This is a genomic window from Dialister sp., assembly GCF_051885895.1.
Lineage (GTDB): Bacteria > Bacillota > Negativicutes > Veillonellales > Dialisteraceae > Dialister.
Map to the genome: position 1 here is coordinate 57,672 of NZ_JBJEXP010000034.1, position 57,671 is coordinate 115,342.

A 57,671-nucleotide genomic window follows, 5' to 3' on the forward strand; every position below is an offset into this window, starting at 1 on the left:
TCTTATTGATCACTGTCTGGACCTGGAGGGACTGTCCAGAAATTCAGGCACCCATGCGGCAGGGGTGGTGATCTGCTCCCAGCCGGTGGATGACTATGTGCCTATCCAGCTGACCCAGGATGGTTTTATTCAGACGCAGTATGAAAAAGACCAGGTAGAGCAGCTGGGCCTTTTGAAAATGGACCTCCTGGGCCTCCGGAACTTGACGGTGATTCATGACGCTCTGGAAATGATCAGGACGAATCGGGGCATTGCGCTGGACATTAATGCCATTCCAACGGAAGATGAAGCGACCTGCCGCATGCTCTGCGAAGGTGATACCATTGGTGTATTCCAGTCGGAATCCTCGGGATTTACCTCTCTTCTCATGCAGCTCCATCCGGACCGCTTTGAGGACCTGATTCCTATGGTGGCACTCTATCGTCCGGGGCCTTTGGGAAGCGGCATGGCAGAAGATTTCATTAAAAGAAAACACGGAGAAATCCCGGTAGAATATCCCCATCCTTCCCTGGAGCCTATCCTGAAGGAAACCTACGGCGTCATCCTCTATCAGGAACAGGTTATGCAGATTGCCTCTGTCATGGGGGGCTTCAGTCTTGGGCAGGCAGATATGCTCCGCCGGGCCATGGGACATAAGGAACCGGAAATCCTGCAGAAGAACCGGGATACCTTTGTGGAAGGAGCCGTAAAGAACGGCGTGGACAGTAAGACTGCCAATTATGTATTCGATCTGATGGTTCATTTTGCAGGGTATGGATTCAACAAATCCCACAGCGTATGCTACGGATGGATTGCCTGGCAGACGGCATACCTGAAAGCACACTACCGCCCTGAATTTATGGCGGCCATGATGACCTGCTATATCGGCGACCGTGATAAGGTGAGCCGCTATATTTCCGATACCAGAAGAGCAGGCGTGGAAATTGCCGCTCCTGATGTCAATCTGTCGGAAGCCTATTTTTCAGTAAAGGGCAATAAAATCCTTTTCGGCCTTGACGGTATCCAGAACGTAGGGGAAAATGCGGTTGAAGGCATCATAGAAGCCAGAAAAAAAGGAGGTCCCTTCAGGAGCCTCAGCGATTTTCTGGAACGGGTGGACAGCCGGGGACTGAACAGCCGGGCCTGTGAAAGTCTTATCCGCTGCGGGGCACTGGACTCTTTGGGGCTTAACCGTTCCCAGATGCTGGCAGTTCTGCCTGAAGCGATGAGCCAGGCCCAGTCCGTCAGGGAAGACCGGGAGTCGGGACAGGTGAGCCTTTTTGGTGAAGAGGAAGAAACAAAGGCCATCTCCTATCCATCTCTTCCGGATATGCCGCAGAGCGAAAAAATCGACTGGGAAAGAAAGCTGCTGGGGTTTTATGTCAGCGGCCATCCCTTGGACGCCTACAAAGAGCAGATGGCCCACTGCACGCCTATTTACAAACTGGTTTCCGAAAGCGCCCGGTATGACGGAAAAGCCGTAACTATCGGCGGTACCGTGACAAGGGTGAAGGGAACCATGACAAAAAAAGGAGCACCTATGGGATATGCCACCATAGAGGACTATGACGGAGATCTGGAAGCGGTGATATTCCCATCGGTGTGGGAGAAAGCGAGACCGGTTCTGACAGAAGACGCCGCGGTCTGTGTAAGAGGCCGGGTGCAGTCCAATGAAAGGGAAGTCAAGATTCTGGCGGATGAAATCATTCCACTTTCCACTTTCCATAAAACGGTACGTCCACCGGTGTCCGCAGTCCATCTCTATGTGGATGAACGTCACGAAAATAATATGGTCAGCGATGCCCTGGGCCGCATTCTTCTTAAATATCACGGAGAAACACCGGTATTTCTTCATCTTCAGAGAACAAGGCAGGAAATCCGGATGATTCCTAAATTTTATCTGGACTTTTCAGAAGAAGCGGAGGAGGCCCTGAAGGGACTTCTGGGAAATGCCTGCGTGGAGGGGCGGAAGTGAATGATGCATGGCAGCAGGCTGCTGATGGCATATGGATCTCATGAATCTGGGTATGCCGCGGAAGGCCGCTGTATGGTATACTAAAAAAGAATGAATTTTTCTAAAACAGGAAGCCTTGCAGTCGTTTCAAAGGGGGTTATTATGAAGTTCTTGGTTTGCGTAAAGCAGGTAGTGGATACTTCTAAAATGGAAGTGGATCCTGCTACAGGAAGATTAAAAAGAAATAATGCAAACAGTATCCTGAATCCTATGGACAGGAATGCACTGGAAGCCGCACTGGCTCTGAAGGATCAGATCGGAGGCAAGGTATCGGTTATCACCATGGGACCGCCCCAGGCAGCAGCGGTGCTGAAGGAAGCCGTGTCCATGGGCGCTGATGATGTGTACCTGGTAACAGACCGCGCCTTCGGCGGCGCTGACACGCTGGCTACCAGCTATACTTTGTCCAAGGCCATTGAAAAGATCGGGCCCTTTGACCTGATTTTCTGCGGACAGGAGTCCATTGACAGCAATACAGCCCAGATCGGACCGGAGCTGGCGGCAGCACTGGGCATTTCCGATGTAAGCGCTGCTTCAGGCATTTCCTATGAAAAAGAAGGATTCCTTACGGTAGAGCGGCAGATGGGAGAAGACAGGGAAGTACTGGATATGAAACTTCCCGGAGTGGTGACCTGCACGGCGGAAATGAATAAGCCCAGGTATCCCAGCATTAAAGGCATTCTGAAAAAGGATGAGGTGGAAATTCATAATATCACTGCAGGGGATCTGGATGTAGAGGAAGGCCGTATCGGCATGAAAGGATCTCCGACCCAGGTGCGTCAGGTTCGTCCGGTGGTGCCTCCGAAGAAGGAGAATCTCCGTATTGAAGGCAAAACGGCAGCAGAAGCAGTGGATGAACTCTTTGGTGCCATGCAGAAATTGAATCTGGTGTAGGAGGGCAATGATGGATTTTTCTGAATATAAGGGAATATATGTAATTGGCGCTCTCGTAGACGGCAGAATTCAGAAGGTAACCGGGGAGCTGACAGGAGAAGCCAGACAGCTGGCAGATGCATTGAAGGAAACAGTGAATGTGGTGCTGATCGGTGAAAAGCTTTCCGACTCTGCCGATTCCCTGATTCCTCTCGGGGCAGACCATGTGTATGTCCTTACTCACAGACTTCTTTCCCATTATGACGGGAAGGCTTATCAGCAGGTGCTGGCCCGCTTTTTGAAGGAGAAGAAGCCGGATACGGTTATTTTTGCAGCTACGCCTTTCGGCAGGGATCTGGCACCCCGTACGGCGGCAGAACTGGTTTGCGGCGTGACGGCTGATGTGACGGAGCTTTCCGCCGATCAGGAAAAAAGGCTGGTCATCTGGTCCCGTCCGGCTATGGACGGCAATATCATGGCCGATATTGTCAGCCCGCTGTATCGGCCTCAGGTGGGAACCGTGCGCCCCGGTATTTTCAAATATCCTGAAGCGGATGATTCCCGCAGGGGAACTGTGGAAGAAGTGCCGGTAAGCCTTTCTTCTGATGATCTGGGAACGATTCTTAAATCCATTATCCGGGGTGAAAAGGATGAGAACCCAGTGGAAACGGCAAAGATTATTGTAGCCGGCGGACGCGGATTCCACAACCGGGAAGAATGGGAGAGAGTGCATGAACTGGCAGATCTTCTGGGCGCTGCTGTAGGGTGCAGCCGGCCTGTTTCCGAACTGGGATGGGAGCCTCACAGCCGCCAGATCGGTCAGACAGGGAAAGGCGTATCTCCCCGTGTCTACATTGCACTGGGTATTTCCGGTGCCATGCAGCATATGTGTGCTGTAAATGCGGATATTGTTATCGCTGTGAACAAGGATGCCAAGGCACCTATTATGGAAATGGCTGATTATGCTGTGGTGGCAGACCTGAAAGAATTCATGCCTCTTCTTATAGAAAAAATAAAGGAATGGAAGGCAGAAAAACAGGCCTGAGAATGATATAATGAAATGGAAGTACCTTTAGGGAAGCACTGCCTGTGCCACAGAATCGGGGCTCATTAAAAGCGGCCTTTTCATCTGCCCTGTAGACAGAGAACGTGAAATCTGATGGCAGGAGGCGGATTTTCCCTAGAAAAAGCAGGAATCGGATTTCCTGCAAACCCTTTTCCTTTTGGAGGTGAACGGTATGGCAGAAGCAAAAACTACCATATATTACAATCACAATTTCTACTATGATTTCTCCAAGATTATCAGTGCCGATGACAGGGGACTGCAGTTTGGCGACGGCTGCTATGAATGGATCCGTGTTTTCCGGGGACATCCTTTTGCCCTTTCTTATCATGTAGACCGCCTGTATCGCTCCATGCGTCTTCTGGGCATCCGTCCGGTGACTGCACCTGATGAATTTACAGAAATTGTAGAAGTAGTTATTGAAGAAACAGGAGTAAAGGAAGGCTATGTAAAGATTATCGTGACCCGTGGCAGCGGAGATCATGATTTTACCATTCCTTCCAGAAATGCTCTGCGGCCCAATGTGCTTGTGTATGCGAAACCCATTGATCTTGACAGGATTGCCAAGGTACAGGAAGGTGTCAAGTGCATAACCATGAATGATGATCGGGGACATCACTGCGACATTCTTTCCCTGAACCAGCTGAATAATATGATGGCCAGAGCAGAGGCACAGAAAAAGGGCTGCTATGATGCCATTTTTATCAAGGATGACCTTCTTACCGAAGCCAGCCATTCCAATGTGTGCATTGTCAAGGCCGGCGTCATCTGGACTCCTGCTAAAAATGAGTATATGATTCCCGGCATTACCCGCTCGCTGGTGCTTTCCCGTGTAGCACCTACCGCCGGCGTCACGTCCATTGATGACGGAGCGGAACCGGTACGCCTGCATAACATGATGGAGGCGGAAGAAGTATTTCTCACCAATACCCAGGATGGCATCATCCCTGTGCTTTCTATTGATGGAAAGCCTATCGGCGATGGCAAGGTAGGAACGGTAACAAAGAAGATCCAGGAGCATTATGCGCACCTGATGACCGATGGTCTGCCGTAATGGGCAGGGAAAAAAGCAGCCGAAAAGGCTGCTTTTTTGCTTTTGCGATTTTGCGGTAACCGGGGCGGGAAGCCGGCTGCCCGCGCTCCGGCCAACCTATGGTATAATAAACCAGTAAGAACAAACTTTTCAGCCATGATGACAGGAGGAAGCGATGCGCGTATTGGGAATCGATCCGGGAACCGGACGGTGCGGTTTCGGGGTGGTGGATAAAACAGGCACCGTGATTACTCCTGTCAATTACGGGGTCATTGAAACCTATAAGGACCAGAGTGATCTGGAACGGCTGAATATTGTGTATGAAGGAGTATGCGAACTCATTGCTGCTTACCGGCCCCAGTTCATGGGAGTGGAAACACTGTATTTTAATACGAATATTACTACCGGCATCAAGGTGGCCCAGGCCAGGGGAGTGATTCTTCTGGCAGGGTATCGGCAGAATATCCCCATTGTCCCCGTGACACCGCTTCAGGTAAAACAGCAGATGACCGGATACGGACGGGCCGGGAAGAAGCAGGTCATTGAAATGGTGAAGCGGTTTATGGGAATTACCAAAAAAATTGACCCTGATGATGCAGCAGATGCGCTGGCCATTGGGCTGACCGCCATATATCATGTAGAACATCGACAGTTATACGAGGAAAAGAAATGATCGGATATATCAGAGGAAAAGTAACAGCTGTATTTAAGGATTCCTGTTTCCTGGAGGCAGGAGGCATCGGGTATCGGATATTTATTTCCGATAAGACAAGACAGCGCCTGACGACCGGAGAGGAAGCCAGGCTTTTGACCTACATGGCAGTGAGAGAGGACGCAATCCTGCTCTATGGTTTTCCGGGAGAAGAAGAATATCAGCTTTTTCTCCTGCTGATTTCTGTTTCTAAAATCGGTCCCAAGGTAGCCATGGGCATCCTTTCAGCCATGACACCGCCGGCCTTTGTGGGAGCAGTGAAAACGCAGAATCTGTCGCAGCTTACAAAACTTCCGGGCATCGGGAAGAAGACTGCTGAAAGACTTCTGGTGGAACTGAAGGACAAAATGGGAGCCTTTGCGGTGGAAACCATGCCGGAAGAAACGGAGACGCCGGCTGCTGCAGAGGATCCCATGACCGGTGAGGCTGTGAAAGCCCTTTTAAGTCTCGGGTATGAAATGGAAGAAATTACGCCGGTCATGGCCAGACTTTCCGGCTCCTTTGACAGTGTATCCGGGCTGGTAAGTGCAGCGCTCCGTGAATTTGCAAGAAATCGGGAGTAATCTATGAATAATAAGTATATAAAAAGCCTGGGAGGCCAGGAAGAAGAAGAGGTGCTGGGGGGCAAGGGACGTATCGTGTCCACGGAAGAAACACCGAAGGACGAATGGCAGAATTCACTCCGCCCTCAGCGTCTGGACGATTATATAGGGCAGGAGGCGTTCAAGAAGAATCTTAAGGTTTATATTGCTGCTGCCAAATCAAGAAAGGAAGCACTGGACCATGTGCTTCTCTACGGGCCGCCGGGCCTTGGAAAAACTACCATGGCCAAAATTATTGCCAATGAGCTGGGCAGCCAGTTCAAGGTGACCAGCGGTCCCGCCATTGCCAGACCGGGAGAGCTGGCTTCTATTCTTACCACGCTTCAGGATCATGATGTGCTTTTTATTGATGAAATCCATCGACTGAATCGAAATGTGGAGGAAATTCTCTATTCCGCCATGGAAGACTTTGCACTGGATATTGTCATGGGGAAGGGAACCGGTGCCAGCTCCATCCGCATTGATCTGGCTCACTTTACCCTGATTGGCGCCACTACCAGAGCAGGCTCTCTTTCAGCGCCGCTCCGGGATCGTTTCCTTATCACCAATCATATGCAGTTCTATGAACCGGATGAACTTAAAAAAATCATTATCCGTGCTGCCCGTATTCTGGGAATAGCCATTGAAGAAAGCGGTGCGGAAGAAATCGCCCGCCGTTCCCGGGGTACGCCCCGTATCGCCAACCGCCTTTTAAAGCGGATCCGGGATTTTGCCCAGGTGAGGGGAAGTGCCATTACCGCTGATATCGCATCAGAGGCTCTGGAGGCTCTTCATGTGGATAATATCGGACTCGATGATCTGGATAATGAAATCCTGAAAGCCATCATATATAAATTCGGCGGCGGTCCGGTAGGCATTGATACCATTTCTGCCGCAGTCAGTGAGGAACGGGCTACGATTGAAGATGTGTGCGAACCGTACCTCATGCAGATCGGCTTCCTTTCCCGTACACCACGAGGCCGTATTGCTACAAAGGCTGCCTATGATCACATAGGAGCAGCATGGAATAAGAAAGAGGCAGAAGGAAACCTCTTCGAAGGCAGCCATGGGAACAGGTAAACTGCTTATTCTTATAGGTGTACTTTTTATCCTGGCAGGACTTTTCTTTCTGCTGGGAGGAAAGCTGACTTTTCTGGGGCACCTGCCCGGGGACATTCATTTTGTGAAGGGAAACACGGAATTTTATTTTCCTCTGGTATCCTGTATCCTGGTCAGTGTCATCGGCACCATTCTTCTCAATATTTTTTTCAGAAGGTAATTAATATGAAGCATAGAATATGGGCAGCCCTGCTGCTTCCACTTGCCTTTTCCCTTAGTGCTTTTCCTGCTCAGGCGGCATCCATTCCGATACAGAGAAAAGCGGTCATTGCTCATAAAAGCACAGCCTCCGCCCCTGCCGGAAGAAGCGCGGCTTCCCGGGCAGATCATGGGAAATCTGTCAGGACGGCGTCCGATCTGGGACCTGAGGTGGAAGTGGGACTTCTTACGGCAGGAGAAGTCAATATAACGGGCCTTGCAGATTTCAAGGCAGAATCGGCAGGCAAAGTAGTGGGAAAATATGGAAACGGCACCCGGCTTTCCATTACCCGTTCGGGGAATACGATTCTGCTGAATGGAAAGAAAGCAGGCGATAAGGTCTACCTGACATCGGGAAACACTGCGCCTGCTTTTGCGGTAAAAGGAAACCGGTATCGCGGAAACATAAAGATTATTCCTTCTGCCTGGGGAAGCGGTGTGACAGTCGTGAATGCTGTACCTATGGAGCTGTATCTGCAGAGTGTTGTACCCAGCGAGGCTGTTTCTTCCTGGAAAATGGATGCCCTGAAAGCCCAGGCCGTGGCGGCAAGGACTTACGCTTCCTACCACAAGAACGGATACCGCTCTTCCGGCTACGATGTGACCGATGACACCAGATCCCAGGTGTACAGCGGCGTCTCTTCAGAAACAGAAGCGGCCAGTCGTGCCGTACGGGAAACGGCTGGAGAAATCGTGACCTACGGCGGCAAACCTATTGATGCGGTATTTCATTCCAGCGGCGGCGGCTATACGGAAAACAGTGAAAATGTATGGGGTTCGAATATTCCTTATCTCCGCGGGGTTAAGGAATATTATGTAGGTAATCCCTGGACAAAGACAGTTCCCCTTTCCTCTTTTGTCCGTACTATGGCAGGATATGGATATAATGTGGGACAGCTGAAAGGCATCAAATTGTCTCGACTTCATATTGGAGAGGCTCACCGCGCGCAGGATCGAGGCATTTCCGGACGGGTGAAAACAATAGTGCTGATCGGTAAAAGCACCACAAAAACCATTTCCGGTGATAAGCTTGCTTCCATTTACAATCTGGACAGCACCCTCTTTGATCTGACAGTCAAAGGGACGAACCTTGTTATCACGGGCTACGGCTACGGGCACGGACTGGGACTTTCCCAGTGGGGGGCAGAGGCCATGGCCGAAAAGCAGGGAAATGGGAAGGATTACTATAAAACCATTCTGACTCATTACTATACAGGGACAAAAGTGGAGAAAATGTATTGAGAGAAAGTACGCGCTCTCTTCGTTCCGGAAGCGGGGCAGAAGTGTGACGAACCTTCAGACTGAAGGCTCTTATGCTTTTCTTAAACCAAAACTGGAAACTCTCTATCTATGTGTAATATAATATAAAGGTTAACCTCAATCAATGTAATTTCATGACAGGAGATAAAGCAGCAATGAAACTTGAAGAATTCAATTATGACCTTCCAAAGGAGCTTATCGCCCAGGAACCGGCAGAGCCCCGAGATTCCTGCCGGCTGATGATGCTGGACAGAAAGACAGGAGAATGGGAACATCACCATTTTCGGGATATTCTGGATGAAATCCGTCCGGGAGATGTGTTTGTCTTCAATAATACAAAGGTGATTCCTGCCCGCCTGTATGGGAAAAAGCGGGATACCGGCGGCAAGGTGGAGATGCTTCTCCTTACGCCTAAGGGCAATGATGTGTGGGAAGTCCTGGTGAATCCGGGACGGAAAGCTCTTCCGGGAACGGAAATTGAATTTTCCGAGAACTGCTACTGCAAAGTGCTGGACAAGACCGAATTCGGCGGACGGGTGGTGGAATTCCACTATGACGGCAACTTTGACAGCCTGCTGGATCAGCTGGGGGAAATGCCTACACCGCCCTATATTCATAAAAAGCTGGAAAACAAAGACGAGTACCAGACCGTTTATGCCAAGTACAAGGGCTCAGCTGCAGCACCTACTGCCGGCCTCCATTTCACACCGCAGCTCATGGAAGATATGAAGAAAAAGGGAGCAGAGCTTCTCTTTGTCACCCTTCATGTAGGTATCGGTACTTTCCGTCCGGTGAACGAAGAAAATATTGAAGACCATGAAATGCACAAGGAATGGTATACGGTAAATCAGGATGTGGCTGATGAAATCAATAAGGCCAGAAGCGAAGGCCGGCGTATCATTGCCGTAGGCACCACCTCTGTACGTACACTGGAATCTGCCGGACAGAGCGGCGTGCTTCAGAGCGGCAGCGGCTGGACACAGCTCTATATTTATCCCGGCTATCAGTGGCATATGGTGGATGCTATCGTGACCAATTTCCATCTTCCTGAATCCACGCTCATCATGATGATGGCATCCTTTGCCGGAAGAGAACATATTCTTGCTGCTTATAAGGAAGCAGTGAAAGAAAAATACCGATTCTTCTCCTTTGGCGATGCCATGTTTATCAGATAAGGAATTTCCTATGGTTATCAACTACGAACTCATTGCAGAAGATAAGAAGACCGGAGCCCGCGCCGGGCTTCTCCATACACCCCATGGCACGTTCAAAACGCCCATGTTCATGCCGGTAGGTACCCAGGCCACGGTAAAAACCGTGACGCCGGAGGAGCTGGAAGATATGGGTGCCCAGATCATCCTTTCCAATACCTATCATCTTTTTCTGCGCCCGGGCACGGAGCTGATTCGTGAAGCCGGCGGTCTTCATGATTTCATGAACTGGCATAAGGGAATTCTGACAGACAGCGGCGGATTTCAGGTATTCAGCCTGGGAGCCATGCGGAAGATCACAGAAGAAGGCGTTCATTTCCGGTCTTTTCTGGATGGTTCAAAGCAGTTCCTGTCGCCGGAGGTATCCATCCATGCCCAGGAGGACTTGGGAAGTGATATTGCTATGGCTTTTGATGAATGCATTCCTTATCCGGCAGACTACGATTATGCGGATCACTCCACGGCTCGTACGACCCGCTGGGCAGAACGGTGTATCAAGGCTCATACAAGGACAGATCGGGGAATGTTCGGTATTGTCCAGGGCGGCATGTATAAGGATTTGAGAAAGCGGAGCGCCGAGGAAATTTCTTCCATGCCCTTTGACGGCATGGCTATCGGCGGGCTTTCCGTGGGAGAGCCTCACGCTCTCATGTATGATATCCTGGAATATACCACGCAGTTTCTTCCTGTGCATAAAGCCCGCTACCTCATGGGAGTAGGTACACCGGACTGCCTGGTGGAAGGTGTGGCCCGGGGCATTGACATGTTCGACTGCGTTTTCCCTACCCGGGTGGCAAGGAACGGGATGGCCATGGTACATACAGGCCGCATGAACATGAAAAATAAAAAATATGAAAAGGACTGGGCCCCTCTGGAAGAAGGCTGCCACTGCTATACCTGCACCCATTACAGCCGGGCGTACATTCGGCATCTTTACAAGTCGGAAGAACTGCTGGCATTCCGTCTGGTGACTATCCATAATCTGTATTTCCTCCTGCAGTTCATGCGGGATATGCGTGAAGCTATTATTGAAGGAAATTTCACGGAATTTCGTGAAAATTTCATGGCGAACTATAAAAGATAAAGACATCCCTCTCATTTTATGCTAAAATGAATCTATATATGTTGGAGGTGAAGGAATAAGTGGAACAAGCAATGAATATTTTGAGTCTGGTATGGCCTTTTCTGATTCTGGTGGCCATTATGTACTTCTTTATGTACCGTCCTACCAAGAAAATGAAGATAGAAAGAGGTCGTTTCCTCATGGCCCTGAAGAAGGGGGACCGGGTGGTGACCTCCGGCGGTGTACATGGTACGATCAAAGTACTTCGCGACAAATATGTGGAGCTTGAAATTGCGCCGAAGATTGTTGTAAAGGTTGAAAAATCTGCCATACAGCATCTGGAAGGAAAACCTGCTGTAGGTGAAGCTCCGGTGTCGGAAGTGATGCCGCAGGAAAAGAAGTCCAAGAAAGATGAACCGGAAACCCAGGTGGTGGAAGAAGTAGTAGAAGTGGACGATCCCAAGGATGCAGGCACTGAAGTCATCGAAGAAGAAGTGGAAGTGGATGACGATAAGGCAGAAGCTTCCAAAGACGATAAGTCCAAAAACGAGGTAAAAAAATGAAAGAGACGGATAGTTCCTCTTCAGAAATGAAAAAGGAGATCCGCCGGAAGATGCTCGCCCTGCGGCGGGCTCTTTCTGATGAAGAGATCGGCAGAAGAGCAGAGAACCTCACTCGGTGGATTCTTGCCCTTCCAGAATATCGGGAGGCAAAACGAATCATGGCATTCCTGGCCATGAAAGGTGAATCCAACCTGGATGAACTTATGGAAAGGGCATTGGCAGACGGCAAGGAAGTCTACGTGCCGGTATGTCTTCCGGAACGCCGGATGGAAGCAGGCCGTCTTTTATCCATGGATCACTTCATCAAAGGCCCTCTGGGGCTCCGGGATCTTCCCCGGGGCTACGAAACCTGTGAACCGGAGGAACTGGATCTGGTGCTGGTACCTGGTGTGGCCTGCGACAGGAAGGGAAATCGCCTCGGCATGGGAGCGGGGTATTATGACCGCTATCTTGCCCGTGTGCCCTATGAAAAAAGAATTGCTGCCCTTTGGGATTTCCAGGTGGCAGAAGCTGTTCCTTCCGAGCCTTTCGACCGGAAGATGGCAAAAATCGTTACCGACAAAGGTATTATTGTAACGAAAAGAGGTTGAAGTTTTGGAAACAAAAAGGAAAAGCCCCCTTCGGAAGGGAGCTCTTATCCGTTTCTGGGTGGTGATTTTCGCCATTATCGGCGTATTTGCCGCTGTGGTAGGACCGCTGGCCGGACATATCCGGCAGGGGCTGGATCTGCAGGGCGGCACCCATATCGTCATGCAGGCAGAAGATACGCCCCAGAACAAGGTAACTCCGGAAGCGATTACCCAGGTCATCAATATCATGCAGAAGCGTGTCAATGAAATGGGCCTCACGGAGCCGATCATCCAGCGGGAAGGGGCCAACCGTATTATTATTGAGCTTCCTGGTGAAAGAGATCCGCAAAAGGCGATTGAAACAATCGGTAAGACGGCTGTCCTTGAATTTAAGGATGAGGAAGGCAATGTAAAGCTTACCGGCGAAGATCTGAAGAATGCCAAGGAAGAAATGGGCCAGAACAAGCAGCCTCTGGTAGCTCTCCAGTTTACGGATGAAGGCGGCAAGAAATTCGGTGATCTCACTGCTGCCAATATCGGCCGCCATATCGGTATTTACCTGGATGGTGAACTTCTTACCAACCCTGTGGTAAATGAAGCCATTACAGGCGGTTCTGCCGTCATTACCGGTCAGCGCACACTGGAAGAAGCCAAGGATCTGGCAATCCTCCTCAGAAGCGGTGCTCTTCCGGTTAAGGTGTCTGTACTGGAAGTAAGAACCGTAGGACCATCTCTGGGACAGGATTCCAAAGATAAGTCCATTGTTGCTTTTACCATCGGTATTTCCCTGGTTGTGCTCTTCATGATGGCAGTATACCGCATGGCCGGATTTGTAGCTGATACCGCCCTGCTGGTGTATGTGCTCATCCTGCTGGGGGTATTGAACCTGCTTCATGCTACACTGACGCTTCCAAGTATTGCCGGCGTCATATTGTCGGTAGGCATGGCAGTAGATGCCAATGTCCTTATATTTGAACGATTCAAGGAAGAAATTGCGGCGGGCAAGATTCTGAGACTTGCCGTGCAGGCCGGTTTCAGGCGGGCCTTCGTTACCATTTTTGATGCGAACATGACAGTCATCATCACATCCTGCATCCTCTTCTTCCTGGGCAGCGCCACGGTGAAGGGCTTTGCCTTCTCCCTGGGGCTTGGCGTAGCAGTATCCATGTTTACCGCTATTACCGTAAGCCGTACACTCCTTATGCTCCTTATTGATGCCAGCTGGATTCATAACCCCTGGTGGTTTGGCGGGAAAAGGGGGTATGACAGATAATGTTTAAAAATTTTGATTTTATCGGTCATAAGAAGATCTGGTTTACTTTTTCAGGACTTCTTATCATTCTCTCCATTATTTCCATCATTCTGTTCCGCTTCAACTGGGGTATTGATTTTACCGGCGGCACCATTCTGGAACTGGGATTTTCACAGCCCGTTACCGTAGAACAGGTGCGCGACGGCCTTCGAGAAGATGGACTGCAGACATCCACCATTCAGCTTTCCGGAAATATTTCTGGAGAATCAGGGGACGATGTGATTATCCGCACCCGGAATCTCTCTTCTGAAGAAGCACAGACTGTGGTGGGACATGTGAACGATAAAGTGGGCGGCGCAGAAGTCAAGCGTATTGAAACCGTAGGCGCCGTTATCGGTTCGGAAGTAACAAAGAGCACCCTTTTGAACGTGCTGATTTCCTTTGGCGCCATGATCCTCTATATGTCCATCCGCTTTGAACACAGGATCGCCATATCCGCTATTGTGGCTATCTGCCATGATATCCTCATGGTACTGGGAGTCTTTGCTTTCTTCCATCTGGAAGTAGATGCATCCTTCCTGGCTGCTATTCTTACCGTTCTTGGCTATTCCATGAACGAATCCGTTGTTATTTTTGACCGTATTCGTGAAAACCTTCATACGCACAGAAGAACCGACAGTTTTGCCACTCTGGCCAATGATTCCATTCACCAGACCATCCGCCGTTCTCTCTACACACTGACAACTACACTCTTCTGCGTAGCTTCCCTTTACTTCTTCGGCGGGGATACTACAAAGAACTTCGCTCTGGTTATGCTTATCGGTTTTATCTCCGGCGCTTATTCCTCCATTTGCGTGGCATCCAGCATCTGGGTGACCTGGCATGAACATCTGCGCAGCCAGAGAAATGAACCGCATGCAAGCAAAGAGAAAAAGGTGAAAGCTGCAAAAGCGTAATCCCTATATCATGAAAAAGACTTCTCACTGGTGGGAAGTCTTTTTGCATTGGGGCAGGACAGCGTTATCCCTAAGCTGACTTGGTGATGTGAAGGGTGATACAGCTGTCGGAAGTGCGTGACAGAGAATTCAAAAAAGGATCAGGTCTGTTTCGTGAAGGCAGGAAAGGGGTTCGGCAGGCACTGATTTCATAGAACTGCCTGCAGGCCTGAGGCTCGTTAATCCCTGTATCTGCAGGGAAGCCTACATCTTCAGTGCACAGCCGTTCCGCTTCCAGTGACATCTTCTGCTGTGAGTAGTAGAATAAAATACAAAGAGCTTATGATTACAGAGGAGGATTGCTATGTTTTGTATGAACTGCGGAAAACCATTGCCTGATGGATCGAAATTCTGCCCTAACTGCGGGACGCCGGTGCCTTCTTCGGAGAAAAGGCCCTCATCGGAAGAGGGGCCTTCTCTGGATGATCTGCTGAGAAAGGTGAATGAGAAGAAGGAAGAGAAAATCTATCCCCTTTTCTGCTCTCCGGATGATGACAGCGAAACCCTCCGTCCGTTCCATGACGGAGAAAGGGGCGTCTATGTCTTTGACATGGACGGCTGTCACTTTGAATACGATGAGCGGCAGGTAGGATTTTTCCGCCTGTTTAAGACTATGATAGCTGAGGCAAAGACCCCGAAAGAGCTGAGGCGTGTTTATCTGGGACAGGGAGATGTAAAAGGACTTCTTCAGTTTGTTTCCGATGAAAAGGCAGTGAAGAAACTCTTCGGCAGTCTGCTGAAGAAGGAATCCTCTCTCCTTATGAGCCGCGGCATTTACGGCCTGGAATTCCAGAATTTCATGACCAGGGATACAAAGGAAGGTGCTCCTTCCGCATTGGACGCCTGGCAGGATTTCATAGAGTCCCTTCTTGGCAAGGTAGGAGAAATTACAGGCAGCGCAGAGGCGGCCAGAAAGTACCGGGAACTCCGCAAGGAATACAGGGGCCGGATTATGGGCGGCGGCTTCGGCATCGGCGGCGCCATTGAAGGCATGATTACCGCCGGTATTGCCAATCTGGTTATCGGTGCTGGCCACAGCCTTTTCAATGCCATCGGCAATGCTTTTACAAACAGCCAGGAAAGACGGGAGCTGGAGAATCTCTATGCGTCGGAGGATCTTATGAAGTCCTTTATGGATGCCTATCGGAAGGCGGCGGGCTGCCTGGTGCTGGATACATCGGATCGGCTGAATCTGCTGCCGCTGGATAAGAAGGATATCGGAGTGCCGGAGAGGATTCTTTCCGCCATCCAGAACGGAGAACTGGAGAAGAGCCGTTGGAAGGAGGGAGCAGCCTGTGCTTTGTCAAGCAACCCCTGCAGTCTCCTTTCCTATAGACTCTTTTATGCCTTCGGCAGAGACAGAGACGGCACAGCTGACCGCATCGCCGAAGCTTTCGGCCTTGCGGGAGAACTGGAAAAAGTCAAATATGAGCTGTCCTTGGCAGTGCTGGAGGCCTATGGCAAACGGAGCGGCCTGCCTCTTTCTGCACTCCTCAGGCGAATGCATGAAGGAGGAACGGCTCTTGATGAAATCATGGATCGGGAGCTTCTTTCAAAGACAGGAGAAATCGCCGCTGCCCTTAAGGGCGTGGAAATCAGATTTCCCTATGGCCTTATGGATGAGCTGAAAAAGGAAACAGAAGAAATCGTCATCCAAAAGGCTAAGGCAAAGGATGCGGGAGACGGCAGCACGATTCCCTCCTTCTATTTCTATCGCAGGGATGAGGAATCCATCATCCTGCCGGAAGGGGTCACCGCTATTTCCGACTATGCCTTCTGCTATTGCACAAACCTTAGGGAAATCAGACTGCCAAAGAGCCTTAGAACCATCGGCAGACATGCCTTTTACCGGCTGCCTTCCCTGAAAAAGCTTTCCATTCCATCCTCTGTATCGGTATATCCCCTCTCTGCGGCAGAGGAGAAAATGGTGGTGGAACTTTCACCGGAAACCATGGTAGAAGATGATGAAGACCGGGACTCCGAAGTACGGCTGGACATTCCTCTTTCCAGCAGTGCTTATGAATATATGAAAGAAAGGAGCCTTCTGGACAGCCATACCACCATACTGACGAAGGAGGGGGCAGCTGATATTATCAGCAGGAAGAAGCGGTGTGGCCTGCCGGTGGAATACCGGCGGCTCCTTCCGGATATTTCAAAGCTCATGGAGGAGGATGATGACCGCTTTCCTGAGGTTATTCATATCCCGGAGAACGTAGAAGATGCCGTTTTCTATACAAAGCTGGACCAAGGCGCTTTCGCCAATGCGCCTGTATGCTATCTGCATCTGAAGGGGGACATCAGGGAAATCGGGGAATCCTGTTTCCGGAAATCCACCCTGTACCAGCTGAAAGCAGATGAAGGTCTTGAAACTATCGGCGCCCATGCCTTTGAGGGGCTTCTCTACTTTTCCATAGCCGAGCTGCCTGCTTCCATTTCTTATGTGGGAGATCATGCCTTTGCCCACTGCCGGGATCTTCATTTCATAGAGCTTCTCCAGAAGGACTGCCGTATCGGGAAGGGGGTCTTTGAAGGCGATGAGATCACTGTCTGCTGTCTGCCGCAAAGCTCCTGGGAAGCCTACTGCAGGGAAAATCAAATTCCCTATTTCCTCAAGGGAGAGAATTCACCTCTTGCGAGGGAAGTGAAAGAACAGCAGTACAGGCTGAAAAACTGGGCCCAAAATCACTGGCATATTTATAACGATTCGAAATTCTACGGTGACTACCTGGATGACTTCAAGCGCACGGTGCCATCTACCTGCAGCATCCGGGGCATCCCGGTGGACAGCGATGGAAAGGAAATCGAAGACAATGGAAAACGAATCTATTTCGTAAGAATTCAGGCGGAAAAGAACGGAGACTACGACCGAAAGGCCATGGCAGAAGCCATCATGAATAATCCCCGCCGTCCGGAGTATATGTCGGAAGACGGAAAGAGGGATATTCTCATTTATCCATGGACCATGAGCTTCCATAATTATATCTGTACCGACACCTATCTCCATGCGGCTCTCCTCTACGTAAACGGCGGTACCAATGTGGAATACATTGGGGAAAATGCCTTCGCTGCCTCCGAGCTCATCGCTTTCTACGGTGAAAAGGTCAGGGAAGTGTGGGCAGGCGCCTTTAAGGGCTGTCAGGCACTGACCTATGTGGAACTGGGAAAGTACTTGTACCGTCTGGAAGACGAGGCCTTCGCCGACTGTCCGAATCTTAAAACCATCTTCATTCCCGACAATGTCCGGGAGATAGGGAAGAACGTATTCAGGAATACGCCGGTCACCGTGGAATGCAGCAGGGACAGCAATATTTATGACTACTGCATGGAAAATGGGATCGCTGTAAAAACAGATGAGGATACATGGCAGCTGTAGAAGACTTTCTAAAGCGGACGCCTGACAATCCGGAATGACATCTGATGAGGATGGCGTCTGTGCTGTCCTGCTGCCGGATGGGAAACTATGTTCTATGTATCTATCCGCCAATAATTGTGTTATAGTGATACTAATTAAACCAAATCTGACAGATATTGAATGAAGAAAGGCGGAGTTCGATGAATATTATTGATGAACTGAAATGGCGTGGCGCTGTCAATCAGCAGACGGATGAGGAAGGATTGTACAAACTGGTAGGGGAAAAATCGATTTCCCTCTACTGCGGCATTGATCCCACCGGCGACAGCATGCATATCGGTCATCTGATTCCTTTCATGATCTTAAAACGTTTTCAGCTGGCAGGACATCATCCGGTCATTGTTATCGGCGGCGGTACCGGCTCTATCGGGGATCCTTCCGGACGGAAGACGGAAAGGGTGCTCCAGTCTCAGGAAACGATTCAGCATAACGCGGAATGCCTGACAGCCCAGATGAAAAAACTCTTCGGGGAAGACGGCTTCACCATGGTCAATAACTATGACTGGCTTTCCAAAATTTCCCTGCTGGAATTCCTTCGTGACTACGGCAAGCTTTTTAATATCAATACCATGCTGGCCAAGGAAGTGGTGGCTTCCCGCCTTGAAACAGGCATTTCCTTTACCGAATTTTCCTACCAGATTCTTCAGTCCATTGACTTCAAAATGCTCTACGATAAGTACAATGTACAGCTGCAGATCGGCGGTGCCGATCAGTGGGGCAATATTACCAACGGGGTAGACCTTCTCCGGAAGACGGAAGATGTGCATGATGCCTATGGTCTCACCATTCCGCTCATGCTTAAGGCTGACGGTACGAAATTCGGTAAAACAGCCGGCGGCGCGGTATGGCTGGATCCCAAGAAAACATCGCCCTATGAATTCTATCAGTTCTGGTTCAACCAGGATGACCGGGATGTAGTAAAATATCTGAAGTATTTCACCTTCCTGTCACATGAGGAAATTGATGCTCTGGCCAGGGAAGTGGAAGAACATCCGGAACATAGAAGCGCTCAGCGGAAACTGGCGGAAGAAGTAACCCGCTTTGTTCATGGAGAAGAAGGACTGGCTCAGGCAGAAAAAGTAACGCAGGCCCTTTTCTCCGGCAATATTCAGGAACTGTCCGGCGAAGAAATTGAAGGCGCTTTCCGCAATACCAAGGGCGGAGTAGTGCATGAAGCTCCTATCAATATCGTTGATGCACTGGTGGAAAGCGGTGTGGAGAAATCCAAGCGTCAGGCAAGAGAAGATGTGAAGAACGGTGCTATCCGTGTAAACGGTGTCCAGGTAAAGGATGTGGAAGCTTCCGTTTCTGCCCATCCGAATACACAGGGGAAATTCATTATCATCAGAAAAGGAAAGAAAAATTATTTCTCTGTGGAAGTGAAATAAGAAGGACCTGCAGAAAGCTCTCCGCCAGGAGAGCTTTTTGCGTGGAATGATAGGTTTCGGAAGAGAGACGGCAGCAGTCCTTCCTGCTTTCTGCAGGGTATCCCGCTTCCGCCGGCTGCTGCATGAGGGGATCTTTTCCTTTTCTATTCTATATTCGTTTTCTTTTTTACATTTAAAAACGTTATTATTTATTATTTAACCAAGATAGGCTATAATGTTATGTATTGAAGATTCTATATTTGATGAGGAGAGAAATTATGAAATTTGCGTTTAATCACAACAATTTCAACGTACTTGATTTAAAGAAAAGTATCGCTTTTTATGAAGAAGCTCTGGGACTCAAGGTAACAGGTGAGTACAAAGCTCCGGACGGCTCCTTTATTCTGGCTTATCTGGGAGATGGCTCCACGAAGCACCGCCTGGAACTGACCTGGCTGCGGGATCGGAAAGAACCGTACAATCTGGGAGACAATGAATTCCATCTGGCCTTTGACGTGGATGACATGGAAAAGGCTCATGATAAACATAAAAAGATGGGATGCATCTGCTTTGAGAATCCGGCTATGGGGATTTATTTCATTAATGACCCTGACGGATATTGGATTGAGATAATTCCGGAGGGAATGTAATGGATCCGATTTTTGTACGTACTGCCCGCATTATTGGTGAAAAGGGCGTGGATTTTCTGTCCACAAAGACAGTCGCAGTCTTTGGAATCGGCGGTGTGGGGTCTTATGCAGCGGAAGCCCTGGTTCGGGCCGGTGTAGGTCATCTGATTTTCATTGATAAGGACGCAGTGGAAGATTCCAACCTGAACCGTCAGCTGGTGGCGGACCGTACTACCATAGGGAAGAATAAGGCAGATGTAATGGTAGAACGGGCACATCGGGTCAATCCATCCTGCGACGCCAGGGCAATGGCAGTGTATTACAGACCGGGAGATGAAGAGTTCATCAGGAACCTTCATGCCGACTATATTATTGATGCGATTGACGATGTACCGGCCAAGGTATCCATTGCAGAAATCTGCTATAAGCTCAAGATACCGGAAATTTCTTCCATGGGTACAGGCAACCGCCTGCGGCCGGAAATGCTGCAGATTGCGGATATCAATAAAACTTCTGTATGTCATCTGGCCAGGAAGATGCGTCGGGAATTGAAAGACCGCAGGGTACGCCATCTTACTGTAGTATATTCCAAGGAACTGCCCCATAAGCCTATAGGAGAAGGCCATGCACCGGGATCCACATCCTTTGTTCCACCGGTATCCGGCATGATGATGGCGGGCTATGTGATTCGCAGTCTTCTGAAAGAAATTAATATTACCTGAGGGAAGGAACATACAATATGGTAGAAATCCGTCATCCGGACTGGATTACGATTGAGGATAATGGAAGAAAGGTGCTTGGATACAACCAGGAATGGTATCCGGAAAAAAGGCAGAAACTGGCAGGCTGCGGTCCTACGGCAGGGAGCATGATGGCTGCCTACATAGAACGGAGGCAGTGGGGAAAAAAGGTAGAAACCCGCGGGGACGCTCTTTCCATCATGCTGGATATATGGAAATATGCTACGCCTCGTATGCACGGTCTGTATAAGACCCGCTGGCTGAAGGATGGGCTGGAGGCCTATATGAAAGAAAACGGGCTGAAAGGAAAAGTGGAGGCTCTCCCTATACCTTCCATTCGCCTTCTGGCGCCAAAACTTCCTAAAGTGGCCGCTTTCATTCGGGAAGGTCTGGAAGCAGACTGCCCTGTCGGATTTCTCAATCTTCACAGCGGAGGCGAACCGATCCCTTATCACTGGCACTGGATGCCGCTGGTAAAGATGGAAGAACGGGATGACGGCATCTACTGCACACTCTGGGATGAAGGAACGCCCCATGTGTTTAATCTGGGAAACTGGCTCCGTAAAACAAAATTTGGCGGCGGATTCGTAAGAATTACGGACTCCGGAGCTGATTAACAAAAAAGGGCAGCGCAGAAACGCTGCCTTTTTTTACTGCCTCCGACGGTCTATGCATCCGTCTTTACCCTGTTTCGTAGTATAATATAGATAAAGATAAACATGTCATTGACGGGACGGTGGGATATATGAATCAAAAGTGGATATCGATTATAGCGGCAGCAGCTTTCGCATTTTCTCTCGGCACCACGGCTGAGGCTTCCAGTGGAGCAGGCATTCTGGGACGCATCCTGTCAAGCGGTATTTCTCATTCCAGAAAAGCGGAAGTAAGAAAGGCCACAGTACCTGTATCGACGACAAGTAAAAAGAACCGCTATAAGAATGCCATGGGCGCCCTGCAGAATCTGCAGTGGGTAGGCGTAGCAAAGAGCTCGGGCGGTAACATTTATTTTGATCAGGATACGATGAAAGATACCATCCGCACAGGAGAACGCCATGTGACAGCTACTATGAAAAATGAATTTACCACTGCCGGGGCCAAGGCTGTAGCAGAAAGCAGTCATGGACTGGTGGATGAGGATGACGTATCCTATTCCCTGTTTCTCGTAGACTATGGGGAAAAGGAATGCTTTATAGCAAGCCCTGTGGTATATTACGATAAAAAAGGAAAGATACTGGCAGAGCGGAAGGCGGCCGAAGCATTTGCAGATGTTACCGGCATGAACTATGGAAAACCCTATGGCATAAACAGCATGGAACTTAAAATCAAGAAACAGGTCTTTACCTATGCGGATCGGGTAAAGGAAGAGGAAAAGGAAAAACAGGCAGAAAACCAATAATAAATCATTAACAAAGGCCCGGCATCTTTTCGATGCCGGGCCTTTGTTGCTGCAAGCGTCAGATTTCAGCCTTCATATTCTTCAAATTCATCTTTTCCTGCGCCGCACATAGGGCAGATATAATCGGCAGGAAGATCTTCAAACTTGGTGCCCGGCTCAATGCCGTTATCCGGATCACCTAAAGCTTCATCATAAATCCATCCGCAGATTTTGCAAACATACTTCTTCATTATGTCCTCCGTTCTCCTGCACTTCCTGGCAGGACGCACAATGGCAGAGCCATAAACCTATATTCATTATACCATAGCCCTGACAGCAGATGATAGATGAAAGAAGGCTGGAGTGGTTATGAAGCAGTTCATGCCTGCAGAATCAAGAGCAGAGAATAGCGGTGGATCAGCCTGCGTTTTCTTTACAGGCTCCCGGACGCCGTTATGATTTGAAGTAGCGCCCCATCGTCCCTCTTGACTTTCTCATAGGAGCCATGATATATTCTCTCTAATACTATCTATCTTTTAGATAGAGTTTTTTGAAGGAGGCTTTCATATGGCTGAAAAAAGGATTGTCGGTGTGGCAGGGCTTGGACATGTAGGAGCCCATGTGGCGTTTTGCCTGGGAATGATGGGGATTGCTGATGAAATCCTTCTTTGCGATGTGAAAGAGCAGAAGGCAGTCAGTGAGTGCCAGGATCTGAATGATGCGGTCATGTATATGCCTAATCATACGGTATATAAAGTAACGGACTATGCCGGGTTGAAAGACTGCGACGTGATTGTGAATGCAGTGGGCGATGTCAGTCTCTGTGCAACGGGAAACCGTGATGATGAACTGGGAAACAGTGTGCGTCAGGTGGCAGATTATATACCTAAGGTCATGGCAGCCGGATTTGATGGGATTTTTGTAACCATTACCAATCCCTGTGATGTGATTGCCCATCTGATAGCCAGGCTTTCCGGACTGCCCAGGGGACGGGTGGTAGGAACGGGTACTCTTCTTGACTCGTCGCGGCTTATCCATGCTGTGTCTGAACAGACCGGTCTGGATGCCAGAGGATTTTTTGCCTTTATGATGGGGGAACACGGCAGTGCTCAGATGGTGCCATGGTCCCAGATGAATTTCTATGGACAGACCCTGAATCAGATGGAAAAGGATCCTCGGTTTGTATTTGATAAGGACAAAGTAGAGGAAAAGGCTATCAAAGGAGGCTGGGTGACCTATCAGGGCAAACAATGTACGGAATATGGCATTGCTTCGGCAGCAGCGACGCTGGTCAGGACGATTTTCCATGATGAAAAGCGGATTCTTCCCTGTTCTGTGGAACTGGACGGAGAATATGGCGAACATGATGTGTTTTGCGGCGTTCCGGCAGTTATCGGTATCAATGGTGTGGAAGAAGTGATGGAATACCGGCTGACAGATAGTGAGATGAAACGGTTCAGGGAATGTGTGCAGACAATTCACAGAAATATTGAAAGAGGCAAGCAGTTCCTGCCTCGGTAATCGTAAGGATGTTCTTCAGTAAGGAAGGACATCCTTTTTTTATGAAAAGAAGAAATGATTACAGCAGCATAGAAACCACAGGAGAGAGCTATTGGTAATTTAATTTATTGAAAACTGTCGGAATAGAAAAAATATATAGAAAATTTTATATAATAAATTTGAAAATAAAATTTTTACGTCATAATATTATATATTATAACTTATTAAAATTTAGAATAATAGATAAAAGTACCGATAAAACCATCAATTCATATTTATCTTAAATCTATAGACTTATTTGTTTCATGGATTGATAAGAAGATTGATACTAATTTATAGAGGGCTATTGATTTTAGAAAATCCACTTAGTACAATGTTACATATAACAAAAAAGGAAATCCTGTTTATGATTGAAGAAACGGGATATGCCTTGGATAACAGTTCCGGTTTTTACCTGGAAACCAATTTTTAAGGAGAGGATTGTATGAGACACATTCGCAAGGTCCTTGTCGCCAACAGGGGTGAAATCGCTATCCGCGTTTTCCGTGCCTGCAGTGAACTGGGCATCCGTACCGTAGCTATTTATTCTAAGGAAGATATTTTGTCCCTGCACCGCAACCGGGCAGATGAAGCCTATCTGGTAGGGGAAGGAGACAAACCGATTGATGCGTATCTGGATATTGAAGATATTATCCGTATCTGCAAAGAGCATGATGTGGATGCTATCCATCCAGGCTACGGCTTTTTAGCTGAAAATGCCAAACTGGCTAAACGGTGCGAAGAAGAAGGCATTATTTTCATCGGGCCGAGGGTAGAGCATCTGATGATGTTCGGCGATAAGGTCAACTCCCGTATCCAGGCGGAAAAAGCCGGTATTCCTATGATTCCCGGTTCCAAAGGAGCTGTAAAGAGCTTTGAAGAAGTTAAGGAATTCGCTGAAAAGAACGGTTTCCCCATCATGATCAAAGCTGTCAACGGCGGCGGCGGACGAGGCATCCGCAATGTCGACCGTATGGAAGACCTGGAAGAAGCCTATAACCGGGCTAAGTCGGAAGCCAAGATGGCTTTTGGCGATGAAGATGTTTATGTAGAAAAATGCATCATGAACCCGAAGCACATTGAAGTGCAGATTATTGGTGATGAACAGGGAAATGTCATCCATCTCTTCGAAAGAGACTGCTCTATCCAGCGTCGTCACCAGAAGGTTATAGAAATGGCTCCGGCCTGGTCTCTGCCAGTGGAACTGCGTCAGAATATCTGCAATGCGGCAGTCAAACTGATGAAGCATGTCCATTACCTGAATGCAGGTACGGTAGAATTTCTGGTGGATCAGGATGAAAAGCATTTCTATTTCATTGAAGTCAATCCCCGCGTACAGGTAGAACATACTGTTACGGAAATGATTACCGATGTGGATATTGTAAAAACCCAGATTCTCATTGCGGAAGGATATTCTGTAGACAGTCCGGAAATTGCTATCGGCCAGCAGAAGGATATCTGGTACAAGGGTGTAGCCATCCAGTGCCGTATTACAACGGAAGATCCGCAGAATAATTTTATGCCTGATACGGGCAAGATTATCGCCTATCGCTCCGGCGGCGGCCCGGGCATCCGTCTGGATGCAGGTACTGCTTATGCCGGCGCTGTTATTACGCCCTATTATGATTCTCTCCTTGTAAAGGTAACGGCCCATGCGCTGCATCCGAAAGATACCATCCACAAAATGCTCCGCTGCCTGGATGAATTCCGGATTTCCGGAGTGAAGACCAATATTTATTTCCTGCAGAATATGCTCCGTACACGGGATTTTCAGGAAGGAAAATGCGATGTCAACTATATTGACAGAAATCCCTGGCTCCTGCAGGAACCGGATCTGATTTCCGACCGGGGCACCAAACTTCTTTCCTACATCGGGGATGTGACGGTAAACGGCTATGCCGGTGCCGGCCATCAGGAAAAACCTGATTTTGCTCCTCTTCCCGTGCTGGACGCTTCCAAAGAGGAAGCTCCCCGCGGAACAAGACAGCTTCTGGATGAACTGGGACCGGATAAGTTTGCTCAGTGGGTACTGGACCAGAAGGAAGTCATGTTCATGGATACCACCTACCGTGATGCCCATCAGTCTCTGCTGGCTACCCGTGTAAGAACCCATGATATCATGAAGGCCATTCATTATACGGCTGTCCATGTACCGCAGCTCTTTTCCTTTGAAAACTGGGGCGGCGCCACATTTGATGTAGCTTACCGCTTCCTGGATGAAAGTCCCTGGGACAGACTTCGTCAGATGCGCAAGGCTGCGCCCAATATCCTTTTCCAGATGCTGACCCGCGGCGCCAACACGGTAGGATATACGAACTATCCGGAAAATGTGGTCCGTCACTTCATTGACCAGGCGGCAGATAACGGCATTGATGTATTCCGTATCTTTGACTGCCTGAACCAGCTGAATCACATGACCGTTTCTATTGATGAGGTCCGTAAGAAAAACAAGATTGCTGAAGCCTGCTTCTGCTATACCGGCGATATTATGGATCCAAAGAGACAGAAATATTCTCTGAAATATTACACGGACCTGGCTAAGGAAATGAAGAAGGCCGGTGCCAATATCATCGCTATCAAGGATATGGCAGGGCTTCTGAAACCGGAAGCTGCCTATGCGCTGATTTCTGCTCTGAAGGATGCAGTGGATCTGCCGATTCACCTGCACAGCCATGAAGGCGGCGGCTGCACACTTTATTCTTATGCTAAAGCAGTCGATGCAGGTGTAGATATTCTGGATGTGGCAACCGGTGCTCTTTCCAATGGCACCAGCCAGCCATCCATGACTGCCATGTACTATGCGCTTCAGAATCATCCGCGTCAGCCGAAACTGGATATCGATGCGCTGGAAACCATTGACCGCTACTGGCAGGGTGTCCGCCCATACTATGCCGGTGTGGATTCCCGCATGGCGAGCCCGAATACTACGCTCTTCCAGCATGAAATGCCCGGCGGACAATATTCCAACCTTCGCCAGCAGGCTACTGCGGTAGGCCTTGGGGAACAGTGGCCGGAAGTGTGCCGCATGTATGCCAAAGTCAATATGATGTTCGGCGATATTATCAAAGTAACACCTTCTTCCAAAGTAGTAGGGGATATGACCCTCTTCATGGTACAGAACCATCTGACGGAAGAAGATATCTATGAAAAAGGAGATTCTCTGGACTTCCCGCAGTCCGTTGTGGACTTCTTTGACGGTAAACTGGGCACGCCCTACGGTGGATTCCCGGAAAAACTGCAGAAAATTATTCTTCGCGGGCAGAAGCCTCATCTTGAAAGTCATCCGGCCGATGTAGATTTCGAGAAGATAAAGATGGAAATGAAGGAGAAACATATTCCTACCAGAGAAGAAGATGTTTCCTCCTACTGCATTTATCCGAAGGTGTTCAGCGACTATATGGAACGGTATCACCAGTACGGCGATCTTTCCATTCTGGATACGCCTACCTACTTCTTCGGCATGAAGCCCGGTGAAGAAATCCGGATCAACATTGATGAGGGCAAAATGCTTCTTGTTAAGCTGGATAACATTACCAAACCTGACGGAGAAGGCAACAGAGAAATTCAGTTTGAACTGAACGGCATGCCGCGGGAAATCAAGATCCATGATAAGCATGTGGCAGAAACGGCAGTAACTGCCAGAAAAGCAGATAAGGATATAGCCGGTGAAGTAGGAGCTACTCTTTCCGGTTCTGTGGTGAAGCTGCTGGTGGATAAGGGCGCCTCTGTAAAGAAGGGAGATCCTATCATCGTGACGGAAGCCATGAAGATGGAAACGACCATCACGGCACCGGTGGATGGAATTGTTTCTGAAATCCACGTGAAGGCAGGACAGCGTATTGAATCCGGTGATCTTCTGATGGTGATTGAATAAGGATTCCATGAAAAGCCCTGCTCCTTTGAAGGAAGCAGGGCTTTCTCTGTTCCGGGGGATTGAAGTCCTTCTGCGGAGATATCATCTATCTGTAGCATGGAGCTGTATTTCTGCTGTATGGATTATGCATACTTTGTTCCCCTGTACTTGCAACAACAGGGGAGGGCAGGGTATACTAAATAGAATATATGGGGATGGAATAGGATTAAATGGGAATTTTATTTCATTGGAGGAGGAGTTTCAATCGTGTTTAACAAGATTAAGAGCATCCTTAGCCGGGTGTCCCTCATTAAGCAGATTGCCGTGGGACTTGTCATTGGTATCTGCATCGCCGTGTTTTTCCCGCCGGCCATTCCGGTGGTCAAGATTTTCGGGGATTTGTTTGTTAAAGCCTTAAAGGGTGTAGCACCGATCCTTGTATTCTTCCTGGTCATGAATGCCATGGCCCAGAGAAAAGAAGGCGCCGGCGGCAGCATGAAGCCGATTATTGAACTGTATGTCATCGGCACATTCCTTGCTTCCGTAGTGGGCGTTACCATGTCTTTCCTGTTCCCGACCTTCCTGTCTCTTCAGGTAGCGCCGGATACCAAACTGGCTCCGCCAAGCGGTATTGTGCAGGTTCTGCACAACCTGATCCTCAGCATCGTGGATAACCCGGTGTCCGCATTGATGAATGCCAATTATATCGGTATCCTTGGCTGGGCTATCATTTTGGGGATTGCCCTGAAAACCTGTGCCGGTGATACCACGAAGAACTGCCTTAATGATATTGCAGCCGGTATTACCAAAGTGGTAACCTGGGTCATTCATTTTGCTCCTCTCGGCATTATGGGTCTGGTAGCTGATTCCGTAGGTACCGCAGGTCTGGGAGCCCTTCTCGGCTATGTACAGCTGCTCGGCGTCCTTATCGGATCCTACTTCCTGGTGGCCCTTGTCATGAACCCGCTGATTGTATTTGCCAAGGTTCGCAAGAATCCTTATCCGCTGGTATGGACAACCATTCGTGAAAGCGGTGTATATGCATTCTTCACCAGAAGCTCTGCAGCCAATATTCCGGTTAACCTTTCTCTCTGCAAGAGACTGGGGCTTGATCCGGATACCTTCACTATTTCCATTCCTCTGGGCGCGACTATTAACATGGCCGGCGCATCCATTACCATTTCCGTACTGGCTCTGGCAGCTGCTCATACCCTGGGTATCCAGGTAGATATGGCTACGGCTCTTCTGCTCTGCATTGTGTCTACTGTCGGCGCCTGCGGTGCTTCCGGCGTAGCCGGCGGCTCCCTGCTCCTCATTCCGGTAGCCTGCGCTTCCTTTGGTATCGGCAATGATATCTCCATGCAGGTGGTAGGTGTAGGCTTCATCATCTCCGTACTGGAAGATGCCTGCGAAACCGCACTGAACAGCTCCAGTGATGTGCTCTTTACTGCTACTGCTGAATTTGCAGAACGCAGAAAGAAGGGAACGCTGAAAGCTTCAGACATGATTCCCAAGGATGAACATTAATCAAGCATGTAAAAAGACTGTATTCCCGAAAGGGGATACGGTCTTTTTATATGGAAAATAAAAAAGCGGCATTCTGCAGTCGAAGGATGCCATATAAATAGGAGGGAAACTGCTTATGGACGGCATTTCTGTTATTGCCTGATTTGCAGGAAATTATAGAGAAAAAACTTTGTCCGGCATCGATCACCGGAATCTATCATAAGCGTTTTTCATTTTCTGTCGTTTCTTCCTCGGATTTTTATTTTCAACGGGGCCTTTTTATCCCCCCATCTGTACGGTCAGTAGAAAGCGCCTCTTCTTCTTTGGCAGGAATCGGCTTGCTATTCAAAGACAAATATCATAAAATAGACAGGATTCTATATCATTTAGAATATTTCCATAACACTAAGGTACGCCGCTTCATTGGAAGAGTCCGGATGCAAAGGTGTGTATTTCCTGCTTTCATCGATTCTCTCCGCAGGGCAGCGATTACAGAAACGGATGCACCTTTCCCTGCTGCATAGCAGAAAAAAGAAATCTGCCTACCCGGAAATCAACGATTTTAGGGCTATATTTTTTGCGGCTTCTATAGTGCGCAGTTTCTTGAGAAATGATAAAATAAAAAGAGTTGACGCAGGGAGGTTTTTATGGAAACAATCGGTCTCTTGGCGGGTATCGGCACCCTTCCCGTAGAATTTACAGAAGCCGTGCAGTCCCAGGGTTATCGGGTAGTGTGCATTGCAGTGATTCCCGGAATCGATCCCAGGCTGAAGGATATGGCAGATGCATATTATGAAATCAGTGCATTTAAGCTGAATAAGGTCATTAAAACGCTGGTTCGTGAGCAGGTCAGAGAAGTGACTATGATTGGCAAGGTTACGAAGGAATGGCTGTTTAAGGACCATCCATTTCCTGACCTCAGGGCGATTAAAGTATTAAACCGGCTGAGAAAGATGAATTTCAAGGATGATACGGTTACGCTGGCGATTGTGGATGAACTGGCAAAGGATGGAATTTCTGTCCTTGATCAGACAAAGTATTTAAAACCGCTGATGCCGGGACCGCAGGTATTTACCAGAAAGAAACCTACAGAAGAACAGATGGCGGATGTGGCTTTCGGCTTTAAGGCGGCTAAGGCAATTGGTGCCATGGATCTGGGACAGACAGTGGTAGTGAAGAACCAGGCAGTAATGGCGGTGGAAGCCATTGAAGGAACGGATGCCTGCATCCGCCGGGGCGGCACGCTGGCCAGAGGCGGCGCTGTGGTGGTCAAAACGGCAAAGCCGACCCAGGACACCCGGTTTGATATGCCTGCCATAGGGCTGGAAACCCTTCATTCCATGGAAGACAGCGGCTGTGCCGTGCTGGCTATTGAGGCCTGGCACACTCTTTTTGCAGAAAAGAAAGCGGTGCTGGAGGAAGCCGATAGAAAAGGCATCGTCATTCTTGCTGTAGAACAGGATAATTTATGAAAATAATGATGTCTGCCGGAGAAGCATCCGGTGATATGCATGCTGCTGCCGTGGCAGCGGAATTGAAAAGAATGATGCCGGAGGCGGATATTTTCGGCATGGGCGGGGCCGATATGAGAAAAAGCGGCGTCCGCATTATCTATGATATAGAAAATCTCGGCATTATCGGGGTTGTAGAAGTCATCAGGCACATTCCCTTTTTCTTCCGCCTGCGTTCCCTGCTGAAAGAGGCTATGATTCGGGAAAGGCCGGACGTGCTTGTTTGTGTGGATTATCCGGGTTTCAACATGAAGCTGGCTCATACGGCCAAAGAACTCGGAATTCCGGTTATTTATTACATTGCTCCTACCATCTGGGCCTGGAATAAAGGAAGAGCGAAGAATATTGTGCGGGATGTGGAACAGGTGGCATCCATATTTCCTTTTGAAGCGGAAGCGTATCGCAGGGCCGGGGCTCATGTTACTTTTGTAGGACATCCTCTGGCAGATACGGTGAAACCCTCCATGTCTTTCAAGGAAGCCATGGATTATTTTCATGGGGATCCATCATCAAAGCGCATCCTTCTCATGCCGGGCAGCCGGAAAAATGAGGTGGAAGGCCTTCTGCCCATTATGCTGGAAGCGGCTGAAAAGCTGGCGCAAAAGGAATCCTGTCAGTTTTTCATTCCCCGGGCATCAACCATTCCTAAGGAAATGCTTACATCAATAATCGGTAAAAGATCTCTTTCCATTGAAATTACGGAAGGTCATCAGTATGATCTTATGCAGATATGTACGGCCTGCATTGCCTCATCGGGCACGGCAACGCTGGAAACGGCGCTGATGGAACTGCCTACGGTACTGGTCTATAAGCTGGCTCCGGTTACCTGGCTTTTAGCCAATCTTCTTGTCCATGTCAAATATGCAGGACTTCCCAACCTTCTTTTAAACAGGGAAGTGACACCGGAACTGCTGCAGGACAAGGCCGATGCGGCCCATATTGTTTCCATCCTGCTCCCCTGGCTGCAGGATGAAGCAGCAAGAGAAAATAATATCCGGGAAATCAGGGAAGTGCGAAAAGCGCTGGGATCCGGCGGAGCTGTCCGCCGTGTGGCCGAGCTTATTATAAAAACTGCAGGAGCTGTTCATGGCAAATAAACGAAGCAAATTAAACAGTTATAAGAGACTTCTTACATTTCTGAAGCCTTATATCAAACTGCTGATTATTTCTATCATCTGTATGGTAGCGGTATCAGCATCCAATCTGTATGTTCCCTGGATTATCAAGGATGTCATTGATAAAGTGCTGGAAGACAAGGATCTTACCATGCTTTATCTGATTATCCTGTCCATTATTGTTGTGTTTTTCATCCGTGGCTCTACTACCTTTGCCCATCGCTATCTTATGGGATATATCGGGCAGTCGGTTATCCGTGATCTTCGCAACCGCCTTTATGAGCATCTGCAGAACCTGCCGATCTCTTATTTTGACAAAAGGCGCACCGGAGAGATCATGAGCAATCTGACCAATGACATCGGTGCCCTGCAGACGGCCATGACCACGGATTTCATCATGCTGGTGCAGGAAGGAGCTATTTTCATCGGTTCCTTTGCAGCCATGATTTACCTCCAATGGAAACTGACTATCCTTTGTCTTATCATCGTGCCCCTTGTTTCCGTGACGATTAAGTTCTTTGGCAGGAAGCTTCATTCTTCCGGAAGAAATGTACAGGAAAGGCTGGCTGATGTGACAGCCATGCTGCAGGAAACCATTTCAGGTGTCCGTATTATCAGAAGCTTTAACCGCTGCGATTATGAAACAGAACGCTTTAAAAAGGTCAACCAGAATAATTTCAAGGCTACAGTTCGTTCCATTCGTCAGCAGAGCCAGCTCACACCGGTCGTGGAATTTCTGGCAGCTCTGGCTATTACGGTTATTATCTGGTATGGCGGTGTCTCTGTCATTGACGGCATTATGACAGCCGGCGAGCTCATTGCCTTCCTCATTTATGCTATCAATCTGGCCAACCCCATTAAACGTATTGCCGACAGCTATGGTAATATTCAGAAATCCCTGGCAGCAGCAGACAGAGTCTTTGCTATTCTGGATGAGAAGGAAGAAGACCAGAACCATGAGAATGAAAAGCCTCTGGTGGTCAAGGAAGGCCTGGTAGAAGCCAAACATGTGCAGTTTGCCTATGAAGAAGGCCATCCGGTGCTGACGGATCTGAATTTCAAGGCCAATCCGGGAGAAACCATTGCCATTGTAGGTCCTTCGGGAGCAGGAAAATCCACCATAGCCAATCTGCTGCCCCGGTTCTATGAAATTACCGGCGGGGAAATTGATATTGACGGCATGGATATCCGCAAGGCATCTCTGGGGTCTCTCCGTGACCAGATCGGTCTGGTTCCCCAGGATACTCTTCTCTTCAATACATCTATCAGAGATAATGTACTTTATGGACGGCTGGATGCCACAGAGGAAGAGGTGTGGGCTGCAATCCGTTCCGCCAATGCGGAGAAATTTATTCGTGAACTGCCCGATGGCATCGATACCAGGGTAGGGGATCGGGGACTGATTCTTTCCGGCGGTCAGCGCCAGCGTATCGCCATTGCCCGTGCCATTCTCAAAAATCCGAAAATTCTGATTCTTGATGAAGCCACTTCCGCACTGGACACGGAAAGTGAAAAGGTGGTGCAGGATGCTCTGGACAAGCTGATGGTAGGCCGTACATCCTTCGTGATTGCCCATCGTTTGTCTACTATTAAAAATGCGGACCAGATCCTGGTACTGAATGACGGTGTCATTGCTGAACGGGGAACACATGAAGAACTGATGGCTTTAGGCGGACTCTACTATGATCTTTACACTATGAGTGCCAAAGTGACAGAAGCAGAAGAAGCGGTGGAGGATAAAGAAAAAGAGGGGTAAACAGTTGTCTGTTTTCTGCAGGCCGCCGCAGCGGTGTCCTGCGGGAAACAGAGCCAGCAGTGTGAAAAAGAAAGCTCCTCTCGAATATCAAATATCAATTTTTACCTTTTTATTTCTTTTCCGTCTGGTTATTCTGACAAAGGAGATATCCCATTGTACTGGTTTTATAATATTTGCCTGGTGGCCTACTGGATCCTTCAGATTCCGGTGCTTATCTACCGCCTTGTCTTTGAAGAAGGTTTTTATGACAGGCTGAAGCAGAGCGCCGGCATCATGCCCACGCCTACGCTCCTGCAGATCGCAGATCACAACGCCATATGGGTTCATGCGGCTTCCGTAGGCGAAGTGGTAGCAGCCAGTCCGATTGTCAGGGAACTGAAGAAGAAATATCCCGATGAAATGGTAGTCGTTTCCGTTGTTACAGCAACAGGGCACCGCATGGCACAGCGGATTATTCCGGAAGCGGACGGGCATATTTTCTTCCCGTTTGATCTGCCGGTCATTACCGAACGGATTGTTAATATTGTCAATCCTAAAGCCATCATTCTGATTGAAACGGAACTGTGGCCCAATTTTCTGCGTCTGGCCTGGAAAAAGAAGATCCCGGTCATGATGATGAACGGGCGGATCAGCGGACGGTCTATGAAGCGCTACTCCCTTATTAAAAGGTTTACAACGAAAATGCTTCTTCAAATCCGTAAATTCTGCATGCAGTCCCGCATTGACAGGGAAAGGATTATTTCCATGGGCGCGGTGCCTGACAGAGTCGCTATTACAGGCAATACAAAATATGACCAGACCTATGCGGAAGTATCAGAAGAAGAGAAAAGAAAACTGAGAAAAGAATTCCGGTTTGAAGGGAAAGGGCCTATTATTGTGGCTGGCTCCACCCATGGCGGCGAAGAGGAAATCGTAGTCCGCACCTTCGGTAAAATACTGGAAATCTATCCTGATGCAAGACTTCTGCTGGCTGTCCGTGAAATTACCAGAGCCGCTTCTGTGCGGTTCATGATCAAGCATCAGGGATATACAGTGCTCAGACGCTCTAAAATGGGATCAGAGGAAGACGATGGGAAAGATGCCCAGATTGTCATACTGGATACTATCGGGGAACTGGGACGGCTCTACAGTCTGGCAGACGTGGTGTTTGTGGGAGGAAGCTTTGTGAAGGTAGGGGGACATAATATTCTGGAACCGGCAGCCCATGGCAAACCGGTGATTGTAGGTCCCTATATGTTTAATTTTCAGGAAATCTTCGAACTCCTTTCCGAACGGGGCGTCTGCATCATGACTCCTGATGAGAACTCTTTTGAAAAGACCCTGCTGGATCTTCTTAGCCATCCGGAGAAAATGAAAAAAATGGGAGAGGCAGCGCTGGAAGTGGTTCATGAAAACCAGGGAGCCACAGAACGCAATATCCTTGCCTTTGAAGAACTGGTCAGAGAATATGGTATCAAACTGAGGGAAACGAATGAGTCTTGAAACATATGTGACAGGCCTGATGAAAAATTCATCTCCCGGATTCAGGGATCGGCTTGTTCTGCATCTGCTGGAACAATTGGAAAAAGTGTACTTGACCCAGGTGGTTAAGAGACGGAACCGGGAAATGGCTGACGCAAAAGACTGCGGCATACCGGTTATTTCCGTAGGAAATATTACAGCCGGCGGTACCGGGAAGACTCCCTGCATTATAGGAATTGCCAGAATGCTGGAAGACGAAGGCTGTCATCCGGCTGTTATCAGCCGGGGATACCGGAGCGGACTGGAAAAAGAAGGCGGCATGGTATCTGATGGGGAAAAAATTCTTGTCTCTCAGGACATGGCAGGCGACGAGCCTTATATGATGGCTTTAAAACTGCCGCAGGTACCGGTCTTTGTAGGGAAAGACCGTATCAGGTCTGCTGTACAGGCACGGAAACTGGGAGCGGATATTCTTCTGATGGATGATGGATTCCAGTACTGGCCTTTGAAAAGGGAGAGGGACATTGTTCTTTTAGATGCATCCAATCCTTTTGGATATGAACATGCCCTGCCCCGGGGACTGCTCCGGGAACCGCTGGATGCTTTAAAACGGGCCAGCCTGTTTATTCTTACAAAAAGTGATCAGGTGAAACCGGAAACTTTGGATAAACTGAAGAAAAGGCTGGCACACCTGGCAGGGGATGTGCCTGTGATTTCCGCCTGTCACCGTCCGTCCTGCGCTGTCCCGTTTCCTTTGTGGAAAGAACGGATCCACAAAGGGGCGCTTTCCTCAATCCGGGGAAAGAAAGCCTATCTTGTTTCCGGTATAGGAAACCCTGCCGCATTTGCCGGTACAGCCCGGGAGGCCGGATTCTTCCTGACCGGTGAAATGGCCTATGATGATCATCATCATTATACAGATGAGGACATACGTAATGTTTTGTCTGAAGCGGTTAAATACGGCGCAGACATGATTGTGACCACCGAAAAAGATGCGGTAAAAATGATGCATCTTCAGGAAATGGAAAAACCGGTGGTGCCGTTTTATGTATTAGAAATTGAGATGGCCTTTCCTGAAGGCCGGCAGCTGCTTGAACAGCAATGGGAGGATTTAAAATGAAAGTTGCTTGTATTATTCCATCGCGGTATGCCTCCACCCGTCTTCCGGGGAAACCGCTCCGCCTGATTGCAGGTGAAACGCTGGTACACCGTGTATATGAACGGGCCCTTCTGGCCAAGGTGCCGGATACGGTTATTGTGGCGACAGATCACGAAGATATTGAAAAAGAAGTGAAATCTTTTGGCGGCCATGTGGTGATGACCTCTGTATCCCATCCTACGGGAACGGACCGGCTGGCGGAAGTGGCAGAAAAATTTCCACAGTATGATATTATTGTGAATGTACAGGGCGATGAACCGCTTATTGATCCTGAAGTCATAGATGGGCTGGCCAGAGATCTCATGGACCATGAGGAGCTGGACATGGCGACAGTAGCCACTCCGCTTCGTAAAGAGGAATATGAGGATCCATCTGCGGTGAAAGTCGTAGTGAACAGAAAGGGAGAGGCGCTGTATTTCTCCCGCTCCCTCATACCCTATCCAAGACATGACTTTTCCGTGCCTCCGCTGAAACATGTGGGTATTTATGCATATCGCAGGAATTTCCTGCTGGCTTACGCTAAAATGGAACAGACGCCTCTGGAGAAGACTGAGTCTCTGGAACAGCTGCGGGCTCTGGAAATGGGATATAAAATCGGTGTCATACCGGTACAGACCGAGGATATTGGTATTGACACGGAAGCAGATTTGAAAAAGGCAAATGAGTATTTTGAAAGGAATCACTTATGAAAACAATACATGTAGGAAATCTTACTCTAGATGGAGAAAAACTTTTCCTGATTGCCGGTCCCTGTGTAATTGAAGGCTATGACAGGACGCTTATGATCGGCCGGGAAATCAAAAAAATCTGTGAACGTCTTGGCGTACAGTATATTTTCAAGGCCTCCTATGATAAGGCTAATCGTTCCTCCTATCATTCTTTCCGTGGACCGGGACTGGAAAAAGGACTGGAAATTCTGGCAGATATCAAGAAGGAACTGCAGGTTCCTGTGCTTTCCGATGTGCATGATGTAACTCAGCTGGCTCCTGCCTCCCGGGTGCTTGATATGCTTCAGATTCCGGCTTTCCTCTGCCGTCAGACAGACCTCGTATACGGTGCTGCCAAAACAGGCAAACCGGTGAATGTAAAAAAAGGACAGTTCATGGCGCCGGAGGATATGAAGAATGTTATTGAAAAGATGGAAGAAGCCCATAACCCGAACCTGGCAGTGACGGAAAGAGGCGCTTCTTTCGGTTATCATAACCTGGTGGTGGATATGCGTTCTTTCCCCATTATGCGACAGTTCGGATATCCCGTCATTTTTGATGCGACCCACAGTGTGCAGCTCCCCGGCGGCATGGGAAGCTCCACCGGTGGACAGAGAGAGTTTATTCCCTATCTGGCCAGGGCAGCAGCGGCTTCCGGGGTAGATGGATTCTTTATGGAAGTCCATGATAATCCTCCGGAAGGACTTTCTGATTCCACTAATATGCTCTATCTGTCGGCTTTGGAAGATCTGCTGAAAGATCTGATTGCCATTAACGAAGTGGTCAAAAAGGATAAAGAAAAAGGACTGGGAAAATAGGGTACGTTGAACCGGGAAGCCGGGGATGCTTTTCCGGAATACTCTCCTATGGTTTCGCATGGCATAATATAGAGAAAAGTGAAGGTACTTTCTGCAGCGGTTTTATATCTGGTGCCCTTTTAGCATTGGAAAGTACCTGCAGCTGTTTTCTATTTCCTGCTTTTCTGTTCTTCCTTCATTTTCTCCGCTGAACCCACAGCAGGTTGGATATATTTCAAAGAAAAAGTATTGTATAATAATAGAATCATTGAAGTATTTTCGAGTTAGCAATACAGCGTTGTGGAGGCATTATGTCAGTCATTGAAACAGCTTCCAGGGTGCTCCGCGATGAAGCGGAAGCCGTAATTTCCCTGGTGGATAAATTGGATGGGCAGTTTGAAGAAGCTGTTCATCTTATCGAACAGGCGAAGGGACGGGTGGTGCTGACAGGCATGGGTAAATCCGGTCATATTGCCCGGAAGGTAGCGGCCACCATGGCCAGCACCGGGACACCGGCCTTTTTCCTTCACCCTGCAGAGGGCATTCATGGAGATCTGGGCATGGTGACCGCTGATGATGTGGTGGTTGCTTATTCCAACAGCGGTGAAACGGCAGAAGTGCTGAATATCCTTCCATCTCTGAAGCGGATTGGCGCCAAGCTGATAGCCGTAGTAGGAAAGACTCATTCTACGCTGGCAAAGAATGCGGATGTCGTGCTGGATGCAGGAGTGGCAAAGGAAGCGGACAGCCTGGGGCTGGCACCTACCAGTTCTACCACCGCTGCTCTGGCGCTGGGCGATGCACTGGCAGTATGTTTGATGGAAAGACATCATTTTACTGCTGATAATTTTGCAGTATTCCATCCCGGCGGCTCTTTGGGAAAGAAACTGCTTCTTACCGTAGAAATGGTTATGCATAAGGGAAATGAAAATCCATTGATTTCTGAAAAAGCGTCTGTGAAGGATGCCCTTTTCGTCATGACCGACAAGGGCCTTGGCGCCGTTTCGGTGGTGGACAGTACAGGCAGGCTGCAGGGACTGATGACCGACGGCGATGTGCGGCGAGGCCTGGAAAAAGGCGTGGACTTCCTGTCTCTGCCGGTGGAGAAGGTTATGACTGTTCATCCTCATGTGATTCATAAAGAACGGCTGGCGGCGGAAGGACTCCATCTGATGGAGGAACACAGGCCCCATCCGATTACCGTTCTTCCCGTAACCGATGAAGAAGGCAGGGCTATCGGCATGATCCATATTACCGATCTCCTGAAGCAGGGGGTTATGTAATGAAGCAGGCTGAAAATATAAAACTCCTGGCCTTTGATGTGGACGGTACCCTGACACCGGGCTTCCTTGTCATGGGAGCCTCAGGTGAAAACAGCAAGCTCTTTCATGTGAGGGATGGCCTTGGGCTTTCGCTGGCGCACCGTATGGGCTATATCACCGGCTTCATTACAGGCCGCAGAAGCCAAATTGTAGAAGCCAGAGGAAATGAGCTGCAGGTGGATTTTATCCTTATGGGGGTAACGGATAAAGTGAAAGCCATGGAAAGCCTTTTGAAGAAATATGGCCTTTCCTGGGAGCAGGCGGCTTATATGGGGGATGATCTCAATGATCTGCCGCTCCTGGAGAGGGCAGGGTTTTCTGCCTGCCCCAGGGATGGGGTAAAAGAAGCCAGGAAAGCAGCAGACTTTGTTTCCCGCTGCCGGGGAGGAGAAGGAGCGGCCCGGGAATTCATCGAAAAAGTGATAAAGGCCCAGCACCGTTGGAAAGAAGCGGTGGATTCGTATCATAAAGTACAGGAAATCCGCCAGTAGATACCTGTCTCTTTCAGATTTCAGGAAAATTTTATTTTTCTGAAATCCATTCAATAGTTAAAGTTTTCCGGAAAGAAGTGAAGCCATGTTATTCAGTGTACGTTACGGGATATTGAAAGGAATCAGCAGTATGCTCTGCTCCATGTCCTATGATCATATCCTGGCCCTGGGGCGCTTTTTGGGGCCCCTCATCATGAACCGCATAGCAAAACAGAAAAAACGCGGAATCCGGCAGATCATGATCGGACTTGGCGTTTCCCGTCCGGAAGCAGAACAGCTTTTGCAGAAGGTTTATCAGAACATAGGCATGTCTGCCATGGAAATGATGTATATGCCCCGGCTCTGCAGAGAGAAGGACCATATTAATGATTATGTAAAGATCGACCATCCTGAAAATCTGGAAGCAGCCTATGCAGAGGGAAAGGGCATCGTAGGACTTACCGCGCATATGGGAAACTGGGAATGGCTGGGAGCCGGTCTGGCACTCCATGGCTATGATACATCGGCCATCGGTAAAAAACAGTCCGATGATGCGCTGATGAAGATCATTAACAGCTACCGGGCTATGGCAGGGCAGCATATTTACCTTACCGGTACCGGCGGTTATGAAATGATTGCAGCAGCCCGCTCCATGAAAAAGAATCATATTCTGGGTTTTCTGTCGGACAAGGATGGAAACAAGGTAGGCGTGCCGGTACTTTTTATGAACCGCGTGTTTTCCTTTCCCCAGGGGCCGGCCGTATTTGCCAGAAAATTCAAGGCTCCGGTGGTTCCTATCTTCATTGTGAGAAATCCCGGCGGAAAGGGACACACCATATGCGTAGGAAAGCATTTTTACTATGAAGATACGGGAGACAAGAATGGAGACCTGCTTCGAAACTCCCAGAAGATGGCTTCTATTATGGAAGGCTTTATCAAGGAACATCCGGCAGACTGGCTGTGGTTCCAGCATCTGTTCTGGACAAGGCCCGGAAAGATTCGGATGTATAATGAATTGAGCAGTGAAGAAAAGAAAAAATTTGCGTGCGGCATGGATGAAGAATGGAATGAAACCAAAGGAGGAAAGGAATGAAAAAGAACCGGAATCTGATTCTGATTGTGGTGCTGATTCTCCTGGCGGCAGGAGGAATCTATTTCCTCTTCAAGGATGATAACAGGGGCATGAATGCGGCCTCTTCCTCTTCTTCTTCCATGGAGTTCCATAATACGGACATGAAGGAAAGCAAGGACGGCAAGATTGTGTGGCGGTTCAAAGCAGGTCATGTGGCTGTCAGCCAGGATCAGAACCTGGTTACCATGGAGAAGGTAGAAGGCTTTTTCATGAAGGATGATAAAGAACTTCATCTTACCGCTGACAGGGGAAGGATTGACCGTAAGGCAAAAACCGTTTATATTGAAGGCAACGTACAGGGAAATACCAAAGACGGCGAAGAGCTGTATGCGGAAAATCTGACCTATGATGGGAATAAGGAAATCCTTTCCACGGATAAAGCCTTTGTAGTTAAAAAGGATGGTAAGGTATTGACGGCCGACCGTTTTGAAGCGGATCGGATTCTTCAGGAGATTACGGCCAGAGGGCATGCAAAGCTGGCTGAAGAGGAGGGGAAAAAGTGAGATATTTATATACCGCGCTGATTGCACTGGCTGTTTCTACAGGCATGGCAGGAAGTGCCATGGCAGATGATATAACGGCAGATGTGCTGACCTATAATGGAAATACAAAGGTGGTCACTGCTACAGGAAATGTGGTTATTCATGCCAATCAGGGAGCAGAGATCACAGGCGCCAAAGGAGAATACCACTTTGAAGACAGAAGTGCCTTCCTGGAAGGCGGTGTGCACTATGTTAAAGAAGCAACGACCCTTTCATCCGATCGCATGTATCTTTACCAGGACAAAACCGCCCGGGGTATAGGAAGTGTTTACTTCCATGACGGAGCGGAAAACCGCACTCTTAAAGGCGATGATGTCATGTATAACCCGGACACGGGCTTTGGCAAAATTGAAGGAAACGGCTATCTGGAATCTCCGGATGGAACACTGGAAGCGCCTCATATTGAAGGCAATTTGAAGCAGGTCAAAGTGGTTGCCACCGGCGGTGTCAATCTCTCCAGCAGCCTCCATAATGCTGTAGGCTATGGAGATGAGGCTGTTTATACAAGAAGCGGCTCTAACGGTACTGATGGCAAGCTGGTTCTTTCCGGCAATGCCTGGGCAAACCAGAATGGCAATTCCTTTACCGGCCCGGAACTGGTGCTCCGGGATGCGGATAAAGTGGTGGAAACCACAGGAAGAAGCACCATAGTCATTACCAATACAGGAAGCACAGCTGACAGCTCTGCAGAAGGCGGATCTTCTTCCGGAAGCAGCAGTGCTCCCCAGGGCCCTGTAACAGCAGCCACCCCTATAGCAGGACGGCCTGAAGAAGCGGGTGCTCCCTTAGAAACAAGGAATGTCAAATGAAGATAGAAACACATAACCTGATTAAACGATACGGTGAAAGAACAGTCGTAGATCATGTAAACGTGGAAGTGGAACAGGGAACCATTGTTGGCCTCCTGGGGCCGAACGGTGCAGGGAAAACGACCACCTTTTACATGATTGTAGGTATTATACAGCCGGATGAAGGGGACGTGACCGTAGATGGCACTTCTCTGGTGGGAATGCCTATCTACAAGCGCCACCAGTTCGGCATCGGATATCTGCCCCAGGAAGCCTCTGTGTTTCGCAAAATGACAGTGTGGGAAAATCTCATGGCTCTTCTGGAAACCAGAAAGGAACTGTCTCCTGCGGAACGGAAAGAAAAAGCAGAAGCTCTGCTGGATGAATTTCATATCGGCCACGTAAGGGATACCCAGGGGAATGCCCTCTCCGGCGGCGAGCGGCGCCGCGTGGAAATTGCCCGTTCTCTCACCATGGATCCGGCCTTTATCCTTCTGGATGAACCTTTTGCCGGCGTCGATCCTCTGGCGGTGGAGGATATCCAGAGCGTGGTTATGCATCTCAAGACGCGGGGAATCGGGATCCTGATTACAGACCATAATGTAAGGGAAACACTGCGTATTGTAGATAATGCCTATATTCTTTCCGAAGGGAAAATCCTTCTCAAGGGAAAGGCCAATGAAATAGCCGTCAATCCTGTGGCAAAGAAATTCTACCTGGGGGAAAATTTCAGCTTATGACAGATTTAAAATTAAAGGAAGGAATCTGCTGATGAGACTTCTTGATAAATATACACTGAAAGAGTTTCTGGGCCCTTTCCTCTTTGGCGTAGCCGCTTTCACTGCGATTTTCCTGGGGGCGGACACCCTTCTTAAAATAGCCAGCTATGTGACGAAGTATGGAGCCTCTCCTGTATCGGCTCTTAAAATCTTTGTTCTTGCCCTGCCCCGTATCATTGTATACACATTTCCCATGGCAGTGCTCCTTGGAGCATTGATGTGCTTCTCCCGGCTTTCCGGTTCCAGTGAACTTATCGTCATGCGTTCCTCCGGGCAGAGTTTTCTGCGGCTGGCAACGCCGGTATTCATACTTTCTCTGCTTATCAGCCTCTGTGCTGTGGCTTTCAATGAATATGTGGTTCCCTGGACGAACCGGGAGTATGAGTATGTCCTGAATACGGAAATAAAGAAGAACTTTAATCCCGGTGTTACCGATCATGTGGTGGTACGAGACGTACAGAACGGAAAAATTGTGCATCTGCTCTATGCCAGAAGATATAATCCGCAAACAAAGGAACTGGAAAATATAACGGTGCAGGAATTCCAGAATGAAGAAGTGACCCGTGTGGAAAATGCACCGAAGGCGATCTGGCAGAACGGAGTATGGATTATGACGGACGGTGTCATTTATGACCTCACCGGCGACGGTGTGGACCGGATGATGCACTTTGACCGCCAGGAAATCCCTTATGCCCAGTCCCCGGAAGATATTCCGAAGGAAAAGAAAAATTATGATGAGATGACCATCAGGGAACTGCTGCTGACCAAAAGGGCCTATGCAGCTGCTCATGCTGATGTTACGCCTATTATGATGGAAGTACACCGCCGGTTCTCCCTCCCCATGGCAAGTTTCGTATTTGCTATTGTAGGGGCGCCGCTGGGGGTACAGAAGCAGAGGTCTTCCTCCTCCATAGGCTTTGGCCTTTCCGTAGTTATCATTTTCCTCTATTATGCGATTATGACTTTCCTGGAAGCTTTGGGAAAGGGACATGTAATGCCCGCTACTTTGGCTGTATGGCTGCCTAATCTCATAGCACTGGTGACAGGCTGCTGGCTCATCCACCGGGTAGATAAATAATGCGTTGAAGAAGGAGCTGTGAATCATACGCCTTTACACAGCTCCTTTTTGCATGTCAAAAAATATTTCTGAAGTTTAATGCAGATTTTGGTGCAGTATCAGGCGGCAGTTTCCGAAGTGAAGGGCGTGGCTGTTCTCACCCTGTTTGGAAGTCATGCGATGCTGCCTGTCCGGGTGGCTTTCAGAAATGCAGAGGTTTACTGTCGGCAGCTTTTGGGAAACAAAAACCGAAATTTTATTAACTGCCGTAAAAATCGAGAAGACCTTGTTACCGGATTTTATCTCGGAGATCAATGTGAATTTCATTTCATGATTTGGTCAGCATTATCCTGAAGCACTGCCCGACTTTACATTTCCGGTATTTCATAAAAATAGAAAAGACGGTATAATAAAATAAGATACTTTTAAGAATCGAAAGGAAGGAGGAGTTTCATGTTTATAGGGGCTGCCATACTCCTTGTCCTGATTATCATGGGAGGAGTTATTGCTTTTCTGGGAGACCGTATCGGATCCAAGGTAGGCAAAAGGAGAATGACTCTTTTTGGACTCCGGCCTAAATATACATCAGTCATAGTTACCATCATTTCCGGGGTGCTCATTTCTTTTTCCACGGTGGCGGTCATGGCCGTGGTGAATGAAAATGTAAGAGTAGCCCTTTTCGGCCTTTCCCGGCTGCAGGCGCAGATGAATGATCTGAACCAGGAAATCAAAGTGAAGAACAGGGAACTGGAAAAGGGAAAACTCCAGCTGGAAGCCAGAAATAAAGAATATGAGGATGTAACGAAAAAATCGGAAGAAACATCCAGGGAACTGGATCGGGTGGAAAGCCAGCGTGTTTACATGGAGAATGAATTATCCTCTGTGCAGGATGCTTATGATGAGGCGCAGGCCGGCATAGAGAAATCAGCTCAGGAAATCCAGAATCTGGAAAAAACGAAGGAAGATCTGAACAGTAATATCAGCACCCTGAATCAGGAAAAGAAGACGCTTCTTGAAAATATTTATGCCCTCCGGGAAGGGCAGGTAGTCATGCAGGCCGGACAGGTGCTGACCAGCGTGACCGTAGATGAAAATATGACAAAGGAGCAGGCAGCGAAAGTACTTGAAAGCGTATTGAACGATATTAACGGCATGCTGAAACAGCAGATGAATGTGACTGATGACAGTGTAAACCTGGTGCGTATCAGTCAGGCGGACTTTGACAGTGCAGTACAGGAAATTACCGGCGCTAAAAATAAGAAGCTGGTGCGCATTGTGGCAGCCCAGAACCTGATCCGTGGAGAACGGCTCATCGTTGATTTTGACATTCATGACAACCGCCTGATTTTCAGTAAGGGCGAAGTGATATACAGAGGCAATCTGGATGCTTATCAGAATATTAAAAATTATGAACTTCAGGTTCTGCGCTTCCTGAAGGACCTGAATCATTATGCCCAGTCCAAGGGAGTCCTGCCGGATCCTATTACCGGTAATGTAGGTATACTGGAAGGCCAGGAACTGATTGATGTCATCCAGAAGGTCAAGGAATACGGGGGACAGTGTGTACTGACCGTGACAGCACGGAGGGATATTTATTCCCAGGGTCCGCTTCTGATTGATGTACGGGTAGAACGGAAGGATGGAAATCCATGATAATTGCTGTGGATCCGGGAAAAGATAAAACCGGCTGCGCCGTGGTAGAAGAAGATGGAAGCCTTATTTTCAAAAAGGTCATACCTACCCTGGACTATGAAAAAGAAGTGGCTGCGCTTCTTTCCCGATATCCGGTGCGGGCGTTTATCATGGGAAACGGTACGCGCCACAATGAAATGAAAGACCGCAGTATAAAACTCCTGAAAACCATGGAAAGAAATATACCGGTTGTTCTGGTGGATGAAAAATATACTACGGAAATGGGAGAGCAGTGGTACTGGAAAGATCATCCTGCCAGAGGATTCCAGCGGCTCATTCCCAAAGGGATGCGTACGATTCCTGTGCCGGTGGATGATTATGTGGCCTGGATTATAGGAAATATTTACCTGGGCTTCGTTAAGGCAGAGGACGTGGGACATAAGAAGGTATAGTGGGAGAAGATCGTTTGACGGTCCCTGTTTGTCGTGCGGGAACTGCATCATGGCTAGTGACTTACAGGAAACCGGAAACGATCCCGCCATCCTGTTATTTTATTTTCCCACTTGACGAAATGGGGAGGATGTAATAAAATATCTAAGTGTCACGGGGCATAGCGCAGTTGGTAGCGCACCTGCTTTGGGAGCAGGGGGTCGCCAGTTCGAGTCCGGCTGCCCCGACCAAATATATGGCTCAGTAGCTCAGTTGGATAGAGCAACCGCCTTCTAAGCGGTGGGTCGTGGGTTCGAATCCCTCCTGGGTCACCATCAGCAGAAAGCATTCCGCAAGGAGTGCTTTTTTCCTGCTGTTTTTTCTGGATGAAAAACAGTAGAATATATTTTCTCTATTGATTTTTCCTATCAATTAGAGTATCATTGTAATCTAACTTAAAGGAAACAGGGCAGGCTATTTCTGACAAGGCTTCTGAGGAAGCAGGAAACAATAAATTATATAAGCGGGCTCCCTGACAGATTTATTTTGTGAAAAATATTTGTATGTTTGAGGAGGTGTCCCTACTTTGGCAGCTAAGGCAGCGCAGCTTGCACAGTGGCTGAAAGAACTGCAGGAACGGGTCAATGCAGATGGCAATCTTTCTTATAACGAGATTATTCGTTTTACGAAAGAAAAATCATTGACACAGAAACAGTTAGATGGGATTTTTAATCTTCTTCATGAGCACAATATTGATCTTGTGTATGATGAAGACGAGGATGAAGATGCCGGAGAACCGGATGATACTGATTTCAACGGAGAAGATGAGGATCTCTCCGAAGAAATGATTCTGGAAAATGAAGAAGATGGTCTGGAAGAGGACAAGGAATGGAATGCTGCAGATACAGCAGAGACAGAAGATGCGGACTATGGGACGGCCGGCGGCGTCAGCGATCCTGTGCGTCTCTATCTCAGGGAATGCGGTGCCAATCCTCTGCTCAGCGCAGAGCAGGAAATGAATCTGGCCAAAACGATTGAAAAAGGCAAAAAGAAGGATGCTACACCGGAGGAAAAAGAAGCAGCCAAAGCAGCAAAGAAGGAAATGGCTAATGCCAATCTCCGTCTGGTCGTTTCGATTGCTAAAAAGTATCCCGGCCGCGGCATGCCTTTCCTGGACCTTATTCAGGAAGGAAATATCGGCCTGTTAAAGGCAGTGGACAAGTTTGACTACACCAAGGGGTATAAATTCTCTACCTATGCCACCTGGTGGATCAGGCAGGCAATTACCCGTTCCATTGCTGACCAGGCCCGTACGATCCGTGTACCGGTGCATATGGTGGAAACCATTAATAAAATGAACCGGGTAGGACGCCGGTTCCTGCAGGAACATGGCAGGGAAGCAACGAATGAAGAGCTTTCCAAGGAAATGGGAATCAGCGTGGAAAAGATCAGGGAAGCAAAAAAAGCAGCTCAGGATCCTATTTCCCTTGAAACGCCAATCGGTGAAAAAGAAGATTCCCATTTAGGCGATTTCATCGAAGATCAGAAGACAGCATCTCCGGAAGATGAAGCAGCCGCCACTATGAGAAGGGAACAGGTCTATAAGATGCTGGACACCCTGACGGAAAGAGAAAAAGGCGTGCTGGCTCTTCGATTCGGCATGGATGACGGAACTCCCCGTACTTTGGAAGAAGTAGGCAAGCATTTTGGCGTTACCCGTGAACGTATCCGCCAGATTGAAGGCAAAGCATTGAAAAAACTGAAAAAACAGGCCATGCCCATGGCAGGACTGTAATGAAAAAGAGCTGTGTCATTTCCGGCACAGCTCTTTTTGCATGCAGCATATAGTATTCCTTCAGGCTGATGCGTTTTCAGTCCTCGGAAATGAAGATCCGGAGCCCTGTTTCTGAGTTGAATTTTCCACTGGCTTTTCCTCTTTTCCTGTAGTATAATATTCAAGCATTCAGCATCAAAGTATCTACTTCCTGATTGCAATGCAATGAAAAGTATGATACAATGCTACTGTTAGTCTGGACAGTCCTCTGCCAAAAGCGATCGGCATGAATGTCTTGTGAGAAGGAGGAAAAGATCGTGAACATTATTGAAACACTGGAAAATGAACAGCTCAGAAAGGACATTCCTGAATTCCGCCCGGGGGACACCGTCAGAGTTCATGTAAAGGTCATCGAAGGCAAGACTGAACGTGTACAGGTATTTGAAGGCATCGTTATTGCCCGCAAAAATGCCGGCGTAAGAGAAACTTTCACCGTTCGTCGTATTTCCTATGGCGTAGGCGTTGAAAGAACATTCCTGGTTCATTCTCCTCGTCTGGAAAAGATCGAAGTAAAGCGCCGCGGCATTGTCCGTCGTGCAAAACTGTTCTATCTGCGTGGTCTGTCCGGCAAAGCAGCTAGAATTAAGGAAAGAAAATAAGGATAAAAAAACTGCAGCAGCGCTGCAGTTTTTTTATTGGAGAAAAAGAGCAGGGCTGTCAATCCGGTGGGAAGACGGCCCTGCTCTTTTGTGTACTCCTGTTTTTCTCTTGGACGGAATGTGGTAGAATAGTAAAAGTGCGGGGAGGGGACAGTCTTTTGGTATTTTATAAGTGAGGAACCTATGAAATATAAATATGTCATTCCGGCAGTAGTATTATCTTTAGGCATGATGATTCCTGTTTCGGCCAATAAAATAAAGAATGTATTCGTAGTAGATGAGTTAACGGTGGAAGTGGAAATGGCGGATCCGCTGACAAAGGAAGAACTGAATCCTGCTGCCTTCCTGTCGCCCGGCTATAAATCGGAATTTACTTTTAATGAGGGTGTGGAAGCGGTAGGTCTTCCGATTCCACAGAAAAGTGATGGATTCCACTACAATATTTATCGGATTGCGGTGAACGGACTGGAAACAGGACCGATTTACCAGATTTCCTACCGGGGCCAGAAGCCCAAGACATTCAAGTTTTATGGCGGCAGGGAGCAGGTAGATAAGTATCGGGACCGATACGGAAGTTATTTCTGAATTTTGGGAAGGGAAACTATGCATATTGTGTTAGTGGAGCCTGAGATACCGGGCAATACGGGAAATATTTCCCGCCTCTGCGCAGCGGAACATCTGACGCTCCATCTGGTGGAACCTTTGGGATTTTCCATTGATGACAAGCATTTGAAAAGGGCAGGCCTTGATTACTGGGATCTCCTGGAAGTCCATGTGCATCCCGATTTCCAATCCGTGGAAAGAATGCTGGCGGGGCATCATTTTTATTATAATACTACCAAGGCAGTGAAATCCTATACGGATGTATCTTTCCGGGAAGACGATGTACTGGTATTCGGGAAGGAAACAAAAGGCCTTCCTGAGGATATGCTCAGGGCCCATAAGGATGACTGTATCCGGATTCCCATGATTGAAGAGGCCCGTTCTCTTAATTTATCCAATGCGGTAGCAATTGTAGCATTAGAAGCACTGAGGCAGACCGGATTTCCTCATCTTTTAAAAGAGAGCGGACGGTTGTTTAAAGGAGGCAGAGACACTCATGAATACGTATGATGCGGCCTATGATCTGGCCAGGGCCATCAAAGAAAGCGATGAGATGAAGAGGCTGACTGCGGCAGCTGAAAAGATCAAGGGCGATGAAGAAGCCAGAAAAATGGTGAAGGAATATATCATGGCTCAGATGAAGGCAGATTATGCCAAGCTGGCAGGCCAGAAGGAAGATGAAGAAGGCTATCAGCATCTCCAGGAACTGGCTGTGCTGGTAAGCAACAACAGCAATGCCCAGGAATATCTCCAGGCATTTATCCGCTGGAATCAGGTAGCTGCGGATTTGCAGAAGATTGTATCCGATGCAATGGCGCAGGGTATGGATGTATTGGAATTGGATAAACAATGACAGACTGGAAAGCATTTCTTGATGGAATTTTAAATGAACGGCAGTATAAGCTGAATGAGCCTATGAGCCGTCATACAACATACGGTATCGGGGGACCGGCAGACTGCTTTGTCACTCCGCAGACGATAGAGGAACTGAAAAAGATTCTTTCTAAAGCCCATGATGAAGGGATCGCTTTGACTTTTATCGGCGGGGGCTCCAATCTTCTGGTATCGGATCTGGGAATTCGCGGGATTACCTTATGCACGAACCGGCTGAAACCGGAAATGACCTGCAGTGAGACCTGGATTACCGCCATGGGCGGCGCCGGTACCGGCACCGTATCCCGATTTGCGGAAAAGAACAGCCTGAAAGGTTTTGAGTGGGCAGTGGGTATTCCCGGAACACTCTGCGGTGCTGTTTTCATGAATGCCAATGGATATGGCAGCCAGATGAAAAATGTGGTGGAAGAAGTCTATACCATTTCTGCGGATGGCAGGGAAGACCGCATCTATGGGTGGGATGACCTTCACTACGGCGACAGCGACAGCATTTTTATGCATAACGGGGATATCATTGTGGGAGCCAAGCTCCATCTGGCTCCCGGAAATGCAGATGAAATCAAAAGGAACATGACGGAGCATCAGATTTCCAGAAGAACGAAGCAGCCTTTGGAAAAACGAAGCGCCGGCACCATGTACCTTCGTCCGCCGGGATATCACGTGGGACCGATGATTAAAGCCTGCGGGCTGATCGGCTTCTCCATCGGAGATGCCCAGGTGTCCACGAAGCATCCCGATTTTGTGGTCAACAACGGTCATGCATCCTGCAAAGAAGTGCTTGCCGTTCTGCATGAAGTGCAGAAGCGGATCATGGATACCTATCATATCCATGTGCCCCTGGATGTACGTATCATTGGGGAAGGCGTCAAACAGGAAAGATAAATCGGTGAAAGCCGGCTGCGAAGAGCAGCCGGCTTTTCGCGTGCCTGAAAAAGAGGCAGATAGTAAATTTCCTTTTTTAGGAATGATTTTTTTTAATAAAATACTTGCATTTTTGAAGAAAGTTATGTATTATAGAAAAGTAAGTTAGCACTCGATGCTAGTGAGTGCTAATAGTCAAAGGAGGAATAGACATGTTAAAACCATTGGCAGATCGTGTTCTCGTTAAAGTTGATGAAGAAGAAACCAAGACTAAAGGCGGAATCCTGATTCCGGATACAGCACAGAAAAAATCCCAGAAGGGTACAGTTATGGCTATCGGCTCCGGCAAGATGCTTGATAACGGCAGCCGCGTACCATTTGAAGTAAAAGTAGGAGACCATGTTCTCTTTGCTAAATATTCCGGTGTAGATATCGACGAAGACGGAGAAAAATATCTGCTTCTTGCTGAAAGAGATATTCTCGCTATTCTTTAATGTAAAGTTATAATTTCTTAGGAGTGATATAAATGGCAAAAAAAGTACTTTATAATGAAGAAGCCCGCGCTGCTCTCCTGAAGGGCGTTGATCAGCTGGCTAATGCAGTAAAGATTACTCTGGGACCGAAAGGCCGCAATGTAGTTCTTGATAAGAAATTCGGCGCTCCGAATATCGTTAATGATGGTGTTTCCATTGCCCGTGAAATTGAACTGAAGGATCCTTTTGAAAATATGGGTGCTCAGCTGGTTAAAGAAGTAGCTACCAAGACCAATGATGTGGCCGGCGACGGCACCACCACCGCTACTCTTCTGGCTCAGTCCATGATTCATGAAGGCATGAGAAATGTGGCTGCCGGTGCAAACCCCATGGTTCTGAAGAAGGGTATTGAAGAAGCAGTGAAAGTTCTTGTAGAAGAAATCAAGAAGAAAGCTGTTCCGGTAAAGACTAAGGAAGCCATTGCTCAGGTTGCATCCATTTCTTCTGCCGATAAGACCATTGGCGGACTGATTGCAGACGCTATGGAAAAAGTTGGCAATGACGGAGTTATTACAGTCGAAGATTCCAAGACCATGGGCACCAGCCTGAAAGTAGTAGAAGGCATGCAGTTTGACCGCGGCTACCTCTCCCCGTACATGGTTACCGATCCGGATAAAATGGAATGCATTATGGATAACCCATACATCCTGATTACCGACAAGAAGATCAATATGCTGCAGGATATGCTCCAGCTGCTGGAACAGGTTGCTCGTTCCGGCAAGGAACTCCTCATCATTGCTGAAGATGTGGAAGGCGAAGCTCTGGCTACTCTGGTTGTGAACAGACTCCGTGGCACACTGAAATGCGCTGCTGTAAAAGCTCCGGGATTCGGCGACCGCCGCAAAGCTATGCTTGAAGATATTGCCATCCTTACCGGCGGCCATGTAATTTCTGATGATATGGGCCGCAAGCTCCAGAGCGCAACCCTGGATGATCTTGGCACAGCTCATCAGGTTCGCATTACCAAAGACAACACCACCATCGTAGGCGGTGCCGGCGACAAAGATGAAATCAAACACAGAGTGGAACAGATCCGTGAACAGTACAAAGACGCTGTTTCCCAGTTTGATAAGGATAAACTTCAGGAACGTCTGGCTAAGATGTCCGGCGGTATCGCTGTCATTGAAGTAGGTGCAGCTACTGAAGTAGAAATGAAAGATAAGAGACTCCGCATCGAAGATGCTCTGAATGCTACCAGAGCTGCTGTGGAAGAAGGTATTGTAGCCGGCGGCGGCACAACTTTCCTGGATATCCAGAAGAGCCTTGATTCCATTGAAGCAGAAGGCGATGTGAAGACCGGTGTTAACCTCGTTCGTCATGCCATTGAAGCTCCTGTACGCCAGATTGCAGATAACGCAGGTCTGGAAGGCGCTATTGTAGCTGAAAAGGTAAAAGAAGCAGGCGATGGTATCGGCTATAACGCAGCTGAAGATAAATATGAAGACATGATGGCTGCCGGCATTGTGGATCCGGCCAAGGTAACCAGAAGCGCACTGCAGAATGCAGCTTCCATTGCAGCCCTTGTTCTTACCACTGAAGCTGTAGTTGGCGATATTCCGGAAGAAAAACCGGCTATGCCTCCTATGCCCCAGGGCGGAATGATGTAATCTGATCTCTCTGATGCATCATCAGTAAACAACATAAAAACTGTGAAACCATAGAAATATGGCTTCACAGTTTTTTTATGGGAGGAAGTGCCCTGTTCTGAAGACCGGAAATTTTGCAGAAGTCACATTTTATTATGATCCGCCATGATACAATAGAAATGACGGGAGCACCGATTCCGGCGCTCTTCCGGAGAAAGGAAGTTTTTATGATGGACATACAGTTAAAACGGGTATATGAAATGCCTGAGGAATCGGATGGATTTAGGATTCTTACTGATCGGCTGTGGCCAAGAGGCATGTCAAAGGAAAAAGCGGCGCTGGGAATATGGGCAAAGGATGTGGCTCCTTCCCCGGAACTGCGGAAATGGTTCGGCCATGATCCGGCAAAGTATGAAGAATTCAGGAAAAGATATCGGAAGGAACTGGAAGAGAACCCGGCAGCAGAAAACTTTATTTCTCTGGTGAAGAAAGAACTGGAGAAGGGCAGAGTGACTCTTCTTTACGGCGCCAGGGATGCAGAACATAACCAGGCGGTGGTGCTGAAGGATTTTCTTAATGAAATTCTCTTGTAAGAAAGCATAGGATGGAGGGACAGCATGGAATTAAGGGTAATCAAGTACTTCCTGGCAGTGGCTGAGGAAGAAAATATTACAAAAGCGGCAGAAAAGCTGCATCTTACCCAGCCCACCCTTTCCCGGCAGCTGCAGGAGCTGGAAGAAGAACTGGGAGCCGAACTTTTTGTACGGGGCAAGAGGAAGACAACCCTGACGGATGCAGGCATTCTTTTTAAAGCACGGGCAGAAGAGCTGGTTGCTCTAGAAGAACGGACTATTAACGAGTTTGCCCATCTCAGTGATGCAGTGGCGGGGGACGTATATATGGGCTGCGGAGAAACAGAAGCCATGAGGGATGTGGTGTCTGCCCTGGCCCCTGCCCTTCGCCGGTACCCTGATATTCATCTTCATCTCTTAAGCGGAAACGGGGAGCAGTCCATGGACTATCTGGAAAAGGGGCTGCTTGACTTTGCCCTTCTCTGCCGCAGCATACCGCCGGATGGATACTACTATATCCGGCTGCCCTATATGGATACCTGGGGCCTGCTTCTCCGAAAGGACAATCCACTGGCGGAAAAGCCGGGCATTCGTGCAGCCGATGTGAGAAAAGAACCTCTCATCATTGCCGCCCAGCTGGCGTCCAGAAATGAAATCCAGCGCTGGATGGGAGGAAATGAGGAGCTCCATATTGCTGCCACCTACAATCTGGCCTATAATGCAGCCTTTCTGGTAGAAAAGGGGATGGGAAGCATGATTACCTATGACGGCCTGATTCCCTGCGACACCCCCTACCGCAGGAATCTGGTGTTCCGTCCTTTTATTCCTGCCCTGCACAGCGGTAATTTCCTGATATGGAAAAAGGAACGCACTCTGTCCAAGGCGGCAGAACTTTTGAAAAGTCAGATGGAAGATTATTTCCGGGAAGATCAGTCATGAAGCCTGCAGCTTATTATACCTGCTAAGCATGATTAGTGAAAATAATCGGGTATTGGTTATCATAATACCTCCTGCTCTATAATGGAATCATCAATGAAATGATGGTTCACATAATAGAGCAGGGGGTATTTTTATGGATAAAAATGTAATTATCATTTCCGCCAGTCTGCGGGGAAAAAGCAATTCCCGGACATTGGCGGAATCTTTTGCCCAGGGGGCGGAGCAGGCGGGAAACCGGGTGGAACTGATTTCTCTTCAGGGGAAAAAGTTCGGGTTCTGCACAGGATGCCTCTCCTGCCAAAAAAACTTTCGCTGTTTCATGAAGGATGATGCGGAAGAAATCTGTGAAAAGATAGGGAAGGCTGACGTGGTGGTATTTGCCACACCCATTTATTACTACGGAATAAGCGGGCAGCTGAAAACGCTGCTGGACCGCTGTAATCCCCTGTTTCCCCAGGCATATTGTTTCCGGGACGTGTATCTTCTTACCGCAGCAGCGGATGATAATCCTCATACGCCGGAGAAGGCTGTTTCCTGTCTTACCGGCTGGATTGACTGTTTTCCGAAATCCCGCCTGGCCGGTACCGTCTTTGCTGGCGGCGTGACGGATGAGGGCGACATTGGAAATCATAAGGCACTGGATGAAGCCTTTGAAGCTGGCATGCATGTGTAACATGTAAGCAAAGGAGAAAAGAAAATGAAAAATGTTAAGAAAATGAAGTGGATGATTTTCGCCCTGGCAGGCCTTGCTGTGGCAGGCTCTGTGATGACAGCAGATGCAGCCGATGTGAAAAGCCAGGCAGACAAAGGAAACGGAGCGCGTCAGATTTCTACTACTCCCTGGCAGGGAGATGAGCCGCTGAAGCTCACGGATATCTGGGACAAAACATTCCCCAAGAGCGACAAGGTTAATCACAGCAAGGTGACTTTCCACAACCGCTATGGCATTACTTTGGCAGCTGATGTGTACATGCCGAAAAACAGGACAGGAAAAATGGCAGCTCTTGCTGTGGCAGGTCCCTTCGGCGCTGTAAAAGAACAGGCCTCCGGTCTCTATGCCCAGAAGCTGGCAGAAATGGGATTTCTGACCATTGCCTTTGATCCGTCCTTCGTTGGTGAAAGCGGTGGAGTGGCAAGAAATGTGGCCAGCCCGGACATCAATACAGAAGATTTCTCTGCTGCCGTAGACTATCTGTCCAACAGGGATGATGTAGATCCTGATAAAATCGGTATTGTAGGTATCTGCGGCTTCGGCGGCATGGCCATCAATGCAGCAGCCATGGATACCAGAATCAAGGCTACCGTGACCTCCACCATGTATGACATGAGCCGCGTCATTGCCAATGGCTACTTTGATTATACAAAGGACCAGGATACCCTGAAAAAGGAAAGAATGGACCGCCGCAGAGCCTTGAATCAGCAGCGGACAGAAGATTATAAGAATGGAAACTACAAGAGAGACGGCGGCGTGGTGGATCCTCTTCCGGCCGATGCACCGCAGTTTGTGAAAGACTACTATGACTACTACAAGACAAAGAGAGGATACCATCCCCGGTCCCTTAACTCCAACGATGGCTGGAATGTGACCAGTGCCCTGTCCTTCACCAACATGCCTCTTATGACCTATGCCGATGAAATCGAAAGCCCGGTGCTCATTATTCACGGCGAAAAGGCTCATTCCCGCTACTTCTCTGAAGATACCTTTAAGAAACTGAAAGGAAATAACAAAGAATTTCTCATCGTTCCCGGCGCAAACCACACAGACCTGTACGATAACATGGAAAAGATTCCTTTCGACAGAATCGCCGCCTTCTTCCACAAATATTTGGGATGACAGAGTGTCCCCTGCCTCCCCATCTATGGGGGGAAGGGGGGACTGCTGCCGCGGGCAGGAAGCTAAGGAAACGCTGATTCATTCATAGGGTTTACTTTCATAAGAAGTTTTATGCACTGCTTCGTCATGGGATTTCTTAATCAGCCTGCTATTCTCGTCATCTCATTCCATGCATTGCATAAAATTTCAAGAATGAAGGCAAGCAGCGAATTAATCAGCGCCTCCCTGAAAGGAGAGTGCCCGGTTTGTCTGGCTTGTGCATCTTATGCAGGAGTGCACAGTGAAAGGGAATGCCGGGAAGCGGCATTATAAACTGCGGCGCAGCCGTTACGTCATCCCTCGCGCCATAAGCGCATCAAATATAAGAACCTTAAGAACCTTCGGACCCCAGGGCCCGTCAACCTTCCCTTCTTTTGAACCCGCTGAACCTGGAAAACAGGCCTGCCATGGCAGGCCTGTTTTCCTTATTCTCCCTGTGGTAAAATAACAGAAATATACCTTATTTTGTTTATATAGGAGACAGAGATGGAAGCATTAAAAACGGTAACAATCAGTAAACGGGCAGAACTGGCAGCCAGAGGAGGACATCCCTGGATTTACGGGACGGAAATTAAAAGTGCAGAAGAGGGTATAGAACCCGGGGACATCGTTAAGGTCCTTTCATCCAAGGGGAAATTTGTGGGAAGCGGATTTTACAATCCTCATTCCAAAATAACCGTTCGGATTTTTTCCACCAATGCCAATGACCGTTTTGACAGGGCATTCTGGAAACGGCGGGCTGCCTATGCCGTGGATTATCGGCTGCAGGTGATGAGAAAGGAAGACTATGACTGCTGCCGGCTGGTTTTTGGAGAAGCAGACCAGCTCCCGGGTATGACGGTGGACCGTTTTGGAGATGTGCTGTCGGTTCAGGTTCTTTCTCTGGGCATGGAAAAACGGAAAAAGGAATTTCTTGACGGCCTTATTGAGGTGCTGCGGGAAAGAAATCTTCCTGTCTCCTGCGTTTATGAAAGAAATGATGTGAAAATCAGGGAACTGGAAGGCATGGCGGAGTACAAAGGATTTTACAAGTCACCGCTTCTGGATGAATCCTCTGAAAAGACACTGGTGGATATTGTGGAAAATGGTATCCGTTATACCGTGGATGTGGAGAACGGACAAAAGACCGGCTTCTTCCTGGACCAGAAATTCAACCGGCTGGCCGCTGCTTCCATCGCCCGTGGCCGCCGCGTGCTGGACTGCTTTACCCATACCGGCGCTTTCGCTCTGAATGCAGCCAAAGGTGGAGCGGCCTCTGTAACGGCACTGGATATATCCCGGGAAGCGGTGGACATGGCCGCCCATAATGGAGAAATCAACGGACTTTCCATCAGGGCCGTGCAGGCGGACGTATTTGATTACCTCACGGAGCTGGACCGCACAAAGAATCATGACTATGATTACATCATTCTCGACCCGCCTGCTTTTACGAAATCAGGAAAAACAGTGCATGAAGCATTTCGGGGTTATAAGGAAATCAACTACCGGGCTATGAAAATCCTTCCCCGTGGAGGATACCTGGCTACCTGCTCCTGCTCCCATTTCATGGGAGAGGAACTGTTTGTAAAAATGGTGAAAGAAGCAGCCCGGGATGCCGGTGTAACGCTTCGCCAGATCGAATTCCGTCAGCAGGCACCGGATCATCCTATTCTCCTGACGGTGCCGGAAACCTATTATTTAAAGTTTTTCCTTTTTCAGATTATTTAAGGAATCACATAGACTGCTGCAAAGAAAAATGCGGTGTCTCTCTAGGAGATACCGCATTTTTTGTGAATGAATTCAACCGGCCCGTTCTTTCAGGTAATCTTTCAGAT

General features: G+C 48.5%; 56 protein-coding genes and 2 tRNA genes (2 of these 58 cut by a window edge). 56 read left to right on the plus strand and 2 right to left on the minus strand.

What is annotated here, in order from left to right; genetic code table 11:
- The 21 genes from ACI4N7_RS02990 to ACI4N7_RS03090 form a co-directional block, all read left to right on the plus strand.
- Nucleotides 1-1,954, plus strand: partial view of a DNA polymerase III subunit alpha gene (locus tag ACI4N7_RS02990; RefSeq protein ID WP_439731890.1) — the 3' portion only. The gene continues 1,469 nt to the left of window position 1, outside the view; 1,954 of the gene's 3,423 nt are visible here — the last part of the coding sequence; its start codon lies off the left edge, out of view; the stop codon is at nt 1,952-1,954.
- 141 nt (nt 1,955-2,095) lie between these two features.
- On the plus strand, nt 2,096-2,887 hold the full coding sequence (locus ACI4N7_RS02995) for an electron transfer flavoprotein subunit beta/FixA family protein (RefSeq protein ID WP_439731891.1): 792 nt from the start codon (nt 2,096-2,098) through the stop codon (nt 2,885-2,887).
- Between the two features lie 10 nt (nt 2,888-2,897).
- Nucleotides 2,898-3,911, plus strand: coding sequence for an electron transfer flavoprotein subunit alpha/FixB family protein (locus ACI4N7_RS03000; protein ID WP_439731892.1), 1,014 nt, complete (start codon nt 2,898-2,900; stop codon nt 3,909-3,911).
- A gap of 193 nt (nt 3,912-4,104) precedes the next feature.
- Nucleotides 4,105-4,983, plus strand: coding sequence for an aminotransferase class IV (locus ACI4N7_RS03005; protein WP_439731893.1), 879 nt, complete (start codon nt 4,105-4,107; stop codon nt 4,981-4,983).
- A 154-nt stretch (nt 4,984-5,137) separates the two neighbouring features.
- The gene (gene ruvC, locus ACI4N7_RS03010) at nt 5,138-5,635 is read left to right on the plus strand and encodes a crossover junction endodeoxyribonuclease RuvC (protein ID WP_439731894.1); all 498 of its coding nucleotides are present in this window, start codon (nt 5,138-5,140) and stop codon (nt 5,633-5,635) included.
- The gene (gene ruvA / locus ACI4N7_RS03015; RefSeq protein ID WP_439731895.1) at nt 5,632-6,237 is read left to right on the plus strand and encodes a Holliday junction branch migration protein RuvA; all 606 of its coding nucleotides are present in this window, start codon (nt 5,632-5,634) and stop codon (nt 6,235-6,237) included. The genes ruvC and ruvA overlap by 4 nt, the downstream gene beginning before the upstream one ends.
- A gap of 3 nt (nt 6,238-6,240) precedes the next feature.
- Entirely contained in the window at nt 6,241-7,335 is a 1,095-nt protein-coding gene (gene ruvB, locus ACI4N7_RS03020; RefSeq protein ID WP_439731896.1) for a Holliday junction branch migration DNA helicase RuvB, read from the plus strand.
- On the plus strand, nt 7,322-7,534 hold the full coding sequence (locus ACI4N7_RS03025) for a DUF2905 domain-containing protein (RefSeq protein WP_439731897.1): 213 nt from the start codon (nt 7,322-7,324) through the stop codon (nt 7,532-7,534). The genes ruvB and ACI4N7_RS03025 overlap by 14 nt, the downstream gene beginning before the upstream one ends.
- A gap of 5 nt (nt 7,535-7,539) precedes the next feature.
- Nucleotides 7,540-8,814: a SpoIID/LytB domain-containing protein gene (locus ACI4N7_RS03030; protein ID WP_439731898.1), complete on the plus strand. Its 1,275-nt coding sequence runs from the start codon at nt 7,540-7,542 to the stop codon at nt 8,812-8,814.
- Nucleotides 8,815-8,987: 173 nt separating this feature from the next.
- Nucleotides 8,988-10,007, plus strand: coding sequence for a tRNA preQ1(34) S-adenosylmethionine ribosyltransferase-isomerase QueA (gene queA, locus ACI4N7_RS03035; protein ID WP_439731899.1), 1,020 nt, complete (start codon nt 8,988-8,990; stop codon nt 10,005-10,007).
- A gap of 10 nt (nt 10,008-10,017) precedes the next feature.
- The gene (tgt, locus tag ACI4N7_RS03040) at nt 10,018-11,127 is read left to right on the plus strand and encodes a tRNA guanosine(34) transglycosylase Tgt (RefSeq protein WP_439731986.1); all 1,110 of its coding nucleotides are present in this window, start codon (nt 10,018-10,020) and stop codon (nt 11,125-11,127) included.
- A 71-nt stretch (nt 11,128-11,198) separates the two neighbouring features.
- Nucleotides 11,199-11,669, plus strand: a complete 471-nt coding sequence (gene yajC / locus ACI4N7_RS03045) for a preprotein translocase subunit YajC (RefSeq protein WP_439731900.1) — start codon at nt 11,199-11,201, stop codon at nt 11,667-11,669.
- A 26-nt stretch (nt 11,670-11,695) separates the two neighbouring features.
- On the plus strand, nt 11,696-12,259 hold the full coding sequence (locus tag ACI4N7_RS03050) for a 5-formyltetrahydrofolate cyclo-ligase (RefSeq protein WP_439731901.1): 564 nt from the start codon (nt 11,696-11,698) through the stop codon (nt 12,257-12,259).
- A 4-nt stretch (nt 12,260-12,263) separates the two neighbouring features.
- The gene (gene secD, locus ACI4N7_RS03055) at nt 12,264-13,511 is read left to right on the plus strand and encodes a protein translocase subunit SecD (RefSeq protein WP_439731902.1); all 1,248 of its coding nucleotides are present in this window, start codon (nt 12,264-12,266) and stop codon (nt 13,509-13,511) included.
- Nucleotides 13,511-14,446: a protein translocase subunit SecF gene (gene secF, locus ACI4N7_RS03060; RefSeq protein ID WP_439731903.1), complete on the plus strand. Its 936-nt coding sequence runs from the start codon at nt 13,511-13,513 to the stop codon at nt 14,444-14,446. The genes secD and secF overlap by 1 nt, the downstream gene beginning before the upstream one ends.
- Before the next feature lie 343 nt (nt 14,447-14,789).
- Entirely contained in the window at nt 14,790-17,858 is a 3,069-nt protein-coding gene (locus ACI4N7_RS03065) for a leucine-rich repeat protein (protein ID WP_439731904.1), read from the plus strand.
- 179 nt (nt 17,859-18,037) lie between these two features.
- Entirely contained in the window at nt 18,038-19,285 is a 1,248-nt protein-coding gene (gene tyrS / locus ACI4N7_RS03070) for a tyrosine--tRNA ligase (protein WP_439731905.1), read from the plus strand.
- Nucleotides 19,286-19,542: 257 nt separating this feature from the next.
- Nucleotides 19,543-19,914 carry a VOC family protein gene (locus ACI4N7_RS03075; protein ID WP_439731906.1) on the plus strand — a complete coding sequence of 124 codons (372 nt, stop codon included), beginning with the start codon at nt 19,543-19,545 and terminating at the stop codon, nt 19,912-19,914.
- Nucleotides 19,914-20,615, plus strand: a complete 702-nt coding sequence (locus tag ACI4N7_RS03080; protein ID WP_439731907.1) for a tRNA threonylcarbamoyladenosine dehydratase — start codon at nt 19,914-19,916, stop codon at nt 20,613-20,615. The genes ACI4N7_RS03075 and ACI4N7_RS03080 overlap by 1 nt, the downstream gene beginning before the upstream one ends.
- A 17-nt stretch (nt 20,616-20,632) precedes the next feature.
- The gene (locus tag ACI4N7_RS03085) at nt 20,633-21,250 is read left to right on the plus strand and encodes a hypothetical protein (protein WP_439731908.1); all 618 of its coding nucleotides are present in this window, start codon (nt 20,633-20,635) and stop codon (nt 21,248-21,250) included.
- A 128-nt stretch (nt 21,251-21,378) separates the two neighbouring features.
- On the plus strand, nt 21,379-22,029 hold the full coding sequence (locus tag ACI4N7_RS03090) for a hypothetical protein (RefSeq protein ID WP_439731909.1): 651 nt from the start codon (nt 21,379-21,381) through the stop codon (nt 22,027-22,029).
- A 65-nt stretch (nt 22,030-22,094) separates the two neighbouring features.
- Here ACI4N7_RS03090 and rd read toward each other — a convergent pair whose 3' ends face one another.
- Nucleotides 22,095-22,259: a rubredoxin gene (gene rd, locus ACI4N7_RS03095; protein ID WP_297011178.1), complete on the minus strand. Its 165-nt coding sequence runs from the start codon at nt 22,257-22,259 to the stop codon at nt 22,095-22,097.
- Nucleotides 22,260-22,575: 316 nt separating this feature from the next.
- Between rd and ACI4N7_RS03100 the strand changes: the two genes are divergently transcribed.
- The 35 genes from ACI4N7_RS03100 (at nt 22,576) to ACI4N7_RS03270 (ending at nt 57,564) form a co-directional block, all read left to right on the plus strand.
- Entirely contained in the window at nt 22,576-23,529 is a 954-nt protein-coding gene (locus ACI4N7_RS03100; RefSeq protein ID WP_439731910.1) for an L-lactate dehydrogenase, read from the plus strand.
- A gap of 463 nt (nt 23,530-23,992) precedes the next feature.
- Entirely contained in the window at nt 23,993-27,421 is a 3,429-nt protein-coding gene (locus ACI4N7_RS03105; protein ID WP_439731911.1) for a pyruvate carboxylase, read from the plus strand.
- A 246-nt stretch (nt 27,422-27,667) separates the two neighbouring features.
- Nucleotides 27,668-28,927, plus strand: a complete 1,260-nt coding sequence (gene sstT / locus ACI4N7_RS03110) for a serine/threonine transporter SstT (RefSeq protein ID WP_439731912.1) — start codon at nt 27,668-27,670, stop codon at nt 28,925-28,927.
- A 626-nt stretch (nt 28,928-29,553) separates the two neighbouring features.
- On the plus strand, nt 29,554-30,378 hold the full coding sequence (locus ACI4N7_RS03115; RefSeq protein WP_439731913.1) for an LpxI family protein: 825 nt from the start codon (nt 29,554-29,556) through the stop codon (nt 30,376-30,378).
- On the plus strand, nt 30,375-31,514 hold the full coding sequence (gene lpxB / locus ACI4N7_RS03120) for a lipid-A-disaccharide synthase (protein WP_439731914.1): 1,140 nt from the start codon (nt 30,375-30,377) through the stop codon (nt 31,512-31,514). Before ACI4N7_RS03115 ends, lpxB begins: the two co-directional genes overlap by 4 nt.
- Nucleotides 31,504-33,288, plus strand: coding sequence for a lipid A export permease/ATP-binding protein MsbA (gene msbA / locus ACI4N7_RS03125; RefSeq protein ID WP_439731915.1), 1,785 nt, complete (start codon nt 31,504-31,506; stop codon nt 33,286-33,288). Before lpxB ends, msbA begins: the two co-directional genes overlap by 11 nt.
- Before the next feature lie 153 nt (nt 33,289-33,441).
- Nucleotides 33,442-34,770, plus strand: a complete 1,329-nt coding sequence (locus tag ACI4N7_RS03130; protein ID WP_439731916.1) for a 3-deoxy-D-manno-octulosonic acid transferase — start codon at nt 33,442-33,444, stop codon at nt 34,768-34,770.
- Entirely contained in the window at nt 34,760-35,869 is a 1,110-nt protein-coding gene (lpxK, locus tag ACI4N7_RS03135; RefSeq protein ID WP_439731917.1) for a tetraacyldisaccharide 4'-kinase, read from the plus strand. The genes ACI4N7_RS03130 and lpxK overlap by 11 nt, the downstream gene beginning before the upstream one ends.
- On the plus strand, nt 35,866-36,597 hold the full coding sequence (gene kdsB, locus ACI4N7_RS03140) for a 3-deoxy-manno-octulosonate cytidylyltransferase (protein ID WP_439731918.1): 732 nt from the start codon (nt 35,866-35,868) through the stop codon (nt 36,595-36,597). Before lpxK ends, kdsB begins: the two co-directional genes overlap by 4 nt.
- Complete coding sequence (kdsA, locus tag ACI4N7_RS03145) at nt 36,594-37,433, plus strand: 3-deoxy-8-phosphooctulonate synthase (protein ID WP_439731919.1); 840 nt, start codon at nt 36,594-36,596, stop codon at nt 37,431-37,433. Before kdsB ends, kdsA begins: the two co-directional genes overlap by 4 nt.
- A gap of 290 nt (nt 37,434-37,723) precedes the next feature.
- Nucleotides 37,724-38,695, plus strand: coding sequence for a KpsF/GutQ family sugar-phosphate isomerase (locus tag ACI4N7_RS03150; protein ID WP_439731920.1), 972 nt, complete (start codon nt 37,724-37,726; stop codon nt 38,693-38,695).
- Nucleotides 38,695-39,225 (plus strand): KdsC family phosphatase, encoded by a 531-nt coding sequence (locus ACI4N7_RS03155; RefSeq protein ID WP_439731921.1) that lies wholly within the window; start codon nt 38,695-38,697, stop codon nt 39,223-39,225. Before ACI4N7_RS03150 ends, ACI4N7_RS03155 begins: the two co-directional genes overlap by 1 nt.
- Nucleotides 39,226-39,310: 85 nt before the next feature.
- Entirely contained in the window at nt 39,311-40,297 is a 987-nt protein-coding gene (locus ACI4N7_RS03160) for a lysophospholipid acyltransferase family protein (protein ID WP_439731922.1), read from the plus strand.
- Nucleotides 40,294-40,839 carry an LPS export ABC transporter periplasmic protein LptC gene (gene lptC, locus ACI4N7_RS03165; protein ID WP_439731923.1) on the plus strand — a complete coding sequence of 182 codons (546 nt, stop codon included), beginning with the start codon at nt 40,294-40,296 and terminating at the stop codon, nt 40,837-40,839. The genes ACI4N7_RS03160 and lptC overlap by 4 nt, the downstream gene beginning before the upstream one ends.
- Nucleotides 40,836-41,687: an LptA/OstA family protein gene (locus ACI4N7_RS03170; protein ID WP_439731924.1), complete on the plus strand. Its 852-nt coding sequence runs from the start codon at nt 40,836-40,838 to the stop codon at nt 41,685-41,687. Before lptC ends, ACI4N7_RS03170 begins: the two co-directional genes overlap by 4 nt.
- On the plus strand, nt 41,684-42,406 hold the full coding sequence (gene lptB / locus ACI4N7_RS03175) for an LPS export ABC transporter ATP-binding protein (protein WP_439731925.1): 723 nt from the start codon (nt 41,684-41,686) through the stop codon (nt 42,404-42,406). The genes ACI4N7_RS03170 and lptB overlap by 4 nt, the downstream gene beginning before the upstream one ends.
- A 31-nt stretch (nt 42,407-42,437) precedes the next feature.
- Nucleotides 42,438-43,523 (plus strand): LptF/LptG family permease, encoded by a 1,086-nt coding sequence (locus ACI4N7_RS03180; protein WP_439731926.1) that lies wholly within the window; start codon nt 42,438-42,440, stop codon nt 43,521-43,523.
- Between the two features lie 78 nt (nt 43,524-43,601).
- The gene (locus tag ACI4N7_RS03185; protein ID WP_439731927.1) at nt 43,602-43,856 is read left to right on the plus strand and encodes a hypothetical protein; all 255 of its coding nucleotides are present in this window, start codon (nt 43,602-43,604) and stop codon (nt 43,854-43,856) included.
- Nucleotides 43,857-43,955: 99 nt separating this feature from the next.
- Complete coding sequence (locus ACI4N7_RS03190; RefSeq protein ID WP_439731928.1) at nt 43,956-45,155, plus strand: DUF3084 domain-containing protein; 1,200 nt, start codon at nt 43,956-43,958, stop codon at nt 45,153-45,155.
- Nucleotides 45,152-45,586, plus strand: coding sequence for a Holliday junction resolvase RuvX (locus ACI4N7_RS03195; protein ID WP_439731929.1), 435 nt, complete (start codon nt 45,152-45,154; stop codon nt 45,584-45,586). Before ACI4N7_RS03190 ends, ACI4N7_RS03195 begins: the two co-directional genes overlap by 4 nt.
- Nucleotides 45,587-45,738: 152 nt before the next feature.
- Nucleotides 45,739-45,814: transfer RNA gene (locus ACI4N7_RS03200), tRNA-Pro, on the plus strand.
- A gap of 7 nt (nt 45,815-45,821) precedes the next feature.
- Nucleotides 45,822-45,898: transfer RNA gene (locus ACI4N7_RS03205), tRNA-Arg, on the plus strand.
- 251 nt (nt 45,899-46,149) lie between these two features.
- Entirely contained in the window at nt 46,150-47,358 is a 1,209-nt protein-coding gene (rpoD, locus tag ACI4N7_RS03210; protein WP_439731930.1) for an RNA polymerase sigma factor RpoD, read from the plus strand.
- Between the two features lie 296 nt (nt 47,359-47,654).
- Nucleotides 47,655-47,996: a 50S ribosomal protein L19 gene (gene rplS / locus ACI4N7_RS03215; RefSeq protein WP_366461195.1), complete on the plus strand. Its 342-nt coding sequence runs from the start codon at nt 47,655-47,657 to the stop codon at nt 47,994-47,996.
- Between the two features lie 183 nt (nt 47,997-48,179).
- Nucleotides 48,180-48,581: a hypothetical protein gene (locus tag ACI4N7_RS03220; RefSeq protein WP_439731931.1), complete on the plus strand. Its 402-nt coding sequence runs from the start codon at nt 48,180-48,182 to the stop codon at nt 48,579-48,581.
- Between the two features lie 18 nt (nt 48,582-48,599).
- Nucleotides 48,600-49,109 carry a tRNA (cytidine(34)-2'-O)-methyltransferase gene (locus ACI4N7_RS03225; protein WP_439731932.1) on the plus strand — a complete coding sequence of 170 codons (510 nt, stop codon included), beginning with the start codon at nt 48,600-48,602 and terminating at the stop codon, nt 49,107-49,109.
- Nucleotides 49,096-49,452: a YlbF family regulator gene (locus tag ACI4N7_RS03230; protein ID WP_439731933.1), complete on the plus strand. Its 357-nt coding sequence runs from the start codon at nt 49,096-49,098 to the stop codon at nt 49,450-49,452. Before ACI4N7_RS03225 ends, ACI4N7_RS03230 begins: the two co-directional genes overlap by 14 nt.
- Entirely contained in the window at nt 49,449-50,375 is a 927-nt protein-coding gene (gene murB / locus ACI4N7_RS03235) for a UDP-N-acetylmuramate dehydrogenase (RefSeq protein ID WP_439731934.1), read from the plus strand. Before ACI4N7_RS03230 ends, murB begins: the two co-directional genes overlap by 4 nt.
- A 191-nt stretch (nt 50,376-50,566) precedes the next feature.
- Entirely contained in the window at nt 50,567-50,848 is a 282-nt protein-coding gene (gene groES / locus ACI4N7_RS03240) for a co-chaperone GroES (RefSeq protein ID WP_439731935.1), read from the plus strand.
- Nucleotides 50,849-50,880: 32 nt separating this feature from the next.
- Nucleotides 50,881-52,494, plus strand: coding sequence for a chaperonin GroEL (gene groL, locus ACI4N7_RS03245; protein ID WP_439731936.1), 1,614 nt, complete (start codon nt 50,881-50,883; stop codon nt 52,492-52,494).
- Between the two features lie 209 nt (nt 52,495-52,703).
- Nucleotides 52,704-53,066: a DUF488 domain-containing protein gene (locus tag ACI4N7_RS03250; RefSeq protein WP_439731937.1), complete on the plus strand. Its 363-nt coding sequence runs from the start codon at nt 52,704-52,706 to the stop codon at nt 53,064-53,066.
- A 24-nt stretch (nt 53,067-53,090) separates the two neighbouring features.
- Entirely contained in the window at nt 53,091-53,984 is an 894-nt protein-coding gene (locus ACI4N7_RS03255) for a LysR family transcriptional regulator (RefSeq protein ID WP_439731938.1), read from the plus strand.
- A 133-nt stretch (nt 53,985-54,117) separates the two neighbouring features.
- Nucleotides 54,118-54,657: a flavodoxin family protein gene (locus ACI4N7_RS03260; RefSeq protein ID WP_439731939.1), complete on the plus strand. Its 540-nt coding sequence runs from the start codon at nt 54,118-54,120 to the stop codon at nt 54,655-54,657.
- A gap of 24 nt (nt 54,658-54,681) precedes the next feature.
- Entirely contained in the window at nt 54,682-55,818 is a 1,137-nt protein-coding gene (locus tag ACI4N7_RS03265; RefSeq protein ID WP_439731940.1) for an alpha/beta hydrolase, read from the plus strand.
- 525 nt (nt 55,819-56,343) lie between these two features.
- Complete coding sequence (locus ACI4N7_RS03270) at nt 56,344-57,564, plus strand: class I SAM-dependent rRNA methyltransferase (RefSeq protein WP_439731941.1); 1,221 nt, start codon at nt 56,344-56,346, stop codon at nt 57,562-57,564.
- A 72-nt stretch (nt 57,565-57,636) separates the two neighbouring features.
- Here ACI4N7_RS03270 and ACI4N7_RS03275 read toward each other — a convergent pair whose 3' ends face one another.
- A protein-coding gene (locus tag ACI4N7_RS03275) for a DUF2939 domain-containing protein (RefSeq protein WP_439731942.1) crosses the window boundary here: on the minus strand, nt 57,637-57,671 show its 3' portion. Its footprint extends 544 nt past the window's final position; 35 of the gene's 579 nt are visible here — the last part of the coding sequence; its start codon lies beyond the right edge, outside the window — the gene reads right to left on this strand; its stop codon occupies nt 57,637-57,639.

What these genes read in the sequence shown, in the direction of transcription:
- ACI4N7_RS02995 (WP_439731891.1), top strand. Translation starts at nt 2,096, where the DNA reads ATGAAGTTCTTGGTTTGCGTAAAGCAGGTAGTGGATACTTCTAAAATG.
- ACI4N7_RS03000 (WP_439731892.1), top strand. Translation starts at nt 2,898, where the DNA reads ATGGATTTTTCTGAATATAAGGGAATATATGTAATTGGCGCTCTCGTA.
- ACI4N7_RS03005 (WP_439731893.1), top strand. Translation starts at nt 4,105, where the DNA reads ATGGCAGAAGCAAAAACTACCATATATTACAATCACAATTTCTACTAT.
- ruvC (WP_439731894.1), top strand. Translation starts at nt 5,138, where the DNA reads ATGCGCGTATTGGGAATCGATCCGGGAACCGGACGGTGCGGTTTCGGG.
- ruvA (WP_439731895.1), top strand. Translation starts at nt 5,632, where the DNA reads ATGATCGGATATATCAGAGGAAAAGTAACAGCTGTATTTAAGGATTCC.
- ruvB (WP_439731896.1), top strand. Translation starts at nt 6,241, where the DNA reads ATGAATAATAAGTATATAAAAAGCCTGGGAGGCCAGGAAGAAGAAGAG.
- ACI4N7_RS03025 (WP_439731897.1), top strand. Translation starts at nt 7,322, where the DNA reads ATGGGAACAGGTAAACTGCTTATTCTTATAGGTGTACTTTTTATCCTG.
- ACI4N7_RS03030 (WP_439731898.1), top strand. Translation starts at nt 7,540, where the DNA reads ATGAAGCATAGAATATGGGCAGCCCTGCTGCTTCCACTTGCCTTTTCC.
- queA (WP_439731899.1), top strand. Translation starts at nt 8,988, where the DNA reads ATGAAACTTGAAGAATTCAATTATGACCTTCCAAAGGAGCTTATCGCC.
- tgt (WP_439731986.1), top strand. Translation starts at nt 10,018, where the DNA reads ATGGTTATCAACTACGAACTCATTGCAGAAGATAAGAAGACCGGAGCC.
- yajC (WP_439731900.1), top strand. Translation starts at nt 11,199, where the DNA reads ATGAATATTTTGAGTCTGGTATGGCCTTTTCTGATTCTGGTGGCCATT.
- ACI4N7_RS03050 (WP_439731901.1), top strand. Translation starts at nt 11,696, where the DNA reads ATGAAAAAGGAGATCCGCCGGAAGATGCTCGCCCTGCGGCGGGCTCTT.
- secF (WP_439731903.1), top strand. Translation starts at nt 13,511, where the DNA reads ATGTTTAAAAATTTTGATTTTATCGGTCATAAGAAGATCTGGTTTACT.
- ACI4N7_RS03065 (WP_439731904.1), top strand. Translation starts at nt 14,790, where the DNA reads ATGTTTTGTATGAACTGCGGAAAACCATTGCCTGATGGATCGAAATTC.
- tyrS (WP_439731905.1), top strand. Translation starts at nt 18,038, where the DNA reads ATGAATATTATTGATGAACTGAAATGGCGTGGCGCTGTCAATCAGCAG.
- ACI4N7_RS03075 (WP_439731906.1), top strand. Translation starts at nt 19,543, where the DNA reads ATGAAATTTGCGTTTAATCACAACAATTTCAACGTACTTGATTTAAAG.
- ACI4N7_RS03080 (WP_439731907.1), top strand. Translation starts at nt 19,914, where the DNA reads ATGGATCCGATTTTTGTACGTACTGCCCGCATTATTGGTGAAAAGGGC.
- ACI4N7_RS03085 (WP_439731908.1), top strand. Translation starts at nt 20,633, where the DNA reads ATGGTAGAAATCCGTCATCCGGACTGGATTACGATTGAGGATAATGGA.
- ACI4N7_RS03090 (WP_439731909.1), top strand. Translation starts at nt 21,379, where the DNA reads ATGAATCAAAAGTGGATATCGATTATAGCGGCAGCAGCTTTCGCATTT.
- rd (WP_297011178.1), bottom strand. Translation starts at nt 22,259, where the DNA reads ATGAAGAAGTATGTTTGCAAAATCTGCGGATGGATTTATGATGAAGCT.
- ACI4N7_RS03100 (WP_439731910.1), top strand. Translation starts at nt 22,576, where the DNA reads ATGGCTGAAAAAAGGATTGTCGGTGTGGCAGGGCTTGGACATGTAGGA.
- ACI4N7_RS03105 (WP_439731911.1), top strand. Translation starts at nt 23,993, where the DNA reads ATGAGACACATTCGCAAGGTCCTTGTCGCCAACAGGGGTGAAATCGCT.
- ACI4N7_RS03115 (WP_439731913.1), top strand. Translation starts at nt 29,554, where the DNA reads ATGGAAACAATCGGTCTCTTGGCGGGTATCGGCACCCTTCCCGTAGAA.
- lpxB (WP_439731914.1), top strand. Translation starts at nt 30,375, where the DNA reads ATGAAAATAATGATGTCTGCCGGAGAAGCATCCGGTGATATGCATGCT.
- msbA (WP_439731915.1), top strand. Translation starts at nt 31,504, where the DNA reads ATGGCAAATAAACGAAGCAAATTAAACAGTTATAAGAGACTTCTTACA.
- lpxK (WP_439731917.1), top strand. Translation starts at nt 34,760, where the DNA reads ATGAGTCTTGAAACATATGTGACAGGCCTGATGAAAAATTCATCTCCC.
- kdsB (WP_439731918.1), top strand. Translation starts at nt 35,866, where the DNA reads ATGAAAGTTGCTTGTATTATTCCATCGCGGTATGCCTCCACCCGTCTT.
- kdsA (WP_439731919.1), top strand. Translation starts at nt 36,594, where the DNA reads ATGAAAACAATACATGTAGGAAATCTTACTCTAGATGGAGAAAAACTT.
- ACI4N7_RS03150 (WP_439731920.1), top strand. Translation starts at nt 37,724, where the DNA reads ATGTCAGTCATTGAAACAGCTTCCAGGGTGCTCCGCGATGAAGCGGAA.
- ACI4N7_RS03155 (WP_439731921.1), top strand. Translation starts at nt 38,695, where the DNA reads ATGAAGCAGGCTGAAAATATAAAACTCCTGGCCTTTGATGTGGACGGT.
- ACI4N7_RS03160 (WP_439731922.1), top strand. Translation starts at nt 39,311, where the DNA reads ATGTTATTCAGTGTACGTTACGGGATATTGAAAGGAATCAGCAGTATG.
- lptC (WP_439731923.1), top strand. Translation starts at nt 40,294, where the DNA reads ATGAAAAAGAACCGGAATCTGATTCTGATTGTGGTGCTGATTCTCCTG.
- lptB (WP_439731925.1), top strand. Translation starts at nt 41,684, where the DNA reads ATGAAGATAGAAACACATAACCTGATTAAACGATACGGTGAAAGAACA.
- ACI4N7_RS03180 (WP_439731926.1), top strand. Translation starts at nt 42,438, where the DNA reads ATGAGACTTCTTGATAAATATACACTGAAAGAGTTTCTGGGCCCTTTC.
- ACI4N7_RS03185 (WP_439731927.1), top strand. Translation starts at nt 43,602, where the DNA reads ATGCAGATTTTGGTGCAGTATCAGGCGGCAGTTTCCGAAGTGAAGGGC.
- ACI4N7_RS03190 (WP_439731928.1), top strand. Translation starts at nt 43,956, where the DNA reads ATGTTTATAGGGGCTGCCATACTCCTTGTCCTGATTATCATGGGAGGA.
- ACI4N7_RS03195 (WP_439731929.1), top strand. Translation starts at nt 45,152, where the DNA reads ATGATAATTGCTGTGGATCCGGGAAAAGATAAAACCGGCTGCGCCGTG.
- ACI4N7_RS03220 (WP_439731931.1), top strand. Translation starts at nt 48,180, where the DNA reads ATGAAATATAAATATGTCATTCCGGCAGTAGTATTATCTTTAGGCATG.
- ACI4N7_RS03225 (WP_439731932.1), top strand. Translation starts at nt 48,600, where the DNA reads ATGCATATTGTGTTAGTGGAGCCTGAGATACCGGGCAATACGGGAAAT.
- ACI4N7_RS03230 (WP_439731933.1), top strand. Translation starts at nt 49,096, where the DNA reads ATGAATACGTATGATGCGGCCTATGATCTGGCCAGGGCCATCAAAGAA.
- murB (WP_439731934.1), top strand. Translation starts at nt 49,449, where the DNA reads ATGACAGACTGGAAAGCATTTCTTGATGGAATTTTAAATGAACGGCAG.
- groES (WP_439731935.1), top strand. Translation starts at nt 50,567, where the DNA reads ATGTTAAAACCATTGGCAGATCGTGTTCTCGTTAAAGTTGATGAAGAA.
- groL (WP_439731936.1), top strand. Translation starts at nt 50,881, where the DNA reads ATGGCAAAAAAAGTACTTTATAATGAAGAAGCCCGCGCTGCTCTCCTG.
- ACI4N7_RS03250 (WP_439731937.1), top strand. Translation starts at nt 52,704, where the DNA reads ATGGACATACAGTTAAAACGGGTATATGAAATGCCTGAGGAATCGGAT.
- ACI4N7_RS03255 (WP_439731938.1), top strand. Translation starts at nt 53,091, where the DNA reads ATGGAATTAAGGGTAATCAAGTACTTCCTGGCAGTGGCTGAGGAAGAA.
- ACI4N7_RS03260 (WP_439731939.1), top strand. Translation starts at nt 54,118, where the DNA reads ATGGATAAAAATGTAATTATCATTTCCGCCAGTCTGCGGGGAAAAAGC.
- ACI4N7_RS03265 (WP_439731940.1), top strand. Translation starts at nt 54,682, where the DNA reads ATGAAAAATGTTAAGAAAATGAAGTGGATGATTTTCGCCCTGGCAGGC.
- ACI4N7_RS03270 (WP_439731941.1), top strand. Translation starts at nt 56,344, where the DNA reads ATGGAAGCATTAAAAACGGTAACAATCAGTAAACGGGCAGAACTGGCA.